This is a genomic window from Salipiger pallidus, from assembly GCF_014643635.1.
GTDB lineage: Bacteria > Pseudomonadota > Alphaproteobacteria > Rhodobacterales > Rhodobacteraceae > Salipiger > Salipiger pallidus.
In genome coordinates this window covers 112,232-167,910 of record NZ_BMJV01000001.1, presented here as the reverse complement: position 1 = coordinate 167,910, position 55,679 = coordinate 112,232, and the positions used below count along the sequence as shown (strand labels likewise).

The 55,679-nt window shown below is 64.1% G+C and carries 54 protein-coding genes (2 of these 54 running past the window's edge); 26 read left to right on the top strand and 28 right to left on the bottom strand.

What is annotated here, in order from left to right; all coding sequences use genetic code 11:
- Positions 1-497: the 5' portion of a LysR family transcriptional regulator gene (locus tag IEX41_RS00790; RefSeq protein ID WP_188787882.1), read on the bottom strand. Its footprint begins 409 nt before the window's first position; 497 of the gene's 906 nt are visible here — the first part of the coding sequence; the start codon lies at positions 495-497; its stop codon lies beyond the left edge, outside the window.
- Positions 498-674: 177 nt separating this feature from the next.
- Here IEX41_RS00790 and IEX41_RS00785 point away from each other — a divergent pair, with 177 nt between their 5' ends.
- The 3 genes from IEX41_RS00785 to ccmE all read left to right on the top strand — a co-directional run bounded on the left by IEX41_RS00785 (position 675) and on the right by ccmE (position 5,582).
- Entirely contained in the window at positions 675-4,100 is a 3,426-nt protein-coding gene (locus tag IEX41_RS00785) for an indolepyruvate ferredoxin oxidoreductase family protein (RefSeq protein WP_188787881.1), read from the top strand.
- 100 nt (positions 4,101-4,200) lie between these two features.
- Positions 4,201-5,013: a glutamate racemase gene (locus IEX41_RS00780; RefSeq protein WP_188787879.1), complete on the top strand. Its 813-nt coding sequence runs from the start codon at positions 4,201-4,203 to the stop codon at positions 5,011-5,013.
- Between the two features lie 119 nt (positions 5,014-5,132).
- Entirely contained in the window at positions 5,133-5,582 is a 450-nt protein-coding gene (ccmE, locus tag IEX41_RS00775; protein ID WP_188787877.1) for a cytochrome c maturation protein CcmE, read from the top strand.
- Between the two features lie 363 nt (positions 5,583-5,945).
- On the opposite strand, the gene grxD is transcribed toward ccmE, so the two are convergent.
- The 3 genes from grxD to xth form a co-directional block, all read right to left on the bottom strand.
- Positions 5,946-6,308, bottom strand: a complete 363-nt coding sequence (grxD, locus tag IEX41_RS00770; RefSeq protein WP_188787875.1) for a Grx4 family monothiol glutaredoxin — start codon at positions 6,306-6,308, stop codon at positions 5,946-5,948.
- Between the two features lie 67 nt (positions 6,309-6,375).
- The gene (locus IEX41_RS00765) at positions 6,376-6,618 is read right to left on the bottom strand and encodes a BolA/IbaG family iron-sulfur metabolism protein (protein ID WP_188787873.1); all 243 of its coding nucleotides are present in this window, start codon (positions 6,616-6,618) and stop codon (positions 6,376-6,378) included.
- A 167-nt stretch (positions 6,619-6,785) separates the two neighbouring features.
- On the bottom strand, positions 6,786-7,568 hold the full coding sequence (xth, locus tag IEX41_RS00760; RefSeq protein ID WP_188787871.1) for an exodeoxyribonuclease III: 783 nt from the start codon (positions 7,566-7,568) through the stop codon (positions 6,786-6,788).
- A 187-nt stretch (positions 7,569-7,755) separates the two neighbouring features.
- Here xth and IEX41_RS00755 point away from each other — a divergent pair, with 187 nt between their 5' ends.
- A complete protein-coding gene (locus IEX41_RS00755) occupies positions 7,756-8,019 on the top strand; it encodes a hypothetical protein (RefSeq protein ID WP_188787869.1) in 264 nt (87 codons plus the stop codon).
- Between the two features lie 40 nt (positions 8,020-8,059).
- On the opposite strand, the gene IEX41_RS00750 is transcribed toward IEX41_RS00755, so the two are convergent.
- Both IEX41_RS00750 and pth read right to left on the bottom strand, forming a co-directional pair.
- Positions 8,060-8,434, bottom strand: a complete 375-nt coding sequence (locus IEX41_RS00750; protein WP_188787868.1) for a DUF2237 family protein — start codon at positions 8,432-8,434, stop codon at positions 8,060-8,062.
- Positions 8,435-8,486: 52 nt separating this feature from the next.
- Positions 8,487-9,245, bottom strand: coding sequence for an aminoacyl-tRNA hydrolase (gene pth, locus IEX41_RS00745; protein WP_188787866.1), 759 nt, complete (start codon positions 9,243-9,245; stop codon positions 8,487-8,489).
- A gap of 207 nt (positions 9,246-9,452) precedes the next feature.
- On the opposite strand from pth, the gene IEX41_RS00740 reads away from it, so the two are divergent.
- Together IEX41_RS00740 and IEX41_RS00735 are read left to right on the top strand one after the other, a co-directional pair.
- A complete protein-coding gene (locus IEX41_RS00740) occupies positions 9,453-10,088 on the top strand; it encodes a SatD family protein (RefSeq protein ID WP_188787864.1) in 636 nt (211 codons plus the stop codon).
- On the top strand, positions 10,085-10,600 hold the full coding sequence (locus tag IEX41_RS00735) for a hypothetical protein (RefSeq protein ID WP_188787862.1): 516 nt from the start codon (positions 10,085-10,087) through the stop codon (positions 10,598-10,600). Before IEX41_RS00740 ends, IEX41_RS00735 begins: the two co-directional genes overlap by 4 nt.
- Before the next feature lie 299 nt (positions 10,601-10,899).
- Here the strand turns inward: IEX41_RS00735 and IEX41_RS00730 are convergent, their stop codons facing one another.
- The 4 genes from IEX41_RS00730 to IEX41_RS00715 all read right to left on the bottom strand — a co-directional run bounded on the left by IEX41_RS00730 (position 10,900) and on the right by IEX41_RS00715 (position 14,956).
- A complete protein-coding gene (locus tag IEX41_RS00730) occupies positions 10,900-11,520 on the bottom strand; it encodes a 50S ribosomal protein L25/general stress protein Ctc (RefSeq protein ID WP_188787860.1) in 621 nt (206 codons plus the stop codon).
- Between the two features lie 155 nt (positions 11,521-11,675).
- Positions 11,676-12,257, bottom strand: coding sequence for a retropepsin-like aspartic protease family protein (locus tag IEX41_RS00725; protein WP_188787858.1), 582 nt, complete (start codon positions 12,255-12,257; stop codon positions 11,676-11,678).
- Positions 12,258-12,336: 79 nt separating this feature from the next.
- A complete protein-coding gene (locus IEX41_RS00720; RefSeq protein WP_188787856.1) occupies positions 12,337-12,957 on the bottom strand; it encodes a MarC family protein in 621 nt (206 codons plus the stop codon).
- Positions 12,958-13,102: 145 nt separating this feature from the next.
- Positions 13,103-14,956 (bottom strand): ABC-F family ATP-binding cassette domain-containing protein, encoded by a 1,854-nt coding sequence (locus IEX41_RS00715; protein WP_188787854.1) that lies wholly within the window; start codon positions 14,954-14,956, stop codon positions 13,103-13,105.
- Between the two features lie 253 nt (positions 14,957-15,209).
- Here IEX41_RS00715 and ndk point away from each other — a divergent pair, with 253 nt between their 5' ends.
- A complete protein-coding gene (gene ndk, locus IEX41_RS00710; RefSeq protein ID WP_188787852.1) occupies positions 15,210-15,632 on the top strand; it encodes a nucleoside-diphosphate kinase in 423 nt (140 codons plus the stop codon).
- Between the two features lie 123 nt (positions 15,633-15,755).
- On the opposite strand, the gene IEX41_RS00705 is transcribed toward ndk, so the two are convergent.
- The 3 genes from IEX41_RS00705 to IEX41_RS00695 form a co-directional block, all read right to left on the bottom strand.
- A complete protein-coding gene (locus IEX41_RS00705) occupies positions 15,756-16,172 on the bottom strand; it encodes a DUF4112 domain-containing protein (RefSeq protein WP_229672856.1) in 417 nt (138 codons plus the stop codon).
- 5 nt (positions 16,173-16,177) lie between these two features.
- Entirely contained in the window at positions 16,178-16,348 is a 171-nt protein-coding gene (locus tag IEX41_RS00700; protein WP_188787851.1) for a YqaE/Pmp3 family membrane protein, read from the bottom strand.
- A 99-nt stretch (positions 16,349-16,447) separates the two neighbouring features.
- Positions 16,448-16,798 (bottom strand): TfoX/Sxy family DNA transformation protein, encoded by a 351-nt coding sequence (locus IEX41_RS00695; RefSeq protein ID WP_188787849.1) that lies wholly within the window; start codon positions 16,796-16,798, stop codon positions 16,448-16,450.
- A 551-nt stretch (positions 16,799-17,349) separates the two neighbouring features.
- Between IEX41_RS00695 and IEX41_RS00690 the strand changes: the two genes are divergently transcribed.
- Together IEX41_RS00690 and IEX41_RS00685 are read left to right on the top strand one after the other, a co-directional pair.
- Positions 17,350-17,955 (top strand): biotin transporter BioY, encoded by a 606-nt coding sequence (locus tag IEX41_RS00690; RefSeq protein WP_188787847.1) that lies wholly within the window; start codon positions 17,350-17,352, stop codon positions 17,953-17,955.
- A gap of 106 nt (positions 17,956-18,061) precedes the next feature.
- Positions 18,062-18,835 (top strand): heme-dependent oxidative N-demethylase family protein, encoded by a 774-nt coding sequence (locus tag IEX41_RS00685; protein WP_188787845.1) that lies wholly within the window; start codon positions 18,062-18,064, stop codon positions 18,833-18,835.
- On the opposite strand, the gene IEX41_RS00680 is transcribed toward IEX41_RS00685, so the two are convergent.
- The 5 genes from IEX41_RS00680 to IEX41_RS00660 form a co-directional block, all read right to left on the bottom strand.
- Positions 18,828-19,754, bottom strand: coding sequence for a hypothetical protein (locus IEX41_RS00680; protein WP_188787843.1), 927 nt, complete (start codon positions 19,752-19,754; stop codon positions 18,828-18,830). The genes IEX41_RS00685 and IEX41_RS00680 overlap by 8 nt on opposite strands.
- A gap of 143 nt (positions 19,755-19,897) precedes the next feature.
- Positions 19,898-20,710 carry a lytic murein transglycosylase gene (locus IEX41_RS00675; protein ID WP_188787841.1) on the bottom strand — a complete coding sequence of 271 codons (813 nt, stop codon included), beginning with the start codon at positions 20,708-20,710 and terminating at the stop codon, positions 19,898-19,900.
- Positions 20,711-20,815: 105 nt separating this feature from the next.
- Positions 20,816-21,499, bottom strand: coding sequence for a hypothetical protein (locus IEX41_RS00670; protein WP_188787839.1), 684 nt, complete (start codon positions 21,497-21,499; stop codon positions 20,816-20,818).
- 539 nt (positions 21,500-22,038) lie between these two features.
- Positions 22,039-23,445: a type I glutamate--ammonia ligase gene (gene glnA, locus IEX41_RS00665; RefSeq protein ID WP_188787837.1), complete on the bottom strand. Its 1,407-nt coding sequence runs from the start codon at positions 23,443-23,445 to the stop codon at positions 22,039-22,041.
- 86 nt (positions 23,446-23,531) lie between these two features.
- Positions 23,532-23,870, bottom strand: a complete 339-nt coding sequence (locus IEX41_RS00660; RefSeq protein ID WP_188787835.1) for a P-II family nitrogen regulator — start codon at positions 23,868-23,870, stop codon at positions 23,532-23,534.
- Between the two features lie 174 nt (positions 23,871-24,044).
- On the opposite strand from IEX41_RS00660, the gene IEX41_RS00655 reads away from it, so the two are divergent.
- Positions 24,045-25,643 (top strand): NAD(P)H-hydrate dehydratase, encoded by a 1,599-nt coding sequence (locus IEX41_RS00655; RefSeq protein WP_188787833.1) that lies wholly within the window; start codon positions 24,045-24,047, stop codon positions 25,641-25,643.
- Between the two features lie 156 nt (positions 25,644-25,799).
- On the opposite strand, the gene IEX41_RS00650 is transcribed toward IEX41_RS00655, so the two are convergent.
- From IEX41_RS00650 to IEX41_RS00635, 4 genes are all read right to left on the bottom strand, one after another.
- Positions 25,800-27,227 (bottom strand): TRAP transporter large permease, encoded by a 1,428-nt coding sequence (locus IEX41_RS00650; protein ID WP_188787831.1) that lies wholly within the window; start codon positions 27,225-27,227, stop codon positions 25,800-25,802.
- 3 nt (positions 27,228-27,230) lie between these two features.
- Positions 27,231-28,028, bottom strand: a complete 798-nt coding sequence (locus tag IEX41_RS00645; RefSeq protein WP_188787830.1) for a TRAP transporter small permease subunit — start codon at positions 28,026-28,028, stop codon at positions 27,231-27,233.
- A 122-nt stretch (positions 28,029-28,150) separates the two neighbouring features.
- Entirely contained in the window at positions 28,151-29,209 is a 1,059-nt protein-coding gene (locus IEX41_RS00640; protein WP_188787828.1) for a TRAP transporter substrate-binding protein, read from the bottom strand.
- Between the two features lie 648 nt (positions 29,210-29,857).
- Positions 29,858-30,610 (bottom strand): FadR/GntR family transcriptional regulator, encoded by a 753-nt coding sequence (locus tag IEX41_RS00635; RefSeq protein ID WP_188787827.1) that lies wholly within the window; start codon positions 30,608-30,610, stop codon positions 29,858-29,860.
- Between the two features lie 128 nt (positions 30,611-30,738).
- On the opposite strand from IEX41_RS00635, the gene IEX41_RS00630 reads away from it, so the two are divergent.
- The 9 genes from IEX41_RS00630 to IEX41_RS00590 all read left to right on the top strand — a co-directional run bounded on the left by IEX41_RS00630 (position 30,739) and on the right by IEX41_RS00590 (position 42,329).
- Entirely contained in the window at positions 30,739-31,248 is a 510-nt protein-coding gene (locus IEX41_RS00630; protein WP_188787824.1) for a DinB family protein, read from the top strand.
- A gap of 472 nt (positions 31,249-31,720) precedes the next feature.
- The gene (locus IEX41_RS00625; RefSeq protein WP_188787822.1) at positions 31,721-33,448 is read left to right on the top strand and encodes a BCCT family transporter; all 1,728 of its coding nucleotides are present in this window, start codon (positions 31,721-31,723) and stop codon (positions 33,446-33,448) included.
- Positions 33,449-33,573: 125 nt separating this feature from the next.
- Positions 33,574-34,776 (top strand): aminotransferase class V-fold PLP-dependent enzyme, encoded by a 1,203-nt coding sequence (locus tag IEX41_RS00620; protein WP_188787819.1) that lies wholly within the window; start codon positions 33,574-33,576, stop codon positions 34,774-34,776.
- Positions 34,777-34,827: 51 nt separating this feature from the next.
- Complete coding sequence (locus IEX41_RS00615) at positions 34,828-36,252, top strand: cryptochrome/photolyase family protein (protein WP_188787818.1); 1,425 nt, start codon at positions 34,828-34,830, stop codon at positions 36,250-36,252.
- A gap of 184 nt (positions 36,253-36,436) precedes the next feature.
- Positions 36,437-36,877: a TrgA family protein gene (locus IEX41_RS00610; RefSeq protein WP_188787816.1), complete on the top strand. Its 441-nt coding sequence runs from the start codon at positions 36,437-36,439 to the stop codon at positions 36,875-36,877.
- 34 nt (positions 36,878-36,911) lie between these two features.
- Positions 36,912-38,024, top strand: coding sequence for an NUDIX domain-containing protein (locus IEX41_RS00605; protein WP_188787814.1), 1,113 nt, complete (start codon positions 36,912-36,914; stop codon positions 38,022-38,024).
- 59 nt (positions 38,025-38,083) lie between these two features.
- Complete coding sequence (locus IEX41_RS00600) at positions 38,084-39,112, top strand: cysteine synthase A (RefSeq protein ID WP_188787812.1); 1,029 nt, start codon at positions 38,084-38,086, stop codon at positions 39,110-39,112.
- Positions 39,109-41,616, top strand: coding sequence for a DUF3772 domain-containing protein (locus IEX41_RS00595; protein WP_229672855.1), 2,508 nt, complete (start codon positions 39,109-39,111; stop codon positions 41,614-41,616). Before IEX41_RS00600 ends, IEX41_RS00595 begins: the two co-directional genes overlap by 4 nt.
- Positions 41,613-42,329: an alanyl-tRNA editing protein gene (locus IEX41_RS00590; RefSeq protein WP_188787810.1), complete on the top strand. Its 717-nt coding sequence runs from the start codon at positions 41,613-41,615 to the stop codon at positions 42,327-42,329. The genes IEX41_RS00595 and IEX41_RS00590 overlap by 4 nt, the downstream gene beginning before the upstream one ends.
- Before the next feature lie 215 nt (positions 42,330-42,544).
- Here the strand turns inward: IEX41_RS00590 and IEX41_RS00585 are convergent, their stop codons facing one another.
- The 5 genes from IEX41_RS00585 to IEX41_RS00565 all read right to left on the bottom strand — a co-directional run bounded on the left by IEX41_RS00585 (position 42,545) and on the right by IEX41_RS00565 (position 47,216).
- The gene (locus IEX41_RS00585) at positions 42,545-43,435 is read right to left on the bottom strand and encodes a DMT family transporter (RefSeq protein ID WP_188787808.1); all 891 of its coding nucleotides are present in this window, start codon (positions 43,433-43,435) and stop codon (positions 42,545-42,547) included.
- Between the two features lie 52 nt (positions 43,436-43,487).
- Positions 43,488-44,204, bottom strand: a complete 717-nt coding sequence (locus IEX41_RS00580; RefSeq protein WP_188787805.1) for a DUF533 domain-containing protein — start codon at positions 44,202-44,204, stop codon at positions 43,488-43,490.
- A gap of 95 nt (positions 44,205-44,299) precedes the next feature.
- On the bottom strand, positions 44,300-45,721 hold the full coding sequence (locus IEX41_RS00575) for a protein adenylyltransferase SelO (protein ID WP_188787802.1): 1,422 nt from the start codon (positions 45,719-45,721) through the stop codon (positions 44,300-44,302).
- A gap of 43 nt (positions 45,722-45,764) precedes the next feature.
- The gene (locus IEX41_RS00570; RefSeq protein ID WP_188787800.1) at positions 45,765-46,211 is read right to left on the bottom strand and encodes a GNAT family N-acetyltransferase; all 447 of its coding nucleotides are present in this window, start codon (positions 46,209-46,211) and stop codon (positions 45,765-45,767) included.
- A 66-nt stretch (positions 46,212-46,277) separates the two neighbouring features.
- Positions 46,278-47,216: a nucleoside hydrolase gene (locus tag IEX41_RS00565; protein WP_188787798.1), complete on the bottom strand. Its 939-nt coding sequence runs from the start codon at positions 47,214-47,216 to the stop codon at positions 46,278-46,280.
- Positions 47,217-47,482: 266 nt separating this feature from the next.
- Between IEX41_RS00565 and zwf the strand changes: the two genes are divergently transcribed.
- The 4 genes from zwf (at position 47,483) to IEX41_RS00545 (ending at position 52,299) form a co-directional block, all read left to right on the top strand.
- A complete protein-coding gene (gene zwf, locus IEX41_RS00560; RefSeq protein WP_188787796.1) occupies positions 47,483-48,943 on the top strand; it encodes a glucose-6-phosphate dehydrogenase in 1,461 nt (486 codons plus the stop codon).
- Positions 48,940-49,617, top strand: a complete 678-nt coding sequence (pgl, locus tag IEX41_RS00555; RefSeq protein ID WP_188787794.1) for a 6-phosphogluconolactonase — start codon at positions 48,940-48,942, stop codon at positions 49,615-49,617. Before zwf ends, pgl begins: the two co-directional genes overlap by 4 nt.
- Positions 49,589-51,337, top strand: coding sequence for a glucose-6-phosphate isomerase (gene pgi / locus IEX41_RS00550; protein WP_188787792.1), 1,749 nt, complete (start codon positions 49,589-49,591; stop codon positions 51,335-51,337). The genes pgl and pgi overlap by 29 nt, the downstream gene beginning before the upstream one ends.
- 116 nt (positions 51,338-51,453) lie before the next feature.
- The gene (locus IEX41_RS00545; protein WP_188787790.1) at positions 51,454-52,299 is read left to right on the top strand and encodes a PRC-barrel domain-containing protein; all 846 of its coding nucleotides are present in this window, start codon (positions 51,454-51,456) and stop codon (positions 52,297-52,299) included.
- A gap of 192 nt (positions 52,300-52,491) precedes the next feature.
- Here the strand turns inward: IEX41_RS00545 and IEX41_RS00540 are convergent, their stop codons facing one another.
- Entirely contained in the window at positions 52,492-52,788 is a 297-nt protein-coding gene (locus tag IEX41_RS00540) for a cupin domain-containing protein (RefSeq protein WP_229672852.1), read from the bottom strand.
- A gap of 119 nt (positions 52,789-52,907) precedes the next feature.
- Between IEX41_RS00540 and IEX41_RS00535 the strand changes: the two genes are divergently transcribed.
- The 3 genes from IEX41_RS00535 to IEX41_RS00525 form a co-directional block, all read left to right on the top strand.
- Positions 52,908-53,528 carry a holin-associated N-acetylmuramidase gene (locus IEX41_RS00535; RefSeq protein WP_188787788.1) on the top strand — a complete coding sequence of 207 codons (621 nt, stop codon included), beginning with the start codon at positions 52,908-52,910 and terminating at the stop codon, positions 53,526-53,528.
- On the top strand, positions 53,519-54,115 hold the full coding sequence (locus IEX41_RS00530; RefSeq protein WP_188787786.1) for a holin family protein: 597 nt from the start codon (positions 53,519-53,521) through the stop codon (positions 54,113-54,115). The genes IEX41_RS00535 and IEX41_RS00530 overlap by 10 nt, the downstream gene beginning before the upstream one ends.
- A 163-nt stretch (positions 54,116-54,278) precedes the next feature.
- Positions 54,279-55,679: the 5' portion of a heme lyase CcmF/NrfE family subunit gene (locus IEX41_RS00525; protein ID WP_188787784.1), read on the top strand. Its footprint extends 576 nt past the window's final position; 1,401 of the gene's 1,977 nt are visible here — the first part of the coding sequence; its start codon is at positions 54,279-54,281; the stop codon falls past the right edge of the window.

The following is a 55,679-nucleotide window of genomic DNA, read 5'->3' as shown; positions in this document are numbered from 1 at the left end:
GCATACATGCGCATGCGGATCGACATCAGCCGCTTGCGGATGAGGTCCGCCTGGCTTGGCTCCTTCATGCGGATGGCAACATCGGCTTCGCGCATGGGCAGGTCGAGCACCCGTTCCTCGAGCATGAGGTCGACCTTCAGGTCGGGGTATTTCTCGTAGAGCTTGGTCAGGCGCGGGGCGAGCCACAGCACGCCGAAGCCGTGTGTCGTCGTGACCTTCAGTTCGCCGAACACTTCTTCTTCGCTGTCACGAATGCGGGCGGTGGCGGCGTCGATCCGCTTCACCATTGAGGCGGTCGCGTCGAACAGCAGTTCGCCCTGTTCGGTGAGAATCAGGCCGCGGGCGTGGCGATGGAACAATGTGGTATTGAGCGACTCTTCGAGGGACCGGATCTGCCGCGACACTGCCGACTGCGAGAGATGCAGCGCATCGCCCGCGTGTGTCAGGCTTCCGGCGTCAGCCACCGCGTGAAATATTCTTAATTTGTCCCAGTCCATTCCAGTACCTATGCCCTGCTCGCGCGCCATCTATACGATACAATCGTTAATTGGCCACCCATGCATTCTCACATGAACGTCTCCCGCAATAATACACGAAAAATTACCTATGAGGGTCAGCGTTTTTGACCTAAAATTGTGTTACGATGCACAAGTGATGAGCGACGGGAGGCGCACATGACCAAGCACGAAATCACTCTCGACGACCGTTTCAACCTCGAACGTAGCCCTGTGTTGCTCAATGGCACACAGGCGCTGGTCCGGCTCATGCTGATCCAGAAAGCCCGCGACCGGGCTGCGGGGCTGAACACCGCCGGCTACGTTACCGGCTATCGTGGCTCGCCGCTCGGCGCCGTGGATCTTCAGATGAAAAAGGCGGAAAAGCACCTGCGTGCCGCGGACGTGCTGTTCCAGGAGGGGCTGAACGAGGATCTCGCCGCCACCGCGCTGTGGGGGAGCCAGCAGGCCGAACTGCGCGGTGAAGGCAAGTACGATGGTGTCTTCGGCCTTTGGTATGGCAAGGGCCCTGGGGTGGACCGCTCTGGCGACGTTATGCGCCACGCCAACATGGCGGGCACCTCGAAACATGGCGGCGTCATAATGGCCATGGGCGATGATCACACCGGCGAAAGCTCGACCGTGCTGCATCAGTCCGAATGGGCCATGGTCGATGCCTACATGCCCGTGGTCAGCCCTGCAGGCGTTCAGGAGGTGCTTGATTACGGCGTCTATGCCTATGCGCTGTCACGGTTCGCGGGCGTCTGGGTGGGCCTCAAGACCATGAAGGACACGGTCGAGGCCACCGCCGTGGTTGACGGAAGAGCGGACCGCATGTCTCTGACGACGCCTGATTTCTTCACCATGCCGCAGGGCGGGCTGAACATCCGGCTTGGCGACACCCCGCACGAGCAGGAAAAGCGCATCATCGACCACAAACGCTTTGCCGCAGAGGCGTTTTCTCATGCCAACCGCATGGACAAGCGCATGTGGGGCAAACCGGGGGCCAGGATCGGTCTAGTGGCAGCAGGCAAAAACTGGCTCGATCTCGTGCACGCGCTGTCGCTCCTGGGCATCGACGAGACGGAAGCCGAGCGGCTTGGCATCACGACCTACAAGGTCGGCCAGACATTCCCGTTGGATATGAGGGGCTTCCACGACTGGGCTGAAGGGCTCGACCTGATCGTCGTGGTCGAGGAAAAGCGCAAGCTGATCGAAGTGCAGGTCAAGGAGGCGATCTTCGACGATCGGCGCGGCCGCCGGGTCTATGGTTGGCACATCGGTGGCGGCGCAGGCTCGATGCATGGGCCCGAGTTGTTCCCGACCCAAGGTGCTCTTGATCCCATCATGATAGCCGAGCGTTTGGGGCGCATCCTTATCGACGAGGGGCGCGGCTCGGATCGTCTCAGGTCTGCGATGCAATCTCTTGATGATGCGAGAAAATCAGACAACGCAGAGGAGATCGCCGCGCGGCTGCCGTACTTCTGCGCCGGCTGCCCGCACAACACCTCGACCAAGCTGCCCGACGGTGCGCGCGCTTACGCGGGGATCGGCTGCCACTACATGGTGCAGTGGATGGACCGCGAGACCACCGGCTTCACTCATATGGGCGGTGAAGGTGCGAACTGGATAGGTGAAGCGCCGTTTTCCAAAAGACCCCATGTTTTCCAGAACCTTGGAGACGGAACCTACAACCACTCCGGCGTGCAGGCGATCCGCGCGGCACTGGCAGCTGGCACCAACATCACCTACAAGATCCTGTTCAACGACGCCGTCGCTATGACGGGCGGGCAACCCAATGAGGGTGACCTTACCGCAGGAAGAATTGCCAGTGAACTCAAGGCCATGGGCGTCGAACATCTTGCGGTTGTTTATGATGATAAGGAATATGTGGACTTCTACGCCTTCCCGCAAGGCATTGATAAACATGAGCGTGTCGATATGGCCGCTGTCCAGCGCCGGTTCGAAGCCATCGAGGGTGTCTCGGTCATCCTGTATATCCAGACCTGCGCCGCCGAAAAACGCCGCCGCCGCAAGCGTGGGACCTTCCCGGATCCGGACAAGCGGATCTTCATCAACACCGATGTCTGTGAGGGCTGCGGTGACTGCGGGGTGCAGTCGAATTGCGTCGCCATCGTGCCTGTGGACACCGAGCTTGGCCGCAAGCGCGCCATTGACCAGTCGAGCTGCAACAAGGACTTCTCCTGTCTCAAGGGCTTCTGCCCGTCCTTCGTGAGCCTTGAAGGCGCGAGGCTGCGGAAGAGCGAAACCGCGGCGCTCGATTTGCCGGATTTGCCGGACCCTCAGCTGCCGGCAATCAGCGGCACGCATAACGTCGTCATCACCGGCGTCGGCGGCACCGGCGTGGTGACCATTGGCGCGGTGCTGGCGCAGGCGGCGCAGATCGCCGGGCTTGGCGCTGGCATGATGGAGATGGCGGGCCTCGCTCAGAAGGGCGGCGCGGTGCACATCCACCTGAGGCTGGCCAACCGCCCCGAGGACATCAGCGCGGTGCGCGTCGCGATTGGCGAGGCGGACGCCCTCATCGGCGGCGACCTGGTTGTCAGTGCGGGGGCCAAGACCTTGGGCCTCACGCGCACCGGACGGACCGGCGCGGTGGTCAACAGCCACGAGATCGTCACCGGAGAATTCACCCGCGATCCGGAATTCCATATTCCTAACGACCGCTTGAAGCTTGCTCTTGAAGCGCGCATGCAAGAACGAGTGACGCTTCTGGATACTTCGGAACTGGCGCGGATCACCATGGGTGACTCGATCTTCTCCAACATGATGATCCTCGGCGCGGCATGGCAGAACGGCCTCGTCCCAATCCCCCATCAGGCCATTGAAGATGCCATCCGCCTCAACGGCGCGGCGGTCGACCGCAACCTGCGTGCCTTTGAGATCGGTCGCTGGGCTGCATTGCATCCTGCCGAGGCCAATGCGCTTCTGACCCCGAAAGTGGTCGAGCGTCCACGCACGCTGTCCGAACGGATCGCCTTCCGCGAACGACATCTCGTGGCCTATCAGGGCAAGCGGCTTGCCCGACGCTACCGGGCGCTGGTCGATGGTATCGAGGACGAAAGCCTGCGTGACGCCGTCTCAAGAGGGTACCACAAGCTTTTGTCCTACAAGGATGAATACGAGGTGGCGCGACTTCATCTCGAGACCCGCGCGAAAGCTGCCGAGACCTTCGAGGATGGCTTCCGGATGACCTTCCATCTTGCTCCACCGATCATGACCAAGGAGGGCTCCGACGGTCGTCCGGTCAAGAAGACTTATGGCGAGGGAATGCTGACGGCCTTCGGGCTGCTGGCGAAACTGAAGGGGCTTCGGGGCACACCGTTCGATCCGTTCGGGCGCACTGCCGAGCGGCGGATGGAGCGGGCGCTCATCACGCAGTTCGAGGCCGACATGTCCGAGGTTCTGCCGCAGGTGACGGCGCAGACGCTGGAGGCGGCCATCGCGCTGGCTGAACTGCCCTTGTCGATCCGGGGCTTCGGCCCGGTGAAGGAGGCCAACCAGCGCGAGGCATCGAAACGCCGCGAAGAACTTCTGGCGGTCATCCGCTCTGGCGGCGCCCCTCTGTCGCAGGCGGCGGAATAAGGTAACAGTCGCAATGGATTTCCGCCTCGAAGCCTCGTAAGACCGGACCGAAGGCCGCGCGGGACACGACTCGCGCGGCGCGGCGATCAGGAGACGGGCCATGGCGGTTGGTGTATTCGATTCAGGCTTGGGCGGGCTCACCGTTCTGGACGCGGTGAGCCGCCGCCTACCGGATGTGCCATTCGTCTACTACGCCGATAGCGCCCATGCGCCCTATGGCGTGCGCACAGCCGATGACATTTACGATTTGACCACTGACGCGGTGTCGCGCCTTTGGGACAACGGCTGTGACCTCGTCATCCTTGCCTGCAACACCGCCAGCGCCGCGGCCCTGCGGCGGATGCAGGAGAACTTCATCCCGCGCGACAAGCGGGTCCTGGGGGTCTTCGTTCCGCTAATCGAGGCGATGACCCAGCGCCAGTGGGGTGACAATTCGCCGCCCCGTGAAGTCGGTGTGCAGCACGTGGCGCTCTTTGCGACGCCCGCCACCGTCCGGGCGCGGGCCTTCCAGCGCGAGCTGGCCTTCCGCGCCATCGGTGTTGACGTCGAGGCGCAGGCTTGTGGCGGCCTCGTGGATGCGATCGAGGACGGCGACATGATCCTGGCCGAGGCGCTGGTGCGCAGCCACGTGGATGCGCTTTTGCGCAAGATGCCAACCCCTGAGGCCGCGATCCTTGGCTGCACGCATTATCCGCTGATGCAGGACATCTTCCAGGATGCGCTGGGGCCGGACGTGAAGGTGTATTCGCAGGCCAACCTCGTGGCGGACTCGCTTGCCGACTATCTCCAGCGTCACCCCGGCATGCTTGGCAGCGGCACGGAGCCCCGCTTCCTCACGACGGGCGATCCGCGCAAGGTGTCGGGCCACGCGACACGCTTCCTGCGCCGCTCCATCGCGTTTGAATCGGCCTAAGCGGCCCGTAAGCTTGATGCAGGTCAGGGAAGCCCTTCCAAAGTATGGGGTATCTGACGCACACGTGTGTGGCGCTCGGGGCGCCGACATGCGACAAGATGATCCCCGGAGGTAACCGCATGTCGCTCAAAACGCTCAAGAAGCAACGCCGGATCCAGATTGTCGCTCTGACAGCCTTTGCGCTGCTCGTGTCGACGGCGATGATTGGCTATGCCATGCGCGACGGCATCAACTTCTTCCGCTCCCCGAGCCAGCTGGTCGCCGAACCGCCCAGCCCGTCCGAGACCTTTCGCATCGGCGGCCTTGTCGAGGAGGGATCGATCGAGCGCGGAAACGGACACGAGATCCGCTTCAACGTGACCGACGGTGGTGCTACCGTTCCGGTGGTTTTCGCCGGGGTGCTGCCGGATCTTTTCTCAGAAAATCAGGGCATGGTCGGAACGGGCCGCTACGTTTCCGGGGTCTTTGAAGCCTCGGAGATCCTCGCCAAACACGACGAGACCTACATGCCCAAGGAAGTCATCGACGCGCTGAAAGAGCAGGGCGTCTACGAGGCGCCCGAAAGCTGAACCCATCGCTCCCGCCCCATGCCCCATGTCTCACGGCGGGTTTTCGCGCTGGGGCAAGGGCACTCTTTTCATTTCTTCTCTTTGAAAATACGCACTCTTGGCCGCGTGCCCGCGGGGCGGACGCAGGGCCGTCTGCCGTCCAGGGTACCGGGCCGTTGTCAAAGTGCGAGCCACTGAGCCCGGCTCCAGCCGAGCTGCTTTTCGGCAGGTGTGGGGCAGCTTGATCCCTGGCGGCGTCCGATCCGGCCCAGGGCCGGGCAGGTGGGCTACCTGTCAATCGAACGGTGAACACACACACAAAAACGCCCTCCGGTTGAGGGAGGGCGTTTCGCTGTTGGCTTGTCGCGGCAGCTTTGGCGCCGATCAGGCGTTGGCTTCGCGGATCTTCTCGGCAGCGCCCTTGTCATAGGTGACGCCGCTGTCCTCGAAGAGCTTGTCGAGCTCTCCAGACAGAGTCATCTCGGTGATGATGTCGCAGCCGCCGACGAATTCGCCGTTTACGTACAGCTGGGGGATGGTCGGCCAGTCCGAGTAATCCTTGATGCCCTGGCGGATGCCGTCATCAGCCAGCACGTTCACGTCGAGGTAATCGACGCCCATGTAGTTCAGCACGCCTGCCACGCGGCTGGAAAAGCCGCACTGGGGCATGGCCTTGGTGCCTTTCATGTAAAGCACCACGGTGTTTGCCTTTACCGTCTCGTCGATGGTGGTCTTGGCGTCGGTCATGTCTGTCTCCGTTTTCGGAAAGGGCACGGGCCGCTGGGGGCCGCGCCGATATGTCGGGCAGGTGCCGTCAGTCCGGCACCTTTGTGGTGAGGGCTAGGGCGTGGAGGTCGCCGTGGTTGCCGTCCATCTTGCCCTTAAGCGCCGCGTAGACGGCGCGCTGCTGCTGGACGCGGTTCTGACCTCGGAAGCTTTCGTCGATCACCTCGGCGGCATAGTGATTGCCGTCTCCCGCAAGGTCGGTGATCGTTATCTTCGCATCGGGGAACGTGGCCCGTATGAGCTGTTCGATCTCCGTCGCTTCCATGGCCATGTGGCGCACTCCGTTCATGTTGTCCTTGGTGCAAGATGTAGGCGTCACAGGCGGCAGACGCAAGCAGGGGGCCGCCGGTCATCCCGCAGGGGGCGCGGTGAATTTCTGCGGGCTCCGCCCTGACGCTGCGGACAGGGCGGCAGCGTGCGCCATGCCAGGACCTTTGGTCAGGCCGCCAGCTCTATCCACACCGGAACGTGGTCCGAGGGCTTGTCGCGGCCGCGAATGTCGCGGTCGATCTGCACGTCGGCCAGAAGGTCCGCCGCCTGCGGGCTGAGCAGCAAGTGGTCGATGCGGATGCCGTTGTTGCGCTGCCACGCGCCCGCCTGGTAATCCCAAAAGCTATAATGCCCCGGCTCGGGGTGACGGCTGCGGAACGCCTCGGTGAAGCCGAGGTTGAGGATCCGGCGGAAGGCGGCGCGGGTCTGCGGCAGGAATAGCGCATCCTCAGTCCAGGCCTCGGGCTTGGCGGCGTCTTCGGCCTGCGGGATGACGTTGTAGTCGCCGGCCATGAGGCTGGGCATCTCATCCTCCAGAAGCTGCTTTGCCCGCGCTTCAAGCCGTTCCATCCATGCCAGCTTGTAGTCGTACTTCGGCCCCGGCGCCGGGTTGCCGTTGGGCAGGTAGAGCCCGCAGATCCGCACTGCCTGCGTCTCGCCCATCACCGTCGCCTCGATCCAGCGCGCCTGTTCGTCGCTGTCATCGCCGGGCAGGCCACGGGTCACGTCCTCGAGCGGCAGCTTGGACAGGATGGCGACGCCGTTGAAGCTTTTCTGGCCGTGGGTTTCCACCTGATAGCCACGATCCTCGAAAAGCTCGCGGGGGAAACCTTCATCCACGGACTTGATCTCCTGCAAGAGCGCCACGTCGGGTTGCGCCTCGTCGAGCCAGTCACACAGCGCGTCGATGCGGGCCTTGATACCGTTGATGTTGAAGGTGGCGATCTTCATGGGTCTTTGTCCTGCGCTGGCGTGGATGGCCCTGCTATCGCCCATGCGAGCCCGAGGAGCAAGGGTGGGGATGCGTCGTGCCCTGATGCCATGCTTGTGACATGGGGCGGGTTGCATCCAGCGCGCAATGCGTGGAACCAACACCATTTGGAGGTGTTGGCCTTGGACACCAGATATGGGAGCTTGCATGCGCATCCGAATGAACACCGCCACCACCGTTTTGTCGACTGATGCGACCACGGTGCGTACGATGACGGTGATGACCATGCAAAGCAGCACCGCCACGACCAAGGTGATGTACCGCGGATCGCAGCCGCGTGCTGTGCAGGACGACACCGTCCCACGTCAGCTGGTGAACGGTGTGTGGCAGCTATTCGGAGCACCGAAGCGGCGCAAGCGCGCGGAGGTGCGTCACCCCAAGCAAACCCCGGTGCTCGTCCCGACACGCTGATGCCTGTCGCGCCAGCCAATTGTGGTCTGGCCAAGAACGGTCAGGCAGTGGCGTGCTGTTCCAGAATATCAAGCGCAACCAGATCAAGTGCGCGCGCATGCGTCGCGCCCAGGTCCACGCGCGGGGCGCAGCCTTCGTCATGGGCCTGCAGGAATCTCATCGCGCAAAGACACCACTGATCCCCCGGCTTCAGACCGGCGAACCCAAGCTCGGGACGTGGAGTAGACAGATCGTTGCCGACATAAGCCGAGAAGGCGAGGAACTCGGCAGTCATGACGGCGCAGACGGTGTGACTGCCAGTGTCCTGTGAGCAGGTATTGCAATGGGCATCGCGGAAATACCCCGTCAGTGGATCGGAAGAGCATGGGGTCAGCGGCCCTCCGAGCACGTTGATGGCCGGTTCCTTCTGGGTCATGTGGATCTCCTTGGTCCGAGCCTGCCGGATGGGCAGCCCCCTGTCCAGTGTCTCAGCGGAAGCGGTCCGCCAGCTTTTGCAAGGGCGAGCGGGTGTCTTCTTCGGTGGGCGGCGTTTCATCTCGTGGGCCAGCTTGGCTAGCTGTGGGAGGGGTGGCATCGGGTGTCGCAATTTTGGGTGTCGCAGCTTTCGATTTTTCTGCACCGCTCGATTTGCCACCTGCGGTTCCGGTTCCGGATCGGGGTGGATTGACCCGTAGCGCCACGGCGTTCTGGAATCCGCCCGTGTCGCCCTTGGCCAGCGCGTCGGCGCCGTCACTCATGCCCCGGAGCAAATCGTCCAGCCAGTCCTGGTCGGCCTTGGCAAAGTCATGCAAAACGTAGGCCGCCACCAGCTCCTTGCGGCCGGGGTGGCCGATGCCAAGCCGGACCCGCTGATAGGCTTCGCCGATATGCTGGTGGATGGATCGCAGGCCGTTGTGGCCCGCGTGGCCGCCACCGGTCTTGACGCGGCATTTTGACGGGGCGAGGTCCAGCTCGTCGTGGAAGACGGTGACATCGCCGGGCTCCAGCTTGTAGAACCGCATGGCTTCGCCCACGGACTGGCCCGAAAGGTTCATGAAGGTGCCGGGCTTGAGAAGCAGCACCTTGTCACCGCCAAGCCGGCCTTCGGCTGCCATGCCCTGAAACGCCTTGCGCCACGGGGTGAACCCATGGTCCGAGGCGATGCGGTCCATTGCCATGAACCCGATATTGTGGCGGTTTGCGGCGTACTTGCTGCCGGGGTTGCCGAGGCCGGTGAAAATCTGCAACGCGCGTCTCCGGATGCTTGCGGTCTGTCTGTGTGTCTTGAGCCTTGATATGGTGGAATGGCGGCGGACGACAACCCGATGGGTGGATCTGCGGGCAGAGGTGGATCATTTACCCACGCAGGGGTAAATCATGATATTGACCCTTTGAGGGGTATATTGCAGTATTAGCCCATGGCAGGCTCAAATCAGAATATGAATGCCGTCTTGATGGGCGATCTTCTGGGCAGCGAAACGGCGCTGTCGGCAGCGCATCTTCACGCGCGGTTCAACGCCGCCATCGCGGATGCGAATGTGCGGTACGGTGACGAACTTCTGTCACCGCTCACCATCACGCTGGGGGACGAGTTTCAGGGCGTCTTGCGCGACGCGCCTGCGGGGCTTGCGATCATGCGTCACTTGCGGCTTGGACTGCTGGCCGAGGGGATCGACTGCCGTTTTGTTCTCGGGCAGGTGCTGCTGCGCACGCCTCCCAACCCGGAACGGGCGTGGAACATGATGGGGCCGGGTTTCGGCCGGGCCCGCGACCGGCTGGACGAGAAGAAGGCGGTGACGCTCTACCGCTTTTCGGTCGATCCGGAGGCCGCGCAGGATACCGTCGAAGAGACGGTTCTGGACGCGCTTGGCGCGGGCCTGAGCGCGATCGAAAGCGGCTGGACCGACCGTCAGCGCGACGACATCACCGCGCAGATTGGCGGCATGTCCGCCATGCAGCTGGCTCGGCAGCGGGGCGTATCGGTGCACAGCATCTACAAGGTGCGCAGCGCCGGACATTACGAGGCCTACCTCGCCCAGTGGGATGCCATTGCTGCGGCCCTTCAATCGTGGACAGGGGCGGTGCCATGACGGATGTGCTTCGTGACTGGCCGAGCCTTGCGCATGCGGTGGCCTATTGCGCAGCGGCGCTGTTCTTGCTGACAGCGGGTGGCAACCTCGCCTGCCGGCTTCTGTTCCGCCTGCCGTCCCTGCGACCAGCTCCGCGCAGCCCCGAGATGGAAACCGGTACAGAGGCCAACGCAGCGACCATAGCAGGGCCCGACGCGGCCGGTGATAGCGGCTCCGGACAGGCCGAAGCCCGGGCAGGGCGCGTCATCGGATCGCTGGAGCGTCTGATTGTTGGGCTTGGGATCGCCACGCAGAGCTGGCAGATCCTTGCGGCGGTGATCGCGCTCAAGACCGTGGCGCGGTTCAAAGAACTCGATGACAAGCGCTTTGCCGAGTATTTCCTCGTGGGGTCACTGTTCAGCCTGCTCTGGGCGGTGCTGGTGACCGCCGGCTGGATGGCGTACGACCGCAGCCTTGGGCTGGACCTTGCGCAGATGGTGGCGGTGGCCGTGGGGTCCGATCCCGCAGAGTGATCGCGGTATGTGATCACAGGGGATGTACGCGATGGCCGGAGAGTGGGGCGCTCTTTGCGCAGGCGGCGTCTTCCCGTCGGGCGCGAGATACCCGCCCTCCGATGCCATTGCCCTAGTGCAGGCCATGCCTAGAGCGATCGGCGGTGATCGAAAGCGCTGCCTTTGGACAAGGCCTGCCGGTCCGCTTTGCCTCTGGAGTCTGCCGCTCCCCATGTTTCTTGGGCCATGCGCCGTCCGGAACGGAAAACGGCCCCGCCATTTCTGACGGGGCCGTTCCGATGTCGCGCTCAGGGCGGGGATTACTCCTCGCCGCCCTCTTCTTCGTCGTCTGCCGCATCATCGGCGCGCAGGCCGCGCGGTGCCGAGATGTTCGCGATGACGAAATCACGCTCGATGGTCGGCTTGACGCCGTCCGGCAGGGTCACGTCGGAGATGTGGATCACATCGCCGATGTCCTTGCCCTCGAGATCCACGGTGATGTGGTCGGGGATGTCGCCCGCGAGGACGTTCAGTTCGACTTCCTGACGCACGACGGTCAGGACGCCGCCCTTCTTGATGCCGGGGGCCTTGTCTTCGTTGATGAAATCAACGTGGACGAACAGGTTGATCCGGGTGGTGCGGCGCAGGCGCAGCAGGTCGAAGTGGGTGGGAAGGTCCTTCACCACATCGCGCTGCACATCGCGGCAGATGACGCGAACGTCATCATGGCCTTCAACCTTGAGGTTGAAAAGGGTCTGCTTGAAGCGACCGGCCTTCAGCTGCTTGAGCAGCACGTTGAAGTCCATCTGGATCGCGAGGGGTTCGCCCTCACCACCGAAAACAATCCCCGGAACCATGCCATCGCGGCGTGCCTGCCGAGCGGCGCCCTTGCCCGTCCCCGGCCGTTCCAGGACTACAAGATCAGGAATCTCGTTAGCCATCTTTGTATCTCCATCTGATATGGGGGTGCCTCCAAGGCTGTCACCCCGCGTAAGAGCCGCTCCGATAGACGAGAACGGGGCTCCGGGCAACCTCTTTCTGTGCTGAGCACCGGGACGGCACATTTCTTGGCAAGGAAATTGGCGCTCGGGGGAGGTCAGCGTTCGAGGATCAGCCGTCCGTTCGCGATCTCGAGACGGGAAAACCGCTGTAGGTAGCTCATGCCAAGAAGCGAGCCATGCATGTCGCCTTCGTTCACGTAGGCCCTCACATTGCGGTCGGTAAACGGCCCGAGCGCGACCTCGTCAAGCACCACCGGCGCGGTGCGCACCATGCCGTTGGCGGTGCTGGCCGAGCCGTGGAACGGCAGGGCGCCAAGGTCTATCCCGGCGCGCGCGGCATCCTCGCGGGTCAGCACCATGCCGCTGGCCCCGGTGTCGACGACGAAGCGCGTGGCGCTGCCGTTTATGTCGAGAGACACGTAGTAGTGCCCATCCCGGGCCCGCGGCAGCTCGACATGGCCCGCATCGCTGAACACCGCCTGCCGGGGCAGCGCCGCACCGCGGATGTCGTCCCACAGCCCGACTGCGGCGATGACCCCCAGAAAGATCAGCGCCCAGGTGGCAGCATAAACCAGGCCACGCCGCCAGCTGGCCCGACTCTGCAGCAGATAAATCCCGGCGATGGCGGCCAGAAAGATCCCAAGATAGGCCAGTCGTCCGAACTCGTATCCGGTCATGCGGTACGTCTCCTTCGTCCTGTGCTCTGCCTCGGCCGTCGATCCTCATATGGGACGGGGACCGGACCTCGGCCAAGGGTCAGCCAAGCGCACCCATGTTGCGCAGCCCGTCGATAACGAATTGCACGGACAGGGCCGCGAGCAGCATGCCCAGCAGCCGCGTGACCACGATGATGCCCGTGTGCCCCAGCGCCCGCTCGATGCTTCCGGCGATAAGGAACAGTGCCAGCACCATCAGCAGCACGACGGTCATCACGCCCAGCACCGCGAGCGTGCCACCGATGCTGCCGGTCTGGCCGGCCAGCAAGATGATAGTCGCGATGGCACCCGGTCCGGCAATCAGCGGGATGCCTATAGGAAAGACCGACGGGTCGGGCAGGGCGTCATCGTCCTCGGCCTTGTCCTCGCGGCGTTTGCTGCGCCGTTCGAACAGCATGTCCAACGCGGTTAGAAAGAGCAGGATTCCGCCCGCGATGCGGAACGCGGGCATGGAGATCCCGATGAAGCCAAGCACCGCTTCGCCGAGAAAGGCAAACAGCGTCAGCACGCCGAAGGCCACGGCGCACGAACGGATCGCCATGCGGCGCCTGTGCCCACCGTCGGCACCTTGCGTTAGGGCAATGAAGACCGGGGTGAGACCTATGGGGTCGATCACCACGAAAAGCGTTGCGAAAGAGGTGACCAGAAACGCCATGTCCATTGGAAAATCCTAGGCGGAGACGCACCGCGTTGTCCAGCGGGGCTGAGCGTGACGCGGCGGCGCGGCGGGGGCTCCGCCCCCTCGGCTCCGCCTATTCCCCCAGGCGCATTTGGAAAAAGAGAAGAAGTGCAGGGCGGCGCGCCGTTCAGGCCTTTTCGGCAGCGTCGAGCTTTTCCAGGGCCGCTTCCCAGAGGGCCTCGGCCTTGTGGAGACCATCCATGACCTCGGCGTATTTCTTGTTCCAGGTTTCCAGCTCGTTGGCGCGTGCGCTCTCGTAAAGATCAGGATCGGCAAGCTTGGTGGCAAGCTTCTCACGCATTTGCTCGATCTTCTCGACCCGGGCCTCGCACTTGCGCGCATCGGAGCGCAGGGCGAGGATGGCATCACGCGAGGGTTTGGGGGCCTTGACCGGTTCGGGCTTCGCGGCTTTCGCGGGCTTTTCCGGGGTGAGCAGCATGCTGCGATAGGCGTCGAGATCGTCGTCGTAGGGCGTCACCGTGCCATCCTTCACCAGCCAGAGCCGGTCTGCCACGAGGCTCAGCAGGTGCATGTCGTGGCTCACCAGGATCACAGCGCCGGAATAGGCAGTGAGTGCCTCGACCAGGGCCTCGCGGCTTTCAATGTCGAGGTGGTTGGTCGGCTCGTCGAGGATGAGCATATGTGGCGCATCAAGCGTTGCAAGCAGAAGCGACAGCCGTGCCTTCTGGCCGCCTGAAAGGCGCCCCACCACGGTCTCGGCCTGTTCGGCACCAAGGCCGAAGCCGGCCAGCTGCGCGCGCAGGCGCGCGGGCGGCGTGTCAGGGCGTTCGCGTTGCAGGTGCTGGAGCGGGCTTTCGTCAAGGTGCAGCTCGTCCACCTGGTGCTGGGCGAAGTAGCCGATGCGCAGCTTGGAGCTGCGGGTGATCTTGCCATCCATCAGCTCGAGGCGTTCGGCGAGCAGCTTCGACAGGGTCGATTTGCCCTGACCGTTGCGGCCCAGCAGTGCAATGCGGTCATCCTGGTCGATCCGCAGGTTGAGGCGGCCCAGCACCTTGCGGTCGCCGTAGCCCGTCGCGCCGCCCTCGAGCGCGATGATGGGCGGTGACAGCTGGTCGGGCTGTGGGAAGCTGAACACCCGTTTGGCCGCTTCCTCGGGGGCGGTGATCGTGTCCATTTTCGCGATCATCTTCAGACGCGCCTGCGCCTGCTTGGCCTTCGAGGCCTTGGCACGGAAGCGGTCGACAAAACTCTGCAGGTGGGCCTTGCGCTCATCCTGCTTGCGGGCGGCGGCGGCCTGAACGGCGCGGCGCTCCGCACGGGTGCGGGCGAAGGTGTCATAGCCGCCCTGGTAGAGCACAAGCTTGCGGTCCTCGAGATGCAGGATCGCGCCCACGGCCCTGTTCAGCAGCCCGCGGTCGTGGCTGATGACGATGACCGTGTGCGGGTATTTCGCAAGATAGCTCTCGAGCCAGAGCGCCCCCTCGAGGTCGAGGTAGTTGGTCGGCTCGTCGAGCAGCAGCACATCGGGCTGGGCGAACAGGACCCCCGCAAGCGCCAGGCGCATCCGCCAGCCGCCCGAAAAATCCGCGCTGGGGCGCTTCTGGTCGTTCTCGTCAAAGCCGAGCCCCTTGAGGATGGACGATGCCCGCGCCTCGGCGGACCAGGCGTCGATGTCCGCCAGCCGGGTCTGAACGTCGGCAATGCGGTTCGGGTCGGTCGCTGTCTCGGCTTCGGCCATCAGCGCGGCACGCTCGGTATCGGCGGCAAGCACCGTCTCCACCAGCGTCATGTCCGACGCGGGCGCTTCCTGGGCGACTCCGCCGACCCGCGCCTTCTCGGGCATGGAGATCTCGCCGCCGTCAAGCGTCAGCTCGCCGCGGATCAGCCGGAACAGCGTGGTCTTGCCCGCGCCGTTCGGCCCCACGAGGCCCACCTTGTGGCCGGCAGGAATGGTGGCGCTGGCGCCTTCGAGCAGGGGCCTGCCCTCGATGGAAAAGGAGATATCGTCGATACGAAGCATGACGGGGCCTTACCAGAGCGCAGGGGGTTGTCAAATGCCATTAGACGCGGCGCCCTGCTTCCTTTGACCTCAAGTATCCCGGGGAGCGCGAGGGGCAGGGCCCCTCGCTTGTGGGGCGCGGCAGCGTGCCGCTACTGCGGGGGCCACCCAGGGCGCCGACTGCTTCGGACTTTCCAAATGGTCAGCGCCATGTTAACGCCCCTCCAGCAAATACCGGCCGGGCCAGCTGCCCGGCTTTTCAATGGAGACCAACATGGCCGTCGAACGCACCCTTTCGATCATCAAGCCCGATGCAACCCGCCGCAACCTGACCGGCAAGATCAATGCCAAGTTCGAGGAAGCGGGCCTGCGCATCATCGCGCAAAAGCGCATCCAGCTGACCAAGGCGCAAGCTGGCGAATTCTACAAGGTGCACGCAGAGCGTCCCTTCTATGACGAGCTGTGCGAGTTCATGGCGTCCGAGCCGGTCGTCGTGCAGGTTCTCGAAGGTGAAGGCGCCATCGCCAAGAACCGTGAAGTGATGGGCGCGACCAACCCCGCGGACGCCGCCGAAGGCACCATCCGCGCCGAGTTCGCAGAATCCGTTGGCGAGAACTCCGTGCACGGCTCCGATGCTCCGGAAACCGCCGCGGAAGAAATCGCGTACTACTTCTCGGGCCTCGAGCTCGTCGGCTGAACCAACCCGACGCGCTGACCTTCAGCGCGCGGCAAACATGACGAAACGGGCGCTCCTCAGAGCGCCCGTTTTTCATTGCGGCGTGGCATGCCTTTTCAGCAGCAGCGGTTCAGGGCCACATGTTCAGGCCGGGCTGGTCGAGACATTCGGTGCGCGCGCCGGGCCGCTTCCCGGCGTCACCCGTTGTTCTTCCGCCCAGCGACGCAGAAGTGCCGCGTTGCGCGAGTTCGACTTGAAGCCGATGTCGAAGATATCACCCACCAGCGGTACGAGACCGATCAGCCAATCGACGCCGATATTTCCGGCCATCTGCACGAGCAGGGGTTTCGGCACCCCCATTTCCCGCGCCTCATTGATAATCCAAACGGCAGGTGCAACCGCCAGCGAGTCCCCGATGCCGGGCAAGAGTCCTAGCAGCCCATCCCAGCCGAACCGGATCTGTGTGAACGGCAGCCGGTAAGCTCGGTCCATGCTCCGGGCCACTCGCTCGACGCGGGCCACCCGCTCGAAGGTGCGATCACTGTTGTTCGACATCTGCATGGTGATCAGGCGTAGCGGGGTGTACGGGCGATGATCCAGATGGCGTGGACGATGCCTGGGATGTAGCCAAGAATGGTCAGAAGGATGTTGATCCAGAAGTGCTTGCCGATGCCGACCTGCAGAAAGACACCGAGGGGCGGCAGCAGGATGGCGGCGATGATGCGAATAAGGTCCATGATCGGAGCCTCCGTTGTGTTTCCAGTTGATATCACAACACCGTCAGGCAGCAGAGGTTCCGTTGCGACGCAGGCGTAGGCCGGACTGCCGGGCACCGGTCACCGGCGCGGCGGGGTAATGACACCGATCTCGTTCAGGATCGCATCTAGTCCCTCGAGCCGAGCCACGGCCGGCCGGGCCCTGGCGCAGAGTGCGTCGAACATCTCGCGCAATTGGTCCTTCTCCTTGCCTTGGCAGTCGTTCCACGGCCGGCCCTGAAGCCCCATGTGCATGACGTAATAGCCGATGAAATGCGGCTTGGTGCCGGCGCGGACCATGGCTTCGTAGGCGGCATCGGCCCCCATGGAACGCAGGGTTTCTGCGTCCTTGATGCCGGCACGGCTGCAGGCAGCCTCGACTGCGGGGCCAAGATTGCGGATCGACGTGATCGGGGTGCCGCCCTCAGCCACAGGCGCACCCGGTGCCGCGCCTGATCCATTGCGTTGAGCCAGTGAGCGCGGGCAGGGCGCAAGGCATCACCCGCACTGCGGCATGGCGGTGACCGCGTCCCGCCGTGCTGTGCACGCATCCCACGCTGCTGTGTCTGACGTTATGGCCGGGCGTAACCTCTCCGGTCATTTCAGGATGAAGCGCAGCGCCGCTAGGGCTCATAACCGGCTCGAGGGTGCTGGGAACACTGGCGCTTGATAGGGCGATAGACAAAGACTTGCCCGGCATTGGCGGCAACCTCTTGGACAGAACCTATGGACAGGATGACACCCCCACATGGCTGCTACAAGCTGGATCGGCCCGCCGATGAGCTCCCGGCTGGGGACGCCAGGGGCAAGGGCATATGTCCGCCGGGATAGTCCATAATACGCCGCGAAAACCGTTCAAGTCGCTTTGCAACAGCAAACCACGGATTTGCAAATTAACCCTGCGGCGACGCTTGTGATCTGTTGTGATGATGAAATGATTGAGGCAGGAATTTACGCCATTGAGATCTTGAGGGAGACAACCGATGCAGATCACGCAGAACCACTCCGTTCTGGTGGAAACCTTCGGCGCCAGTGACGGCGTCGCATTGCGGGCGAAACAGGCCATCCTTGTGTTGGCCGGCATTGCGCTGCTTGCCGTCTGTGCCAAGATCAAGGTGCCTGTGCCCGGCTCGCCGGTGGCGATGAGCCTTGGCACTTTCGCCGTCCTCGGCGTCGGCGCGGCCTACGGCCCGCGCCTTGGGCTGGTGACGATCATGGGCTACATGATCGTCGGCGTGCTGGGCTTTGACATCTTCCAGAACTCGACCGCCGAGCTGAACGGCATCGAATACATGATGGGCAGCACCGGTGGCTACCTCGTGGGCTATGTCATGGCCACCTTGCTTATGGGTCTGCTGGCCCGCGCGGGCTGGGACCGTTCTGCGCCGAAGATGGCCGGGGCGATGCTGCTGGGCAACCTGGTGCTGTACGTGCCCGGTCTGATCTGGTTGGGGATGCTCTATGGCTGGGACAAGCCACTTCTCGAATGGGGCCTGACGCCGTTCCTCGTCGGGGATGCGATCAAGCTGGCGCTGGCCGCGATGATCCTCCCGGCGGTGTGGAGGCTGGTGGGCCAGGCCCGCGGCTGAGGCCTTTACTGTCAGTACGCACAGACGCGCGGCGCGGAGCAGTTCCGCGCCGCGTTGCGTTGCGGCAGGGCTTGCACGGTGCCGTGAGGGCATCTACCCATCAGGTATGATCCTGCAAACCCGTATTCCCCATGATTTCGGCATCCATCGTCCTTTGCCGAACGTCTCACCGCTAAGCATGAACGACTGGCTTCTGGCAGATGAGGCCTTTGCCGCGCAGATGGCAGAACGCGAGCGGTTGATCGCCGGGAAACGCGACGCGGTGATCGCCATGGACGAGGGGGCGCGATCTGCGGCGGAGGAACTTCTGCAAACGGTCCTCGGCCGCCTTCCCGGCCCATTCCGCCGCGAAGGCAGCCGGGTGATCCGGCCGGATGGCGTTGCCGTGGGGATCGACACCAGTGACCCCATGGCCACGCTGGGCCTGCTGGTACAAGAGGATCTGTGTCTGCTGGAAAAGCGTGGCGGTGACGAACACCTGCTCACCGGCGCGGTGCTGTGTTTTCCTGCAGGCTGGCGGTTGGCGCAAAAATACATGCGCCCGCTCTCCGAGATTCACAGTCCCATCCCCGAGTACGATGCGGCGATCGCGGCGCGGGTGCAGCGCCTCTTTGACGGGGTTCGGCCGGACCGGCCCCTGGTGCGGTGGAATCGCCTGTGGCACGACGACCCGGCGTTGTTCCAGCCGGGATCAAGGCAGCACGACGCCGATCGGGTCGAGCCGCGAACAGCACCCTATTTCCGCTCCGAACGGCAATGCCTCGTACGGCTGCCGGAAACCGGGGCGGTGGTGTTTTCGATCCATACCTACGTGGTGGCGCGTGACGATTACGGCGACGGGCTTCCCGCGGCCGAGAAACCACCTTCCGCGATTATTTGAGCGCACCTTCCACCATGGCCCAAAGCGCGTCCGAATTGGTCAGTGCTATCAGTGCCATACCCACCGAAAGCGCCCGAGACAGCAGCCGCAGGTCGATGGCCCGCATAAGCCAAAGGCAAGCCATCCCGATGAGCCTGACGCTGTAGCCAAACACCGCGACGATCATGCCCATAGCTCCGAGCATGGCTGAACGGCGCGGCAGGGCGTCCTCGATATCGCCGTGCGGGTCGTCCTCGTCGTCCCGCGGTTCCGGATCGGGCACAGTGCTTCGAGTGGTGCCGGGGGCATCATAAATGTCGCGATTGATCCGGCAGGCTGGTGCGTCGTCCGTTTTGGCCCCGTTGGCCCGATCTGCGCCAGATGTGATGCGCGAGGGGTGATCCGCAAGCGGCGCGATGTGTTCGGCCGCGCAGATGGCGCTGCGTATGCTCTGTGCGAGCCGCGCGTCTTCATCGTGGTCGTACTCGGGCTTGCAAACAGCAGCGCTCGGGGTGTCGATGAATTCTTGCTCGTCCGGGAACAGCAGATCGACGAACTCGTCCGCCTCGATCATGCAATCGGGCGACAACCATTCGACGATGTCGACTTCGACCTCGTCCATGAGCGTAAGCACGGTTTCCGCCAGAAGAGAGGTGACGAGGTCGTCCTCCGCTGGCCCCGCCTCGCGCGAAATGACGCGGATCTCGAGCTTGCGGACGCCGCTATCATCCATGCCGGAGGAGGCGGAACCGGGGCGCAGCACCAGGCCGACGCGGTCGCCCATCAGGGCCGGGCGTTTTCGAGATGTCTGAAGGGGGCGGCCGGAATATCCATCCAGACGGCGCAAGACCTCGGCTGCTGCCGTGAGGCAGGCCAGCAGGTTGATATCGCCATTCTGGCCGAGGTGAAGCCCGGCATAGGGATACGTCGGTAGCGCCATGATACTCGCTTGTTGAGCCGGAAAACGGTTCGCGAGAACATGTTAGAAAACGAATAAGGCCGCTCGGGGGCAGCATGTTGACGTTAGTGGGAAGTTAACCACCGCGCGGAGGCTGTCCCGCGCGGTGGTCCGGAAGGCCTTGTTCAGCCCTCGATACGCGCGGCAACCCGTGCGATCGCCTGCTGGTACACCGTGGCGGCGTTCCATTCATTCAGCACACGGAAGTTTTGTGTGCCTTCGCCGAAGGGTTGGCCGGGCTGCCAGCCTTTCTGACGCAGGAAGTTTGCGGTCGAGGCAAGTGCGTCGTACTGGTTGTAAAAGTCCACACGGCCATCACCGTTGCCGTCGACGCCATAGCGCATGGCGTTGCCCGGCAGGAACTGGGTGTGGCCCAGCTCGCCATGGGCCGCGCCCTGCTGGTTGGCCGAAAGCATGCCGCGGTCGACCATCTGCAGCGCCGCCAGCGCATGAGGCGTGAAGAAGTCCGAGCGGCGGCAATCATAAGCTACGGTGGTGATCGACGAGATCACCGGGACATTGCCCATGGTGCGGCCAAACCCGGTTTCCATGCCGTGGATCGCCACGAGGATGCCAGCCGGGACGCCGTAGCGCTGTTCGAGCGAGCTATAGAACTGCGGATTCTGCTGGATCCGCTTGCGCGCCGTGGCCGCAAAGCCATCCACCGACCCAAGGCGGATGCGGATGAACTCATCCAGCGAATAGCGCACGCCGGTCTGGTTGCGGTCGGCAGAGATGGTGGTGCCCGAGTACTGGGCCCCCATCAGCGCCTGGATGCCACGCTGGCCTACTCCGGCCTGCTGGGCCTCGGCGGCGAACTCCTGTTTCCAGGCCTGGTAGCCGCTCGAGGTGTTGCCGCAGGTGGCGGCCTGGGCCGCCCCGGCAAGGCCGAGGGCAAGCGCGGCGGCTGCCGTGACGGTACGGATGGCGCGAGGCATGTTTGATCTACTCCGAAAACTTCAAATCTACCGGATCAGGGTAGCCCGGAGGACACATCGGGCAAATACAATCTTATCGGTGCGCGCCGCGCCGCCGATCAGCAATCAGAGCGGCAACAGCCCAGCCAGAACCGCCTTGCTGTCCGTCAGAAACAACGCTCCGGAAAGGGCAAGCACACCCAAGGCGCGCCCGCGCTCGCTGGCAAGCAGCCGGGCGCAGGTCTGGACCGGTTGGGCAATGCGCGCAGCACGATCCGGCGACGGGTCCACGTCTGGGGAACGGGCGAAAGCCTCGCGTAGGCGAGCCCGTAACGCGGCATCGCTTTGTGCAGTAGGAACGGACAAGATGTGTTGATGGGGGCTCGGGTCGCGCAGGGCCGCCGCTTCGCTCCGGTGGGGCGTCACCCGGCGCGGCCGCGGAGCCGGGTGGGCGGCATGGGGCCTCGGGGACGGCTGCGCAGCGTCGGGACGTATGCGGCGCGGACGGAGCGCAGCGCCTGGCCCGGTGGTTGCTGCGATCACCGCAAGCGCGCGGCGCACGGTGGCGGCGTCGCCGGAGGCGGTCAGCATCGCTTCGTGCCGGCCTTCGGCAGCGGGCCGCATCTCGAGCCGCCAGTCGACCCCATCGGTGCGCAGGCAGGCAGATTGTTCATCCCTGTTGTCACGTTCGAGGATCGTCAGGCCGTGGCTGACCAGCGCGGTTTCAAGCGCATCCGCAAGGCGGGTGAAGCCGGTGAACATATCGGCGGGGCACACAAGTCGGGCACACAGAGTGGATGTCGCATCCATGTCGGGACCTCTTGCAGCTGTAATAGCGAACAGACTGATACTGTGAGGCAAATATGGAGAGAATTGGGTAAACATGGCTTGGTTGGTGCGGGTTTGGACATGATGCGCCCTGTTTTTGCCCCATGCCGGGCCAAATGGGGCGAAACTGACGCAATCTCCCGTATGCAGTGTATCCGACCGGGCAATATCTACTGAAACAGCCGCAAACTTCGTGGTTTTGCGCACAAAATCCCCACGCGAGACCGCTATTGCGCAGATCGTGTGTCCTGAGGTCGGTGTCGTTTTGTGCGCCACTCACTTGCTGTGTCGGTCTTCTCGTCCTGTACTCGTAGCCGTTTACCAAGGCTTTCGGACGCCCGGACCGACATGTGAATGCGACAGCACGGCCCGGACAGGCTTGGGCGTCACGCGCAGACCTCGAGATGGACGGCCAAGACGGGGCGCAGGTGGGCGGCCAATGGATGACCTCGCCCAGGGGCACGAAAAAAAAGGGGCGCCCCGCAAGGGCGCCCCTGATGTCGCGATGTCCGCGGACGGGATCAGCAGCTGTAGTACAGCGCGAATTCCATCGGGTGCGGGGTCATCTCGTAGGCTTCGATCTCTTCCATCTTCAGGTCGATGTAGCCTTCGATCTGGCTCTTGGTGAACACGTCACCGGCCAGAAGGAAGTCCATGTCGGCCTTCAGCTCTTCCATGGCTTCGCGGAGCGATCCACAGACGGTCGGGATCTCTGCGAGCTCTTCCGGCGGAAGGTCGTAGAGGTTCTTGTCCATGGCTTCGCCCGGATCAATCTTGTTCTTGATGCCGTCAAGGCCGGCCATCAGAAGTGCGGCGAAGCACAGGTAGGGGTTCGCCGCGGGATCGGGGAAACGAGCCTCGACGCGCTTGGCCTTCGGGGATTCGGTCCACGGAATACGGACGCAGCCCGAACGGTTGCGTGCGGAGTAGGCGCGCAGAACGGGAGCTTCGTAGCCCGGGACCAGACGCTTGTAGGAGTTGGTCGACGGGTTGGTGAAGGCGTTCAGAGCCTTGGCGTGCTTCAGGATACCGCCGATGAAGTACAGCGCTTCCTGGCTGAGGTCCGCGTACTTGTCGCCTGCGAAGAGCGGCTTGCCGTCCTTCCAGATCGACATGTTCACGTGCATGCCCGAACCGTTGTCACCCTTGACCGGCTTGGGCATGAAGGTCGCCGAACGACCGTAAGCCTGTGCCACGTTGTGGATGACGTACTTGTACTTCTGAAGCTCGTCCGCCTGCTTGGTCAGCGAGCCGAAGATAAGGCCCAGCTCGTGCTGCGAGGTCGCAACTTCGTGGTGGTGCTTGTCGACCTTCATGCCGAGGCGCTTCATGGTCGACAGCATCTCGGAACGGATGTCCTGGCCATCGTCCATCGGGTTTACCGGGAAGTAGCCGCCCTTAAAGGTCGGGCGGTGGCCCAGGTTGCCCAGCTCGAAGTCTGCGTCGGTGTTCCACGCAGCGTGGTCGGCGTCGATCTCGTAGGAGACCTTGTTCGGCGAAACCGAGTACTTCACGTCGTCGAAGAGGAAGAATTCCGCTTCGGGGCCGAAGTAGGACGCATCGCCGATACCCGACGAGATCAGGTAGGCTTCGGCCTTCTGAGCGGTGCCGCGCGGGTCACGGTCATAGGCTTCGCCGGTGTCCGGCTCGACGATCGAGCAGTGCACGCAGAGGGTCTTCTCGGCATAGAACGGGTCGATGTAGACGCTGTCGGGATCGGGCATCAGTTTCATGTCCGATGCTTCGATCGACTTCCAGCCAGCGATGGAGGAGCCGTCGAACATGAAGCCTTCTTCGAGGAAATCCTCGTCGACTTCGTCCGCGATCACCGTGACGTGCTGCAGCTTGCCGCGCGGGTCGGTGAAGCGGATGTCGACGTAGGCGACTTCCTCGTCCTTCATCAACTTGATGACGTCCTTGATGCTCATTCCCTGATTCCCTTTCTTCAATTGGGTCCGGTATGGGGGTCTGGTTGTTCGAGGGGAGACCGCCCGCGAAAGGCGGCCCGCCAGCCTCAGAGCGCGTCCGAGCCGGCTTCGCCGGTCCGGATGCGGATAGCTTGTTCGACGGGGCTCACGAAGATCTTGCCGTCACCGATTTTGTCGGTTTTCGCCGCGTTGATGATCGCTTCGACGGCTGCGTCGACCATGTCGTCATCGAGGACGACTTCGATCTTCACCTTGGGCAGGAAGTCGACCACATACTCCGCGCCGCGATACAGCTCGGTGTGGCCCTTCTGGCGGCCAAAGCCTTTCACTTCGAGAACCGAAAGGCCCTGGATGCCGGCATCCTGGAGCGCTTCCTTGACCTCGTCGAGCTTGAAGGGCTTGATGATCGCCTCGACCTTTTTCATGGTCTTTTTCTCCTCGTAATCCCGTGTCGGACCCTGCCAGAACATGTCTGGCTGACCGCCACAATCCGATAGCGGAAGGGGGCAGGGGGTGTGTAGGGCGATTCCTACTCGTAGATTATTTTATGTGCAAGTGGCACTAAAAATGGGCAGTTTGAGAACTTCAGAAGGGGCAAAATGTCAGAATTGCTGACTGTTGCGCAGATGCGGGAGGCAGAGGCCCTCGCAATGCGCGAAAAGCGGGCATCGGGGCGCGAGCTGATGGAGCGCGCGGGGGCCGGTGTCGTTGAAGCCATCTGCGGGCATTGGCCGGATCTGGTGCCGGGCGCACCGCATGCGGTGGTGCTGTGCGGGCCGGGCAATAATGGCGGCGACGGGTTCGTGGTGGCCCGGCTTCTGGCGCAGCGCGGCTGGCAGGTCGAGGTCTTCTTCATGGGCGATGCAGAGCGCCTGTCAGCGGATGCCCGCGCCATGCATGACGAGTGGTCGGCGCTTGGCCCGGTGAAGCACATCGACGATACCGGAACCGGGGAGCGCCCTGACTTGCTCGTGGATGCGGTGTTCGGCATCGGGCTGTCGCGGCCGATTCCAGCCGAGGTGCCTGCAGCCGTCGCGGCGGTACGGTCGCGACGGGGAGGTGGCGCGCTAAAGCTCGTGGCGGTGGATTGCCCGTCAGGCTTCGATGTGGATCGCGGCCAGTACCTTGCCGGACCGGTGACCTCCGCCGAGGATCTTGGTGAATGGATGACGCCGGACCTTTGCGTCACGTTCCACCGGCCGAAGCCCGGCCACATGCTCAGCGAGGGCGCCGGGGCCGTGCTCAAGGTGGTCGACATCGGCATCGGAACGCCGTTTTCAACCGATCCTGCCGCGCTGGTCGCAACACCGAAGGCACCGGATGCGCTTCGCCTCATCAGCCCCGATACGCAGGGCACCGGGGGCTGGTACAACCATGTCACTGGCCTGCGTGCCGCGCGGCACAAGTATGAACGCGGTCATGTGCTCGTGCTTGCGGGTGGCGTCGGGCAGGGCGGCGCGGCGCGCATGGCCGCGCGGGCGGCGCTTCGGGTCGGGGCGGGACTGGTGAGCATCGGTGTGCCGCAGGCGGCCATCGCGGAACATGCGGCGCAGCTCAACGCCATCATGTTGCGTGTGGTGATCGAGGGGCACGACCTGCGCCACATGCTCGAGGACGAGCGGCTGCGCTGCATCGTGCTCGGGCCGGGGCTTGGGATGCGGCGGGCGGCAATGCTCGTGCCTGCGGCACTATCAGTCCGCCGGGCCTGCGTGCTTGATGCGGACGCGCTGACCGCCTTCGCCGATCACCCGGCGCGGCTGTTCGAGATGCTGCATGACCGTGCCATCCTGACCCCACACGATGGCGAGTTCCGCAGGCTGTTTCCCGACATCACGCAGGCCATGCCCGAAACTGGCCGCATCGAGGCCGCCCGCGCCGCCGCCGCCCGGGCTGGCTGCACGGTGCTGCTGAAAGGTGCGGCAACGGTCATCGCGCGGCCTGACGGCTGCGCTTCGATCCACTCGGCGCTGCGTGAACGCGCTGTTCCCTGGCTTGGCACCGCGGGTGCCGGCGACGTGCTAGCTGGGCTGATTGCCGGCCTCTTGGCGACATCGGAGCCCGAAGCGCTCGATGTTCTCGGTGCCGCCGAACTGGGAACATGGCTGCATGTGGAAGCGGCGCGTACCTTCGGACCGGGGCTCATTGCCGAGGATCTTCCCGAAATGCTGCCGCAGCTCTTCCGGCGAATGGGCGTCTGAGACAGCAAAGCCCTCGGGCGTGGCTTGGTGGCCCTGTTGCGAGGGTGCGTATTTGGAAACACAAGAATGGCAGGCGCCCGCCCGGCTGCTTCTTCTCTTTGGTAAATGCGCCTGCCGGAGGCATACGCTCGCGCGGCGTCCGGCAGGCGCGACAGGTCAGTTGCCGTAGGCCACCGAGGGCAGCCACGTGGTCAGCGCAGGGAACTCGAAGACGATGAGCAGGCCCAGAAGCTGGAGCATGACGAAGGGGATGATGCCCCGGTAGATATGCGCCAGTGACACGCCCGGCGGGCAGACGCCTTTGAGGTAGAACAGAGCAAAGCCCACGGGCGGTGTCAGGAATGAGGTCTGCAAGGTCACCGCCACGAGGATGGCGAACCACACCACCTGCGGATCGCGCACCTGATCATAGCCGGGCACTGCAAGTTCGAGCCCTTGGATGATGGGCAGCATCAGGGGCATGATGATGATGGTGATCTCGATCCAGTCCAGCAGGAAGCCGAGACAGAACACGATGAACAGGATGAAGGCCACGGTCCAGTAGGGGCTGTCGAAGGCTGAAAGCACCAGCTCCTGCACGATCTCGTCTCCGCCGTAGCGGCGCAGCACGTAGGCAAAGAAGTTCGCCGCAAGAAAGATTCCCACGATGTAGCCCGATGTGTTGAGCGTGGATCGCGCCACCTCGCGGAAGACCTTGAGGTTCAGCTTGCGGGCAAACAGCGCCAGCAGCGTGGCGCCCAGCGCGCCGAGGCCGGAGGCTTCGGTGGGCGTCGCGAGGCCGACGAAGATCGAGCCCAGCACCAGCAGGATCAGCAGCATAGGCGGCACCACGGCCACCAGCACTTCGCGGATCTCGTCCCAGCCGACGGCCTGCGTGCGTTCGGGGGCGGGCATGCTGTCCGGTGAGATGAGGCCGTAGATGACGATGAACACGATGTAGAGCGCGCCGAGGATGAGCCCGGGGAACAGCGCCCCCATGAACAGATCACCGAGCGAGATGGCCAGCTGGTCCGACATGATCACCAGCATGATCGATGGCGGGATCAGGATGCCCAGCGTCCCCGCACTGGCAATGGTGCCCGTGGCGATGGGTTTCGAGTAGTTCTGCGCCATCATTGCGGGCAGAGCCATCACTCCCAACAAGGTCACCGAGGCCCCGATAACGCCGGTGGAGGCCGCAAGGATGATGCCGATCAGCAGCACGGTAAGCGACAGCCCGCCGCGCAGGCCTCCGAACAGTTTCTGCATCGCGTGCATCATGCGCTGCGCAACGCCGGATTGGTCCAGCATCAGCCCCATGTAGATGAACATGGGCAGCGCCACGAGCACCGGATTCTTGATGGTGTTGCCGAAGATCCGCCCGGACAGCGCCTGCAGCTTGCGGTAGTCGATGCCGGTGCGGTCGAAGGCCATGATCTCGCCCCAGAACCGGCGGTAGGGATCAAGGCCGATCTCGGCGATAAGCACGAAGATCAGGGACACGCCCACAAGGGCGAAGGCCACGGGGATGCCACGGAACAGCATCCAGATGAAGGTGAGGAACATCGCCGCGACGGCGATCTCGTTGACGGTCAACCACTCCATGGATCAGGCCTCCTTTCGCGCAAGCGCGCGGGCCAGCGCGATGATGGCCACGGTCAGGACAAGCGCGCCGAGGACGGTCCAGCGCATTTCATGCGGGCCGAACTCGAGCTCGCCGAAAACGGGCAGGCGGCTCACGTCGCGGGCGTCCATCTCGGGGCCACGAGTGAGGTAGAAGACCCCGAAGAGTGTGTAATAGAGCGCGAGGTTGATGGCATAAGCCACCGCCGGGAAGGCGAACAGCAGCTTCTTCCACAGCATCGGGCGCGTCAGCTTGCCCAGCAGCCGCACGTAGGCCGCCCAGGTGGCGAAGGCGATGAACAGGAAGCTGAGGTTCAGGAAGGTCTTGAGCAGCCACAGCCTGTGCAGCCCGTTGGGGCTGTCCGATCCCTCGCTCGCGCGGATCGAGGTCAGCGCGTAGTCCAGCGTCACGTCCCAGCACAGGATGATGAAGGGCAGGAACAGCCAGGCAAGGCCGAAGATGTCGGTGCGGATGCGCTTTCGCTGTTCGAAATTGTCGTAGAAGATGTCCACCCGCACGTGGCTGTTGGTGGTTACCGCGTAGGCGATGCCGATCATCACGGCCATGCCATAAAGCCACCATTGCAGGTCATCGAGCCATGCCTGGTTGTGGCCCATCTGGCGCAGGATCACCTGTGCGCAGATCGCCACCATGAGGATGGGGAACAGCCAAGCGGCAAGGTTCGACACCATCACAACCATCCGGTCGGCGCGGGTGTGTTCGGCCCGCCCGATCTCGCCGGGATCGGAGATGGCGGCCACGACGTCTGAAGCTTCTGTCATTTGCGCCTGCCTTCCGTTGCGCATCACGTCAGGGCCGGGGCAGCGACGCGCCGCCCCGGCCGGGGTCACGATGTCAGAGGATCACTGGCCCGCAATCTTTGGTCCAAGATTGCTGGCCAAAATCACTGGTCAGCGACCGAGGTGTAGGGTCGCGGCAGGTAGATGTTGTTGCCCCACAGCTTGTAGCCCTCACGGAATTCCTGCAGGTCGGCCCAGACCTCGGCAAAGAAGGCATCCTCGGCTGCGAGCTCGTCGGCCACCTCGAGCCATGCGGTCTCGAAGTGCTGCAACTGTTCCTCGTTCCAGTTCTTGATCTCGACGCCGTGTTCTTCGACGTTCTCCTTCATGGCGGGGAAGTTCTTGGCTTCGCCTTCCGCGAAGTTGTCGGCGAGGTTGGCCATGCAGGCGATTTCAATTTGGTTCTGGGCAATCTCGTCGAGGTCTTCCCACTTGTCCTTGTTGATCAGCAGCTCGAACATGGTCGAGGGCTGGTGCCAGCCGGGGAAGTAGTTGTATTTCGCGATGTTGTAGAAGCCGAGGTTGGCATCGACCAGCGGCATGGAGAACTCGGTGGCGTCAATGGCCCCGCGCTCCAGCGCCGGGAAGATGTCGCCACCCGCCAGCAACGAGGTCGACACCCCAAGCTTGGCCATCACCTCGGCACCAAGGCCGAAGAAGCGCATGTTCAGACCCTGCAGGTCTTCCATGCTGTTAATTTCCTTCTTGAACCAGCCCGAGGTTTCCGGCGCGTACATGCCGCACAGTAGGACCTTCACGTTGTAGCCGTTGTCGTCGTACATCTGCTGGAAATAGCTGAGCCCGTCATCGTAAAGCATCCATGCCAGCATCTCGCCCGGCTCAGGGCCAAAGGGCACGGCGGCAAAAAGGCCTGCAGCCGCCATCTTGCCCTGCCAGTAACCGGAGGTGGAATAGGCCGCGTCCACCGATCCGTTCGATGTGGCGTCAAGCATTTCCAGAGCGGGCACCAGTTCGCCGGGGTTGAAGTGTTCGAACTCGACGTCAGTGGAAATCGAGTTGATCTTGTCCACGAAGGCGACCGACGCGGTGCCGAGGATCGGCAGGTTGTTGGCATAGCCGCTGGTCATCTCGAACAGCTCCTGCGCGTTTGCGCCGGATGCGACGAATGAGGCCGCTACCGCAGCCACGAATGCATGTTTCATTGGGTCTCCTCCCTTGGATCCCGGTTGTTCCCCGAAATGCCGCGCCCCCTATTAAGGGCGCGTGCGGCGGCTCCTCTTCCACCGGTTTCAAAGGCTAGCGAGCCATCACGGGGCTGTGAATACCCAATACTACTGAATCGTTTTACTGAGCTTGGAGTGCTGTATGGTGCAGTCAAAAACGTTAAAGTGGGTAACTTCCGGGTACTTGCGCACTCTAATCAATGCGGCGGTCTATTCAGGTTTTTGATCCGTTCGCGCAGTACCCTTGTCAGATTCATCATCCAGGCGCTGCTATCCGTTGGCATGTATGCCATTCGCAAGCAGGCTGCCCATACGTCGCCCGAGGCCGTGGGTTCCGTACCACTGGCCCGGCAGGGCGGATGCTGAGCCAGTCTGAACATGTCCAAATGATGATCGAAGCTGACGGCATGCTGGCTGCCACACAAGCCGTTGGCACGGTGATGTCCGGACCAGAGGTCAGGCGGGACAGCGAATTCTGCAGCACGCTGGGCAGCCCCGAGAAATGGACGGGCACCGCTTGCGGAAAGTGACACGCAAAAGCGACGCGATCTTCACCCAACGCAACGACAGCACCATCACCTGAACGCTGTCCTGAGAACGGCGCGGCTCGCCGAGCATCGGCAGGGTTCAACTGCCTTGCGTTCGTCCAGCCTTGCGCGCCGCATGCCGGGCCACCGCGTCGCGACCGAGTTCCCGGGTATAGGTTTCGAGCTCTTCGAGCGCCGTGATGCATCCGGCCCCGGTCTGCGTCTCGACCGCATCGGCGATGCGCCGATGCAGGGCGATGATGCGGGCACGGTCGCGGGCTGTGAAGGTGATCATGTTCATCAGTGGCTGCATGGCCTCGACAGCTCCGGCCAGCTGGTAGGACAGCACCGGATTGCCCGCCGCATCCACCAGCGCCCGGTGAAAGGCCACGTCGGAGGCGCAGAAATCCTCGTCGGTGAGGGCAGGGTCTGACTGGCGGGCGATCTCGGCCTGCATGGTGGCCAGATGATCGCTCTGACGCCGGGCGCAGGCCAGCGGCGCACAGGCCCGCTCCATCGCAAAGCGCGCCTCGCAGGCCACGTCGAAGCCGATGTCGTTCATGGACAGCAGCAGGGTCGAGGTGGTGATCTGCTGCGCATGCGCCGCATCGTAGGACAGCTGGTTGACGAACGCTCCGCCGGACGCACCACGACGGGTGCGGATCAGAGATTGCGCCGCCAGCCGCTTGAGCGCTTCGCGTACCGTCGGGCGAGACACCCCGAACTGGGTGGCAAGCTCGGCCTCCGACGGCAGGCGGTCACCGACGATGAGTTTGCCCGCGACGATGGCATCGCGCAGTTCGGCGGCGATCTCGGTGGATCGATCTGTGCTGTTTGATCTTGTGGCGGGCATGACCCTTGTTTCTAGTGACGTTGTGATGCGCAGTCCAGCCCGAGTCGTCCGAAGTCGGCTGGTGAGGTCGGGGCAGGAGACGGCTGTCGCGGCAACGCCCCTGCCGTTCCTATGTGAAGAGAGACCTCATGCCCGACCACCAATGGCTTTTGTTCATGACCCGCTACAATGCCTGGCAAAACGACCTCATGCGGCAGGCGCTCGAGGCCTTGCCCCCGAAGGTGGTCAGCTCGGATCGCGGAGCCTTCTTTGGCAGCATGCTGGGCACCGTGAATCACATCCTGTGGGCCGATCAGATGTGGATGAGCCGCTTTGCCGGATGGCCGAAGCCTGAATGCGGCCTTGACCAAAGCCCGGAGCTCACCCGTTCGGTGGGGGCCTGGTCGGCGGAGCGGTCCCGTCTCGACGGTCACCTGTCGGACTGGGCTGCCGGCGTGGACCATGTGGCGCTGTCGGGTGAACTGCGCTGGGTCTCCGGCGCGACGGGCGCACAGATGTCGCGCCCGATGTCGCTGTGTGTGGCGCACATGTTCAACCATCAGGCCCACCACCGCGGTCAGGTACACTCGATGGTCACTGGTGCCGGGGCGAAGGGGTGGCTTTCGGATCTGGCATTTCTTCCGGAGCTGTCAACATGATCCCTTTATCGCCGTTGTAAACATGCACCAGTGGGCTGTTCCGAAAACGACATGCGATACCGTCCATCGCCGTTTTGCGACACGCCCTGACACTTTGCAGGCAAGGCATCACCGGGCGAACACAAGATCCGGGTACTATGGTCAAGACGCATCGGAAATGTCGTTTTTGTACATTTTAATGGCGCGCAGGTTTCTGCCGATGGTTTTTTCTGTTCTAAGCTCGGCCACACGCGACGGGACGGGCTTGCCGGGCTATCGGCATACCCAGTGCGACGGGCAAAACGCCCGACACAGGATCGATACCGCCGCATGATACGCTCCGGCAGGCTGGGGCGCTGCAATGACGAGTTGGAACACGAAGTCGCCCAACCGGCTGATCGCCAACAGGGCGCATGAGCCATCTAAAGTGCCTGGCGTGAACGAAAGCTTAAAAGAAGACCTCAACGAAACGAAAAAAGGGGGAAATTGGTGAATGACTGACAACAACAATGATGACACGGGATCGGAGGACGTAGGCGTCCCCGCGCCGGAAGGCGCCGCCCAGATCATCGACACCGATTACGAGATCGGACAGGACAACATCGAAACGCGTATCGGCCCGTTCGGGGTCGACATCCACAACCCGGTCTTCGTGATCTCGGGTGCGGTGATCGTGCTCTTCGTGCTGTTCACCCTGATCTTCCCGGACACCGCCTCCAGCGGGTTCTCATGGCTGTTCAGCTTTGTCACCCAGTCCTTCGACTGGCTGTTCCTGAGCGTCGGCAACATCTTCGTGCTGTTCTGCATCGCGCTTATCGTGCTTCCGGTGGGCAAGGTGCGTCTCGGCGGCGCCGAGGCGACGCCCGATTACGGCTACCTCGGCTGGTTCGCGATGCTGTTCGCTGCGGGCATGGGCATCGGCCTGATGTTCTACGGCGTGGGCGAGCCGCTGACCCACTTCGGCACCTCCATGGGGGGCACCTCTGTGGGCGAAGACGGCCTGCGGACCGACTGGGCACCGCTGGGCGGCGCCGAGGGTGACGAGGTTGCGTCGGAAAAACTCGCCATGGCAGCGACGATCTTCCACTGGGGTCTGCACCCTTGGGCGATCTACGCGGTTCTCGCACTGGCGCTGGCGTTGTTCTCATACAACAAGGGCCTGCCGCTCTCCGTGCGCTCCGCCTTTTACCCGATCCTGGGCGAACGCGTCTGGGGCTGGTGGGGTCATATCATCGACATCATCGCGGTGTTCGCCACGCTCTTCGGCCTTGCCACGTCGCTTGGTCTCGGCTCCAGCCAGGCGGCTGCCGGTCTGACCGACCTCTTCGGATCCGGTGATCCGACCGAGGGCACTCGCCGCTTCCTCGGCCTTGCCTTCGGCAACGTCGACGAGTCGGGCACCTCGGACAGCATGTGGCTGCTGGTGATCCTGATCGCGGCAATCACGGGCTTCGCGCTCATCTCGGTGGTGCGCGGCCTCGATGGCGGCGTGAAGGTGCTGTCCGAGATCAACATGGCTCTCGCGGTCCTGCTGGTGGTGTTCGTGTTCTTCGTCGGCCCGACAGGCGATCTCGTGAGCGCGTTCTTCGGCAACCTGCTGGGCTATTTCGAGTACCTGCCGTCCCTGTCCAACCCCTTCGGACGTGAGGACACCAACTTCGTGCAGGGCTGGACCTCGTACTACTGGGCATGGTGGATCTCCTGGTCGCCGTTCGTGGGCATGTTCATCGCCCGCGTCAGCCGTGGCCGGACCGTGCGCGAGTTCCTGATCTGCGTCCTGATCATTCCGACCATCGTGTCGGTGTTCTGGATGACCGTCTTCGGTGGCACCGCCATCGGCCAGCTGGTCAACGAAGGCTACCGTGCCGCCGTGGACGCAGACCTGCCGGTGCAGCTGTTCCGCGTGCTCGACGATCTTCCCATGGCCAGCATCACGTCCTTCATCGGCATCCTGCTGGTGGTGGTGTTCTTCGTGACCTCGTCGGACTCCGGCTCGCTCGTGATCGACACGATCACCGCGGGCGGCAAGGTCGACGCACCGGTGCCCCAGCGGGTGTTCTGGGCGGTCTTCGAAGGTGCCGTGGCGATCACGCTGCTTCTGGCAGGCGGCCTCAGCGCGCTGCAATCCATGGTCATCTCGACCGGCCTTCTGTTCGCCGTGGTGCTGCTGATCATGTGCTTCGCGATCTGGAAGGGCCTGCGGGCAGAGCACAAGCTCTGAACGGATCCCTGATCTGAAACCAATGAATGCGCGGGCCGATTGGTCCGCGCATTTTTCATTTGAAGGCAAGTGCTTGACCCTTGCAGGCGGAGCGGCTTTGTTCTGCCTTGAAAAAGGAGAGTCGCATGCTGGATATTGAGTTCGTTCGCGGTCAGTTCCCCGCCTTGTCCGAGTCGTCGCTCGACGGCTGGGCCTTCTTCGAGAACGCCGGGGGCTCGTACACCTGCCAGCCGGTGATTGACCGGCTGATGCGCTTCTACCACCAGCGCAAGGTGCAGCCCTACGCGCCTTACCCCGCCTCCGAAGCCGGCGGGGCCGAGATGGACGAGGCCCGCACCCGGCTCGCCGGTCTGCTGGGAGTGGCGCGGGACGATCTGAGCTTTGGTCCCTCGACCACTCAGAACACCTATGTACTGGCGCAGGCGTTCAGCGAATTTCTGGTGCCCGGCGATGCCATTGTGGTCACCAACCAGGATCACGAGGCCAATTCCGGCCCATGGCGCAAGCTGGCCGATCACGGCATCGAGGTGCGCGAATGGAAGATCGACCCGGTCACAGGCCGCCTCGATCCCGAGGCGCTGGCACCACTGCTCACCGACGAGAAGGTGCGGCTGGTCTGCTTCCCGCATTGCTCCAACGTGGTGGGCGAGATCAACACGGTGGCCGAGATTACCGCCGCCGCCCATGCCGCCGGGGCCTTTACCTGTGTCGACGGCGTGAGCTTTGCGCCCCACGGCTTCCCGGACGTGGGGGCGCTTGGCTGTGACATCTACCTGTTCTCGGCCTACAAGACCTTCGGCCCCCATCAGGGCATCATGGTCATTCGCCACGAGCTTGCCGGGCGGCTCCCGAACCAGGCTCATGGCTTCAACGGAGACGTTCTCTACAAGCGGTTCACTCCGGCAGGGCCGGACCATGCGCAGGTGGCTGCTTGCGCCGGAATGGTCGATTACGTCGAGGCGCTTGCCGCGCACCAGGGCATCGCACCCTCGGAGGTGTCCGGGATGATGCACGCCCACGAGGTGACGCTGATGCAGCCGCTGCTGGACTTCCTCGGGGGCCGCAATTCCATCCGCCTGCTGGGGCCGCGCGATGCGGCCATGCGCGCGCCCACCGTGGCTGTGGATCTGGGCCGCGCCGCCGAGCCGGTGGCCCGCGCGCTCGCCGGGCACAAGGTGATGGCGGGAGGCGGCAACTTCTACGCCCACCGTCCGCTGAGAGCGATGGGGATCGACCCCGAGCAGGGTGTGCTGCGCCTGTCTTTCGTGCATTACACCAGCGAAGCCGAGGTGGCGCAGCTGATCGAGGCGCTCGACCAAGTGCTCTGAGGGCTTGACCGGCACGGCATCACGCTATTTGCGAGCCTTCAAGGAGATGCCATGCCCGACCAGAACAGCCCCGTCATCGTCTGGGTCCGCCGCGATTTGCGGCTGACCGACCACGCCGCCTTTCATGCCGCCGCAGAGACCGGGCGCCCGGTGATCCCGGTGTTCATCCGCGACCACACGGTGGACGACCTTGGCGCCGCGCCGCGCTGGCGGCTGGGGCAGGGGCTGGAGGTGTTCGGCAAGGCGCTCGGGGATATGGGCAGCCGTCTTGTCCTGCGCGCCGGACCCGCCCGCGAGGTGCTCGAGGCGCTGGTGGACGAAACTGGCGCGGACACCGTCCTGTGGCAGCGTGCTTACGATCAGGTCTCCGTCGAACGTGACAGCGCCATCAAGTCGGCGCTGAAGGACAAGGGCATCGAGGCGGAGAGCCACACCGGCCACCTGCTTTTCGAACCATGGACCGTCGAGACCAAGCAGGGTGGCTTCTACAAGGTTTATTCCCCGTATTGGCGTGCGGTAGCGGACCGCGACGTGCCCAAACCACTGTCCGCTCCGTCGTCGCTCAAGGCGCCGTCCGACTGGCCTGAGGGCGATGCCCTTGAGGACTGGCAGCTGGGCGCGGCCATGCGGCGCGGGGCCGAGATCGTGGCGCGGCATACCGATCCCGGCGAGCAGGCAGCGCAGTCGCGCCTCGGGGTTTTCGTGCGTGACCGGATCGACGACTACAAGACAGGGCGTAACATGGTAGCCGAGGACGGCTGTTCGCTCATGTCCGAGTACCTGTCGCTGGGCGAGATCAGTCCAGCGCAATGCTGGCACGCCGGGCAGCGCTCCATTGAGGCGGGCAAGGACGGCGCCGAAACCTGGGTCAAGGAACTGGTCTGGCGCGAGTTCGCGTATCACCTGCTGTGGCACACCCCGCATATCACCGACAGCAGCTGGCGCGAGGAATGGGCGGCCTTCCCCTGGAACGAGGACGAGCGCCGATCTGAGGTCATCGCGTGGAAGCGGGCGCGCACCGGAATTCCATTCGTCGATGCGGCACTGCGAGAGATGTACGTCACGGGAAGGATGCACAACCGCGCGCGGATGATCGTGGCCAGCTACCTCACCAAGCACCTGATGTGCCACTGGCGCATCGGCCAGCAGTGGTTCGAAGATTGCCTGACCGACTGGGATCCGGCGTCGAACGCGCTTGGCTGGCAATGGACCGCCGGGTCGGGGCCCGATGCCACGCCCTATTTCCGCGTCTTCAACCCGATCACCCAAGCCGAGAAGTTCGACCCGGAAGAGGCTTATCGCAAGGCATGGATCGCCGAAGGCTATGACTCGCCGTCGGACACCGCGCTGAGTTACTTCGACGCCATCCCCGAAAGCTGGGCGATCACGCCGCAGGATGACTACCCCGAGCCGGTAGTTACCGCCGACGAAGGCCGCAAGGCCGCGCTTGACGCCTACGAGAACCGGGATTTCTGAGCCGTAGCGGGGCAAGGAAGCCGGCGGTCCAAGCCTCTTGTCGGACGGCACATCCCCGCCGGTTGCGCGGTGTCCCGCAAAGATCACAGCCGCCCTACGACTGCCGCCTTGGGGCTTGTGCCCGGGTGGGCTTTGGCGGCAGTTTGCCCCACGTCATGTATTTCTTTGAAGAGGCCGTGGGTTCATGTTTACCGCCGCCCGGCTCGTTGCCGCGCTTTGCCTCATGGTGCTTGGTTGGATAGGGTCTGACTACGTTCAGCAGATCTGGCCGCAGGACATGTATTTCGGCAATTTCAACTATATCAACGCCGCAATCGGCTTTCTGTGTGGCTGGATCATCGTCGGCCCCCGCGCCGGACGCGGGTTCAGCGCGGCGCTGTCCCATGGCATCACGGGCGTGTTCGCGCTGATCTTCTGGGCACTGCTGTTCCAGGCGACCCGCCAGATGGTCCACCTGGCCTTGCGCCAGCGCTACGACAGTGCCATGGAAGCCTTTGCAGCGATCTTCCAGATTGCCATCGAATACGCTGCCAACCTCGCCGATCCGGGCTTTGTCATTCTCATGATCGTCGGCGCGGGCGTCTCGGCGATCCTGACTGAAACCGCATCGCGCCACTGGCGCTGAACCGGCGCCTTCAGGCGCCGAGGAGTCCTGTCCCTTGTCCGACATCTTTCTCTATGGCCCGCTGTGCCATGCGCCCCTGCTGTCACGGGTGCTGGGCCGCGATGCGGTGTGCGAGCCTGCGGTGCTGCGTGATCACGCCGCTCTCCTGAGCGATGGCAAGGGCTTTCCCACCGCCGTTCTGACCGCCAACCGAGGCGCCGTGGTCGCGGGGCTGCTGCTGCGCGACGCAAGTCGCGAGGACATGGCGCGAATCGCCTTCCACGAGGGCGCGCTCCGTCGTCTGGCTGTCGAGGCGGGCGGCGAGAGCCTGACCGCCACCGTGCCCACGCAGGCCGCCAAGGCCAGCCGCAGCGCCGAACGCTTCGAGCTGTCCGCGTGGGAGGCCCGCTGGGCTACCATGGCCTGCATCGCCGCCGAGGACATCATGCAGCGCCACGGCAGCGCCGACCCGTCCGAGATCGCCCGGTTGCGCCCCTTCATCGCCGCCCGCGCGTGGGCGCGGCAGATGGGCGGGCAGGGCGCCCCGCACGAGCTGCGCACGGGGCGCGGGCTCGACAAGGTCGAGATCGTCCGCGACCGTCCCGGCTTTGACGGTTTTTTTCGCCTGCGCGCTTTTGACATGCGCCACGAGCGGTTCGATGGCAGCTGGTCCGAGACCTTCTCGCGCGAGGGGTTCGTTGCCTACGATGCCGCGCTGGTGCTGCCCTATGATCCGCAGACCGACCGGGTGCTTCTGATCGAACAATTGCGGTATGGCCCGATCCTGAGGGGCGATCCGTTCCCCGTGACGCTCGAGCCGCCTGCCGGGCTGGTGGACGCGGGCGAGGCCCCCGAAGACACCGCCCGCCGCGAGGCCGAGGAAGAGGCCGACATCACGCTCAGCAGGCTAGTGCCGATGGTCAAGGTCTATGCCTCGCCCGGTTACAGCTCCGAGTTCTTTCACTGCTTCCTTGACCTGTGTTCCCTCAGCATGGATGACAATGGCGTGTCGGGCCTCGATGAAGAGCACGAGGACATCAAAAGCCACGTTGTAAGCTTTGATCGGGCCATGGAGCTGGTGGACAGCGGTGAGGTGAATGCCGGCCCTCTGGTGATGATGCTCCTGTGGCTCGCACGTCATCGCGAGGAGCTGCGCGCAGGCGCTTGAGTTCCGGCAGCACGCGGCCTAAACCTGTCCCCCGACGCGCCACAAAGGGAGAGGCTTTCATGCGGTTCGCTCAGGATCTGGCACAGGCCATCGGGAATACGCCGCTCATCAAGCTGCGCAAGGCGAGCGAGATGACCGGCTGCACCATCCTCGGCAAGGCGGAATTCGCCAACCCCGGCCAGTCGGTCAAGGACCGTGCGGCGCTCTACATCATCCGCGACGCGGTCGAGAAGGGCCTGCTGGAGCCCGGCGGCACCATTGTCGAGGGCACCGCCGGCAACACCGGGATCGGCCTTGCACTGGTCGGCGCCTCCATGGGATTCAAGACGGTCATCGTCATCCCCGAGACGCAGAGCCAGGAAAAGAAGGATATGCTGCGCCTTGCGGGCGCAGAGCTGGTGCAGGTGCCCGCCGCTCCTTACGCGAACCCCAACAACTACGTGCGCTATTCTGGACGGCTTGCCGAAGAACTGGCGCGCACCGAACAGCATGGCGCGATCTGGGCCAACCAGTTTGACAACGTCGCCAACCGGCTGGCCCACATCGAGACCACCGGCCCCGAGATCTGGGAGCAGACCGGCGGCAAGGTCGACGGCTTCATCTGCGCCGTGGGTTCGGGCGGCACGCTGGCGGGCGTCGGCATGGCGCTGCAGCCCAAGGGCGTGAAGGTCGGCCTTGCCGATCCGGCAGGCGCAGGCCTTTTCAAGATCTATACCGGGCAGGACAACCCCGGCGATTCCATCTCTGAAGGCATCGGACAAGGGCGCATCACCGCCAACCTCGAGGGCTTCACCCCCGATTTCACCTGCCGCATCCCTGATGAGGAAGCGCTGCCCATCGTCTTCGACCTGCTGTCCGAAGAGGGGCTCTGCCTCGGCGGCTCGTCCGGGGTGAACGTTGCAGGTGCCATTCGCATGGCGCAGGAGATGGGGCCAGGTCATACCATCGTCACGGTGCTGTGCGATTTCGGCAACCGCTACCAGTCGAAGCTGTTCAATCCCGGCTTCCTCAAGGGCAAGGGTCTGCCGGTGCCGGGCTGGCTTGACAGGTCGCCCGCTTCCATCCCGGGCGTGTTCGAGGACGCATGACTTTCCTTCTTCGCAGGCTGAAGACAGCCGCCGCCTCCGCCAGCCTGATGGTCTGCGCGGCCGTGTTCCTATGCCTGTCCGCCGGTCTGGCGACAGCGCAGGATGATCAGCTTGATTATGACAGCTGGACGCTGCTCGGGAACCGGGCCGAAACTGCCGTTGATGGCGCCAACGTCTCGACCGAAGCGCTGGAAAGCCTTCGCAGCGATCTTGCAGGTTGGCGGGACACCTTCCTGCAGGCCGAAAGCACCAACTCCACACGCATCCAGACGCTGGAATCGCAGATCTCGTCTTTGGGTCCTGCCCCTGATGAGGGCGAATCCGAGCCGAGCAGCATCGCCGCCCGCAGAGACGAGCTCAATTCAGAGCTTGAGCGGTTGCAGGCGCCTGTGCTGCGGGCCGAAGAGGCCTACACCCGGGCCGACGGGCTGATCCGCGAGATCGACGAAATCATCCGAACCCGCCAGACCAATGCCCTGCTGGAGCTGGGGCCGACGCCGCTGAACCCTGCACTGTGGACGCAGACGGCGCGGGCGGTGGTCAACTCTGTGAGCAGCCTCGGTGCCGAGTTCTGGCGCAACGTTCAGTCCGACGCGAAGCAGCGCGACCTGCGTCGCGATCTGCCGGTCATCCTGCTTCTGCTGGCGCTTGCAGTTCTGCTGGTGATGCGTGGCCCGGTCTGGGTACGCAATCTGGTCGACTGGCTGCGCAGCCGGACCCGTCGGGGCACCGGCGTCTGGGGCTTCCTCGCGTCTTTGGGGGGAATCATTATCCCCTTCCTGGGACTTTTGGCCCTGACGGTGGCGCTGAAGACGACAGGTCTCGCGGGCTTCAACGGCCAGCGCATCCTCGAGATGGTGCCGGGCTGGGGCCTTGTGCTGCTGTCGATCCGCTGGCTTGCGGACCAGAGCTTTAACCGCAACGACCAGGTCGCCACGCTGCCCTTGCCCTCCGCGCGCCGGCTCGAGGCGCGGTACTATGCCAACATCCTTGCAATCCTGCTGGTGGTACGCTCGGCCGGGCAGACCGTGGGCGAGATCTTTGCCTACAGCAAGGACACGCAGGTGGTGCTGGACTTCCCGGTGCTTCTGCTCTGTGCGCTGATGCTGTCGCGGCTGGGGCAGATCCTGACACGGCTGAAGCCTGAGGAAACCGCAAGCGACAACCCCGAAGGCACGCTGCTGGAAGGCTCGGCCTTCCGGCTGAGCATGGCGCGGACCCTGGGGCGGATCGTGATCGTGCTGGCCATCGTCGGCCCGATCATGTCGGCCATCGGTTATGACGCAGTTGGTCAGGGGCTGGTGTATCCCACCATCAAATCCCTTGCGCTTCTGGCCTTCGTGCTGGTGCTGCAACGTTTCGTCAACGACCTTTACGAGCTGGCGACCGGACGCAACGCGCAGGCATCCGACAGCCTTTTCCCTGTCCTTGCCGGGTTGTTCCTGGTGGTGCTGTCTCTGCCGCCGCTGGCACTGATCTGGGGTGCACGGGTTGCCGACCTCACCGAGCTCTGGGCACGGTTCCAGGAAGGCTTCGTCTTTGGCGAGACGCGGATTTCCCCGGCTGATTTCCTGACGTTCATCATCGTCTTCCTGCTGGGCTACGGCATCACGCGCCTAACCCAGAGCGGCATGCGCAGCTCCATCCTGCCACGCACCAAGATCGAACCGGGCGGGCAGACCGCCATCGTGTCGGGGCTTGGCTACGTCGGGATCTTCATCGCCGCGCTGGTGGCGATCACCGCGGCCGGTCTCGATCTGTCGTCGCTTGCCATCGTTGCCGGTGCGCTGTCTGTCGGTATCGGTTTCGGCCTGCAGAACATCGTGTCGAACTTCGTGTCAGGGATCATCCTGCTGATCGAACGCCCGATTTCCGAGGGTGACTGGATCGAGACCGGTGGCACCCATGGCATCGTCAAGGACATCTCGGTGCGCTCCACCCGGATCGAGACCTTCGACCGCACCGACCTCATTGTGCCCAACTCGGACTTCGTGTCGGGGCGGGTGACCAACTACACCCGCGGCAATGTCATCGGGCGCGTGGTGGTCAACGTCGGCGTCGCCTACGGGTCGGACACCCGGCAGGTCGAGGACATTCTGCTCAAGGTCGTGCGTGAACATGACATGGTTCTGCTCAATCCCGAACCGATGGTCACCTTCGAGGAATTCGGGGCGGATTCATTGAACTTCGTGATCCGGGCGGTGATCCGGGACGTCGGGCACAAGATCTTCGTCACCTCGGATTTCCACCACGAGATCGCCCGTCGCTTCAAGGAAGAGGGGATCGAGATTCCGTTCGCACAGCGTGACATCTGGCTGCGCAATCCCGAGGCACTGCGCGGCGAGGCTGAGGACAAGCCAAAGCCCGAGCCCGAGCCCAAAAAGACCCCGCAGGCTGACGAGGCAACGGCACGCGTCTCGGGGCGCAACGACACCATGCCCGCCGGGCGCCTTGATGATACCGGCGGCGACGCGGATGGATCCGGAGGAGAGGGCGGACGATGACCAGGTTGCTGTTTCGCGAAGATGCCTACATGCGCGATGCGCCTGGCCGGATCGTGGCACATACGCCCGAAGGGGGCCTCGTGCTCGACCAGACGGTGTTCTATGCCAAGGGCGGCGGCCAGCCCGGCGATAGTGGACGGCTTGACTGGGCCGGTGGCTCTGCGCTGATCGCCACGGCGGTGAAGGGCGACGATGGTGCAGTCGTGCTGGTGCCGGCCGAGCCTGTGGCCTTGCCGCCGGTGGGGCTTTATCTCACCCAGCGCATTGATTGGGAACGGCGGCACCGGATGATGCGGGTGCACACGGCGTTGCATCTGCTGTCGGTCGTGATCCCGCTGCCGGTGACCGGTGGGCAGATCGGCGCCGGGTCCGGTCGGCTTGATTTCGCGATGCCCGAGCCGCCTGAGGATCGCGAAGCGCTCGAGGCCGAGATGAACCGCATGGTGGATCGCGACCTGGTGGTGAGTGAGGACTGGATCGACGAAGCCGTGCTCGATGCCAGCCCCGAGCTGGTGAAGACCATGTCCGTGCACCCCCCCCGAGGTCAGGGGCAGGTGCGGCTTGTACGTATCGGCATGGGGCGGGACCAGGTGGACCTGCAGCCCTGCGGCGGCACCCACGTGGCCCGCACCGGTGAGATCGGACGCATCCGGCTGGGCAAGATCGAGAACAAGGGCAAGCAGAACCGCCGGGTGAACATTACCCTCGATTGACACCAAGGGCGGCCTTCTCAGGGCATTTGACGGACCTCGCCGCAGCACAAACGGTCGCGACACGGTGGCCTGGTGTAGGGCGGTCTTCGGAGCGGGAGTTTGGGATGATCGCCCTGATCACAGGGGGCTCTGCGACCGTCTCCTGCGGCGACTACCCCGGTATATTTTTCAAGAGAAGACGGCGGCGGGCCGGGCTTTCGCCGGGCCGCGTCCGATCAGGCGGGCAGGGCGCGGCGACGACGCGGGGCAGCGATGTAAAGCGCGAGGCTGCCCACCACGATGGCTGCGCCAATGAGCATGCGCTCGGACGGGGCCTCGCCGAGGCCGAGCCAGACCCATGCCGGGCCAAGCACCGTCTCCAGCAACATGAGAAGGCCGACATTGGCCGCCTGCGTCAGGCGCGACGCGCTGGAGAGGGCGAAGAACGATGCGGGCAGGATCACAAGGCCGGTCACCAGGATGGACGGTACGTTGCCATCCGTCATCTGCGCAGGCCCTGTGATCGCAAGCCCCATAAGGCCGGCAAGGGCGCTGCCGCAGCCCAGCGCCGGCAGCAATGGCAGGTCCGGCGCCCGGCGCAAGGTGACGAAGGTGGTGGCAAGGCAGAGCGCCACGCCAAGGCCGCAGGCCGCACCGAGAAGCGCCGCTGGATCGAGCGACAGCGCGTGCCCTTCGCTGACCGCGATGATGATACCCGTCAGGACCGCAGCGATGGCGGCCCATGTGCGGACGGAGGTTGGCTCGCCCAGAACGAGCCGCGACATCAGCGCGGCGCAAACCGGCATTGTTGCGACCGCCAGCAGCACAACCGCCACCGGCGCCGAGGAAATGCCCAGTGGGAACAGCAGCGCATTGAGGAAATGGGCCAGAACCAGCACTGCCGCCGCCGGGCGGGCGAGACCGCGAACACCGCCCCCGGGGCGACGGAGCACAAGCCAGATCCCCCAGAACATTGCTCCGGTACACAGCCCACGCCATGCCATCATCTGCCAGCCGTCCATGCCGGACAGCCGCATAAAGAGCGCATCCGGCGTCAAGATCAGCGCGCCGAAGGCTGCAAGGGCAATACCCTTGCTGGAGTTGGTCGGGCCGGAACTGGCTGGCATGACATCGTCCTTTCCGACCGGGCGGGGCCGCGTTGCGCAGGCGCCCGAAAGGTCAGGCGTAGAGCGGTTGCACGCCCATCTGCATGTGAAGCTGGTTCACCACCGTTTCGCTCAGTCCCATGGACTTGGCAAGCCGGTCGAGGAATTCCGCTTCTTCATCCGTGTCCACCACAATGGTCATCAGCGCGGCGGAATAGACCTGTGGCTTCGCGGTCTCCGGGGTGTCCTTTGCCAGACCCTCGGGGTCGAGCGGTGCGGAAAGCTGGTCGCGCACGAAGGCCATGTCCTCGGGGGTGGCATCTTCTCCGACGCTTTCCACGATGCGGGCCTTTTCGGCGGCGTCGATTTCGCCGTCGGACTTGGCGGCCTGGATCATGGCGCGCAGCATCAGACCGGCAATGGCCTCGGCCTCGGGGCTGGTAGCGCCGGTCTTGTTGAACTGGTCGAGCAGGGCGCCGACGCCGGCACCACCGGCAGCGGCGGCCCCGCCGGCGGCGGAGAGCATGCCTGCGAGGCCGGCGCCTTGACCGGCCCCGCCCATCATGGCGCCAAGTCCGCCCTGCTGGAACTTCGCGACCATGTCGGACAGCCCGCCGCCGCCCATCATCTGGCCCAGCTGGGCCTGTTGCGCAGTGCCCGGCTCGGACCCCTTGAGCTGCGCCTTGCCGCCCATCAAACCGCCAATGCCGCGCCCGCCGGACATGCGGTCCACTCCGCGCGCGGCGGCATATCCGATGGCGACCTTTGCCAGTGTTTTCATCATGCCCATGCGTGTTTCCCTCCCAAGAGTGTCATGTGTCGGCGCCACAGTGGCAGAGCGGCGCCGACCGAAAAAGTGTTAAGTGTCCGCCCCGCAATGCCGCATCAGGTGCCGCAGAAGGTGGCAGGGACGATCTCGGCCTCGGTGGGCGGACGGCGCAGGTCCTCGTCCTCGGGGGCCTCGTCGAAGGGGCGCGAGAGAACGGCGTTGAGGCGGTGGAACGGGGCATCGTCGCCTTCGACTGCGGCGGCGATCATCTGCTCGATCCGGTGATTGCGAGGGATCACCGCCGGGTTCGTGCGGCGCATAAGGCCCTCGGGGTCCGGCTCGCTCTCGATGCGCTTGCGCCAGCGGGTCTCCCACGCGTCGAACGCTGCGCGGTCGGTGAACTGGTCGCGGGCATCATCGCCCAGAAGCGCGCGGAAGGTGTTTGTGAAATCTGCCCTGTCTGTTTGCATCAGCTTCAGCAGCTCGCCCACCAGCGCGCCATCTTCAGGGCTGGGGGTAGCGATGCCGACCTTGGCGCAAAAGCGCTTCAGCCACTCGCGGCGCAGGGTGTCCGCCATGCCGTGCACGATCTCGGTAAAGCGTTCCACGGCGGCATCCTCGTCGGGCATCAGCGGCACGAGGCAGGTGGCCAGCTGCGCCATGTTCCAGATGATGATGTCCGCCTGCGCGCCGAAGGCATAGCGCCCGTCGCGGTCGATGGAGGAAAAGACCTGTCCCGCATGGTAGCTGTCCATGAAGGCGCAGGGGCCGTAGTCGATGGTCTCGCCCGAAAGGGTGCAGTTGTCGGTGTTCATCACCCCGTGGATGAAGCCGAGGGACATCCACTGCATGACCAGCGCCGCCTGCCGGTCGCAGGCCTGTTGCAACAGCGCCTCGGGGCCATCAGCGTCTGGGTAGTGCCGGTCGCGGGTGTGCTTAAAGAGGATCTTCAGTGCGTCCTTCTCGCCGCGCGAGGCGAAAAGCTCGAAGGTCCCGACGCGGATGTGGCTTTGCGCCACGCGGGTCAGGACAGCGCCCGGCACGGGGCCGTTTTCGCGGAGGATCGGCTCGCCGGTACGCACGGCAGCAAGGGCGCGGGTGGTGGGCACGCCGAGCGCATGCATCGCCTCGGACACCACGTATTCGCGCAGCACCGGCCCAAGCCACGCGCGCCCGTCACCCCGCCGCGAATAAGGTGTGGGGCCAGAGCCCTTGAGCTGGATGTCGCGGCGGATGCCGTCCTTGCCGACGACCTCGCCGAGCAAATGCGCCCGACCATCCCCCAGCTGGGGCGAGAACCCACCGAACTGATGGCCGGCATAAATCTGCGCCAAGGGCTCTGCGCCCTCGGGGAGCACGTTGCCGGACAGCAGTTCGGCAAGGCGGTTGTCGTCATAGCCCGTTATCCCGAGGCTGTCCGCCAGCGGCTGGTTGAAAGCCACCAGACTGGGCGTGCTGACTGCCGTTGGGTCGAGCCGGGTGAAGAAGCCATCCGGCAGGCGGGCGTAGCTGTTGTCGAAAGGAATGTGCAGGGTCATAGCGGAAACGTAGTGTCCCCGGGCCGCGAAAGTAAGGGGGGTGTCAGAGCACGCGGCTCATGAAGACATAGTCGTCCCTCAGCGCAAAGCGGTTGCGGCGGTAAAAGCGCTGCGCCTGCTCGTCGGCGCGCGCCACCTCCAGGTGCATGGCGCGGATGCCGCCCTCGCGTAGGCCCAGCGACAGCTGGTGCAGCGCATCGCCGCCCATGCCCCGGCGGCGCACGGCGGGGCGCACGTAGATCTCGTCCACCACGGCGTCGAGGCCACCGAACTCCAGGCTCCAGCCGAAGCTCACCGCGACATACCCCACCGGAGACTTGCGCGGACCGATGACCCAGAGGGCACCGTGAGGAATGCCCTCGAGCAGTGGGAGGATGGCACCGCGCACATGGTCTTCGTCGCTGTCAAAGCCCTGCTCTGCATGGAACGCAAGCGTCATGGCAACAACCTTGTCGGCATCCGACAGGTCGGCGAGGTGGAGGGATTTCATCGAAGGGGCCTCGCTGGGATCAGGGCAAACCGGGAACTGGTTACGGGAAACTAGGGGGCTGTCGGATCAGAGACGCGCCAGCCGCTCGGTGAGCAGGTCGAAAAAGCCGTCCGCATCGAGATCGCCAATGAAAAAGGCATTGGCCGGGCGATCGGTCACGCCCCACCAGTCGGCCACGGTCATGCCGCGGGTGAGGGGGCTGTCCACCTCGATCTCGACGTTGATCTCGCGCCCGGAGAACAGGTCGGGGCGGATCAGCCACGCGGTAACGCAGGGATCATGCAGGGGCGCGCCGTCCGAGCCGTATTTCTCCCGGTCGAAACGTTCGAAAAAGTCGGTCATCTCGGCCACGGCGATACCAACCTCCGTGCCAAGCGCGCGGAACGCCTCGTTGCGGGCGGTCGTGACCAGCGCCTTGTGTGTCACGTCCAGCGGCAGCACCGTGATGGGAACGCCCGAGGCAAAGACCGCTGCCGCGGCTTCGGGGTCGACGTAGATGTTGAACTCGGCCGCGGGGGTGATGTTGCCCACCTCGAAATAGGCACCGCCCATGAGGACGATGCGCTTGACCCGCGACTTGATGTCGGGCGCGCGCTCGAACGCGGTGGCGATGTTGGTGAGCGGACCCAGCGGGCACAGCGTAACCGTGCCTTCAGGTTCGTTGCGCAGGGTGTCGATGATGAAATCCACCCCGTGCTGGGCTTGCACCGGCATGGTGGGTTCTGGCAGGTCCGGCCCGTCGAGGCCGGTCTTGCCGTGTACGTGCTCGGCGGTGACCAGCGGCTTGCGCAGGGGGCGGTCGCAGCCGGCATAGACCGGGACGTCGGGACGACCTGCAAGTTCACACACCTTGCGAGCATTCAGCACGGTCAGATTCAGCGGCACGTTCCCGGCAACGGCGGTGATGCCCAGCACCTCGATGTCTTCGGGCGAGGCAAGAGCCAGCAGAATTGCAACCGCGTCGTCCTGGCCAGGGTCGGTGTCGATGATGATACGTTGGGGCATCGGGGTCCTTTCGAGCTGCGCGCAATGGGTCGCATGCCCGGTCAGCCCGTTCAAGCAGGCCGTGAGGACATGGCGCGCTTTCGCCTGTCAAATTGAACCGGCATTTGCTCAACTGTCGGGCTTTTGCCCCGCACGCATTGCAGACCGCTGACGTGGTGTTAGACTCCGCGAAACGATTGGGTTAGGGAAGGCCGCGTGGTTAGCGCTAACGACTTCCCGTTCGCCCTGAACCGCAAGAAATACAGAGAATCGGAGACAGGCCACCGATGGTATCCCGCGTCATTCCCGTAAGCCCGTTCGATCTTGTGATCTTCGGCGGCACCGGTGATCTTGCACAGCGCAAGATCCTTCCCGGCCTTTTCCGTCGCTTCGTCGCAGGCCAGATCCCGACCGAAAGCCGCATCATTGGCGCGGCCCGCGCCGACATGGACGATGCCGGCTACCGGGACCTGATCCGCGCCGCCATCGAAGAACACGCTGGCAAGCACTCTGCCGACAAGGACGCCGTGGAGGATTTCCTCCGGCACCTGAGCTACGTGCCCGTGGACGCCATGGGCGAAGGTGGGTGGAAGGAACTGCAGGAGCTGCTCGTCGATGACGAGGAGCGGGTGCGCGCCTTCTACTTCTCGGTCGGTCCGAACCTCTTCGGCCCGCTGGCCGAGCAGCTTCGCAGCCACGGGCTGGCGCAGCGCGAGTCGCGCATCGTGGTGGAAAAGCCATTCGGCCACGATCTCGAGACCGCGCGCGCCCTCAACGAAGAGCTGGCGCAGCATTTCTACGAGGACCAGATCTACCGGATCGACCACTACCTCGGGAAGGAGACGGTGCAGAACCTCATGGCCGTCCGTTTCGGCAACATGCTGTTCGAACCGCTGTGGAACGCCCAGTACATCGACCACATCCAGATCACTGTGGCCGAGACCGTCGGCGTCGGTGGGCGCGGGTCCTACTATGACAACTCCGGCGCCATGCGGGACATGGTGCAGAACCACCTGATGCAGCTGCTGTGCCTCATTGCCATGGAGCCGCCCGCGCGCTTCGAGGCGGATGCGGTGCGCGATGAGAAGCTCAAGGTGATCCGCGCGCTGGACCCGGTAGACCCGGACCAGATCGTGCGGGGGCAGTACACCTCGGACGGGACCTGCGCCTCCTACCGCGAGGATGCGGAGAATCCCGCCTCGAAGACCGAGAGCTACATCGCGCTCAAGTGTTTTATCTCGAACTGGCGTTGGGCGAACACGCCCTTCTACCTGCGCACCGGCAAGCGGCTGAGCGGACGCGCGTCGGAGATCGCCATCGTCTTCAAGGAAACCCCGCATTCGATCTTCGGCATCGACTCGGGGCGTCACCGCAACGTGCTGTCGATCCGCCTGCAGCCGAACGAGGGCATGACCCTTGGCGTGACCATCAAGGAACCGGGCCCGGGGGGCATGCGTCTTGTGGACGTGCCGCTGGACATGACCTTTGCCGATGCGCTTGGCGAGCAGGCGGAGGATGTGACCGACGCCTACGAGCGGCTTATTATGGACGTGATCCGCGGCAACCAGACGCTTTTCATGCGCGGTGATGAGGTCGAGGCCGCATGGGCCTGGACCGATCCGCTGATCGAAGGCTGGGAACGCCGGGGGGACAACCCCAAACCCTACGACGCCGGCAGTGCCGGTCCGGATGATGCGGCGTTTCTCATCAACCGCGACGGCCGCCGATGGAGGAGCATCAAGGGATGACCTACGACTTCAAGGAATACGCTGACCGCGAAATGCTCGCGATCGACCTTGCCAGCCAGATCGCAGGAGAGCTGCGAGCTGCGCTGTCCCATCAGGACCGCGCGGCGCTTGCCGTGCCGGGCGGGACCTCGCCCGGGCCGGTGTTCGACGCGCTTTGCGCCGCCGATCTCGACTGGTCGCGCGTCGATGTGCTGCTGACCGACGAACGCTGGGTGCCGGAAAGCTCGGACCGGTCCAACACACGCCTGTTGCGTGAGCGTCTCCTGACCGACCGCGCATCGGCGGCACGCCTGCTGCCGCTTTACGCGGAGGCGGAGACCCCCGAGGACAAGCTGGCGGAGCTGGCCGATGCCATCGCGCCGTCGCTGCCTCTGGCGGTGGTGCTTCTGGGCATGGGGGCGGACATGCACACCGCCTCGATCTTCCCCGAGGCCGACAAACTTGAGGAGGCGCTGTCGCCCGACGCGCCCATTCTTCTGCCGATGCGCGCGCCCGGCGCGCCCGAGCCGCGCATCACCCTGTCGGCGTCGGCGCTGGACGGAGCGATGAAGAAGCACATCCTGATCTACGGCCGCGAAAAGCGCGAGGTTCTGGCCAAGGCCAAGGGTCTGCCCGCCATCGAGGCGCCGATCAACGCCATCCTCGATGAGGCAACGGTCCACTGGGCCGAATGAACTGAAAGCGGCCCCTCCGGCATGGTCCGGGGGGGGGCGTCGTTTCGTTTTGATAGCGCTGACAGCATGGCGCTGCGATGACCGGGCCATCGCGTATGGTCCGAGGCTAACCAGACAACAAAAGAGAGACACGACCATGTGGGATGAGCTGAAACGCCTTGCGGCCGCACGCGAAAGGCGCCGGATCGATGGCCTGTTTGCTGAGGATGCCACCCGGGCGCAGAGCTTTTCGGTCGAGCAAGACGGCATGGTGCTGGATTACTCCAAGACCCAGCTGGATGCCGAGGTGGTCGCCGCGCTGCTGAAGGTCGCCGAGGACGCCAAGGTCGGTGCCCGCGCCGAGGCGATGTTCGCGGGTGACAAGATCAACGAAACCGAAGGCCGCGCCGTGTTGCATACTGCACTGCGTAACCTCACCGGCACGCCGGTGCTGGTGGACGGCGACGACGTGATGCCCGAGGTGCTCGGCACCCTTGGCCGCATGGAAGAGCTGGCCCGCGAGATCCGCGCCAGCGATGTAACCGACGTGGTCAACATCGGCATCGGCGGCTCGGACCTTGGCCCCAAGATGGGCACCATCGCGCTGGCGCCCTTTCATGACGGCCCACGTTGCCACTTCGTGTCCAACGTCGACGGCGCCGACATCGCGGACACGCTGAAGCGCTGTAACCCGGCGACGACGATCTTCATCATCGCGTCCAAGACCTTCACCACCATCGAAACCATGACCAACGGCAAGACCGCGTGGGACTGGCTCGAGGCGAACGGGCAGACCACCGATGGCAAGTTCATCGCGCTGTCGTCGAACCGCGAGAAGGCGGGCGAATGGGGTATCCCGGAAAGCCGTGTTTTCGGCTTCGAGGACTGGGTCGGCGGACGTTATTCCATGTGGGGGCCCATTGGTCTTTCCATGATGATCGCCGTCGGCCCCGAGGATTTCCGCGCCTTCCTCAAGGGCGGCGAGTCCATGGATCTGCATTTCCGCAACACGCCGTTGGCGGACAACATGCCGGTGATGCTGGCCCTCGTGGGCATGTGGCACAATCAGGTGCTGGGCCACGGCACCCGCGCGGTGCTGCCCTATGACAACCGCCTTGCCCGACTGCCCGCCTATCTTCAGCAGCTGGAGATGGAGAGCAATGGCAAGGGCGTCAGCATGGACGGCAAGGACCTTGCCTGCAACTCCGGCCCCGTGGTCTGGGGCGAGCCGGGCACCAACGGTCAGCACGCGTTCTACCAGCTGATCCATCAGGGCACACGCGTGGTGCCGTGCGAGTTCCTCGTGGCCGCCCGCGGGCATGAGCCGGAATTGCGCCACCATCACGAGCTTCTGGTGGCCAACTGCCTCGCGCAGTCCGAGGCGCTGATGCGTGGCCGCGACCTTGAAGAGGCGCGCGGCAAGGTCGCTGGCACGTTCGAGGGTGATGAGCTGGAGAGGCAGGCCCGGCACCGGGTGTTCCCGGGCAACCGGCCATCCACCACACTGATCTATCCGCAGCTCACCCCTGAGATGCTGGGTCGCATCGTGGCGCTCTATGAACACCGGGTATTCGTCGAAGGCGTGATCCTCGACATCAACTCCTATGACCAGTGGGGCGTGGAACTGGGCAAGGAGCTGGCAACCGCGCTTGGCCCCATGGTGTCGGGCCAACAAAGCGCCGAAAATAAGGACGGATCGACCCAGGCGCTCCTCGCATTCGTGCACGGGAATGCGTCGTAAAGTTCCATGACAATTTTGTCATTAGGAAAGCGGGTGTCGTGAGGAACGGTGCCCGCTTTTCGCGTGTTGTGTGGGCAGACGTCGACAATGACGACACCAAACGGAGGAACTTCACGATGAAACGCCTTACCATGACCGTCGCTGCAATCGCGCTTACCGCGGGTACCGCAGGTTACGCCCAGACCGCCGACGAAAACACCACCATGAACGAAGCCGACAGCTCGGTTGAGCAGAACCTGGAGCAGGCCGGCGAGAACGCGGAGCAGGCTGCGGAAAACACCGGTGAGGCCATCGAAGGCGGCGCTGAGGAAGCCGGTCAGGAGATGGAACAGGCTGCCGACGAAGCTGGTCAGGAGATGGAAGAAGCCGGCCAGGAAATGCAGCAGGCCGCTGATGAAGCCGGATCCGAGATGAACGAAACGATGGCCGACACCGGTGATCTTTTCGCAAATGACGAAGATGGTCTGATCCGCGTCCGTGACATCCTTGGTGGTGCAGTGTACGCCGTCAACGCTGACGCAGGCGACGTCGAAATGGACGACGCTGCCGCTGCCGAAGGCGACACCACCATGGCGACGGAAGGTGATGCCGAGATGGCTGAAGGCGACGCCGCGATGGAGCCGACCGCCGACACCGAGATGGCCCAAGGCGACAGCACCATGGCCCCCGAAGGCAATGATGAGATGGCATCGGGCTCCGACATGGGTGGCTATGACACGGTCTCCGAAGACTGGGACAATGTCGGTTCGATCGAAGACATCGTTCTGAGCTCTGACGGTTCCCTCGAGGGCGTTGTTGCCGAAGTCGGCGGTTTCCTCGACATTGGCGACAAGCACATCCACATCTCGCTTGATGACGTGAAGCTGATGCCGATCGATGATGGCACCTACGTGATCGTCACCAACTACACCAAAGACCAGATGATGGAGATGCCCGACGTCGACGAATCCTTCGCCAACTGATCGGCACATCACATGTTTCGAAGGAAGGCCGGGGAGTTCCCCGGCCTTTTTCGTGTTGGAATAGAAATTTCCCTGACATTTCGCGCAACTAGCAAATGTCGAAGCCGGGGGTGACGGTGCAGCTGAGACGCATCCGGTCCCCCCCTTGCTGCGCGCGGCCGGCCACCGTTCTCTGGGCACCTCTTGTTGCGGTCAGTCACCTGATGGAAGGTTCGGTCCCGGCCGCAGATCCCGGCGCGGATCCGCATCGGTATGCGCGATTACCAGCGCCAGCGGCGCGCCCGCGTGCCTCAGCCAGATCTCGTAGGCACCGGCCCGGCGCCAGTGGCTGCGCACATAACGCTTGAGAAGGAAAAGGGTGCAGGCTCCCGAGGATCGCTTGGTCCACTGCGCCGGTGGGATGGCCCAAGTCTGACTGCAGTGGCGACCCTCCGGCTGAGGCGCGAGCCGAAGAAGGCTGATGATCTCATCGGCTGTCAAAACTTGCATGACCAGGCTCCGGTCGGTGGTGGAACGATCGGTTAACCAACTGTTGGCAAGTTCTGTCTCAGGGGAGCCCCCATGTTTGGGGTCCCCGTTGTCCGAGGCTGATCCGCGGGAGAGCTGACATGACCGCAACCAACCACGTCCGGCAAATCGCCGACCAGATCGTCGCCCGTGAGGGGGGCTATGTGAATGACCCTGATGACCCTGGCGGTGCCACGAACCACGGCGTTACGATCCACACCATGCGCCGCCTCGGGATGGACTTAGACGGTGACGGTGACATCGATGCCCGTGACGTGCAGGGACTAGACCGGGCGCAGGCGGTCGAGATATTCATGCGCGACTATTTTGATCGCCCCCGGATCGAGGAATTGCCCGAAGCGCTGCATGCGTCGGTTTTCGACATGTACGTCAACGCCGGCACCAACGCGGTGAAGATCCTGCAGCGACTGCTGATCGAGATGGGCGAACGGCTAAGTGTCGACGGCATCATCGGGCCGGTCACCATCGCTGCCTGCCGCCGCGCCCATGACCGCGCGGCGGACCACATCGCCGACGCCTATGGCATCGCCCGGCGCAACTACTATTTCACACTCGCCGATGCCCGCCCCGCAAGCCGAAAATACGCGAGGACCCGGGCAGGCGGGAAGGGTGGCTGGATCCGGCGCGCCGAGCAGTTCATCTCGCCCCGCTTTCACATGAGCGACGCGGAGTTCCAGGCTCGGGTGGCGACATGGCGATGATCGACAAGCTCATGGGACTGCTGTTCGGAGGCGGTGCAAACGTGATCCGCGACACCGCCGAAGTGTTCAGGGTTAACGCCGAGGCGCAGGCAAGCCGCGATGCAGGACTGCAGGACGCAGCGCTGGAGCAGTTCGCGGCGGAATTTCTTGCGCGCTCCAAGCAGTCGCGGTTCGACCGGATCATGGATGGGCTCAACCGTGTGCCGCGCCCGGCGATGGCGCTTGGGACGCTGGGGCTGTTCACTTCGGCCATGGTGGACCCGGTATGGTTCGCCGAGCGCATGACCGGCATCGCCCTTGTGCCGGAGCCGCTGTGGTGGCTTCTTGTGGCGATCGTCGGCTTTTACTTTGGTGCGCGCCATCAGACCAAGGGGCAGCAGTTTCGCCGCGAGATGGCTGCTACCGTCGCGGCGGTGCCCGAGGTTATGGGACAACTGCGCGGGCTCGAGGCGCTGCGGGCAGAAGCCGAAGCCCATCGCGCTGCAACTGTCGGGGGTGGTTGGACTGCCGGGGGCGCCCCAGACCCACTTGCAGGCGCCGGTGACAACCCAGCGCTTGCCGAATGGCGGGCGCTGGGAGGATCGTGACGCCGTGAGGGGCGCTGCCCCTCCTGGCCTTCGGCCATTCCTCCCCGGGATATTTTTTGTCAAAGGAAATCCAAGGCTAGAGAACGCCCTGCGACAAAAGCGTTACCTGCAGGTTGCGTGATTTCGATTGTCGGGCAGGGCGCGCCTCTTCTATAGGTGGGCCATGGTTACCGAACTTGGACATTTCGCGCTTATCCTCGCGTTTCTTGTGGCCTGCGTGCAGGCAGTGGTTCCGATGATCGGCGCGTCACGGCGCTTGCCCGGCTGGATGGCCGTGGCCGAGCCTGCCGCCACCGCGCAGCTTTTGCTGGTCGCCGGCAGTTTTGCCGCGCTGACCCATGCCTTCATCGTTTCCGACTTCTCATTGCGGTTGGTGGTGCTTAACAGCCATTCGGCCAAACCGCTGCTCTACAAGATCTCCGGCGTTTGGGGGAACCACGAGGGCTCGATGCTGCTGTGGGTGCTGATCCTTGCGCTGTTCGGGGCCATGGCCGCGTGGTTCGGGGGCAACCTGCCGCCTACCTTGCGGGCGCGGGTGCTGTCGGTTCAGGCCATGGTGGGGGTCGCCTTTTATGCGTTCATTCTGTGGACCTCGAACCCGTTCCTGCGGCTCGAGACGCCGCCCTTTGACGGGCAGGATCTCAACCCTCTGCTGCAGGATCCCGGTCTCGCCTTCCATCCGCCGTTCCTTTACCTCGGCTACGTGGGCCTGAGCATCTGCTTCAGCTTTGCCGTGGCTGCGCTGATTGAGGGTCGGGTGGATGCCGCCTGGGGCCGCTGGGTGCGGCCCTGGACATTGCTGAGCTGGGTCATGCTGACCATCGGCATCGCGCTGGGGTCGTGGTGGGCCTATTACGAGCTTGGCTGGGGCGGTTTCTGGTTCTGGGATCCGGTCGAGAATGCGTCCTTCATGCCCTGGCTTCTGGCCGCCGCCCTGCTGCATTCCGCCATCGTCGTGGAAAAGCGCGAGGCGCTGAAAAGCTGGACCATACTGCTGGCGATCCTTGCCTTCGGGTTCTCGCTCATCGGCACCTTCATCGTCCGGTCGGGTGTGCTGACATCGGTGCATGCCTTTGCCACCGACCCGGAGCGCGGCGTGTTCATCCTTGCCATCCTGGTCATCTTTACCGGCGGCGCGCTGACGCTTTACGCCGCGCGGGCGGGTATCATGCAGGCCAAGGGCGTTTTTGGCGTGGTCAGCAGGGAATCCGCGCTGGTGGCCAACAACATCCTGCTGGCGGTGGCCTGTTTCGTGGTCTTTGTGGGCACGCTGTGGCCGCTGGTGGCCGAAATGGCCTTTGACCGCAAGCTGAGCGTCGGGGCACCGTTCTTCAATATGGCCTTCACGCCGTTCATGGTGATCCTAGGCCTGCTGCTGCCATTGGGCTCCCTGCTGGGCTGGAAGCGCGGCAAGGTCGGCCGGGCCATGCGACAACTGGCACCCGCGCTGGCACTTGCCGTGGCCGTGGGAGCGCTTTTCTGGACCATGCAGACCGGGCGCAGCCTTCTGGGCCCCATCGGCATGTTCCTCGGGACCTGGCTGATTTGCGGCGCGGTGATCGAC

What these genes read in the sequence shown, in the direction of transcription:
- IEX41_RS00785 (WP_188787881.1), top strand. Translation starts at nt 675, where the DNA reads ATGACCAAGCACGAAATCACTCTCGACGACCGTTTCAACCTCGAACGT.
- IEX41_RS00780 (WP_188787879.1), top strand. Translation starts at nt 4,201, where the DNA reads ATGGCGGTTGGTGTATTCGATTCAGGCTTGGGCGGGCTCACCGTTCTG.
- ccmE (WP_188787877.1), top strand. Translation starts at nt 5,133, where the DNA reads ATGTCGCTCAAAACGCTCAAGAAGCAACGCCGGATCCAGATTGTCGCT.
- grxD (WP_188787875.1), bottom strand. Translation starts at nt 6,308, where the DNA reads ATGACCGACGCCAAGACCACCATCGACGAGACGGTAAAGGCAAACACC.
- IEX41_RS00765 (WP_188787873.1), bottom strand. Translation starts at nt 6,618, where the DNA reads ATGGCCATGGAAGCGACGGAGATCGAACAGCTCATACGGGCCACGTTC.
- xth (WP_188787871.1), bottom strand. Translation starts at nt 7,568, where the DNA reads ATGAAGATCGCCACCTTCAACATCAACGGTATCAAGGCCCGCATCGAC.
- IEX41_RS00755 (WP_188787869.1), top strand. Translation starts at nt 7,756, where the DNA reads ATGCGCATCCGAATGAACACCGCCACCACCGTTTTGTCGACTGATGCG.
- IEX41_RS00750 (WP_188787868.1), bottom strand. Translation starts at nt 8,434, where the DNA reads ATGACCCAGAAGGAACCGGCCATCAACGTGCTCGGAGGGCCGCTGACC.
- IEX41_RS00740 (WP_188787864.1), top strand. Translation starts at nt 9,453, where the DNA reads ATGGGCGATCTTCTGGGCAGCGAAACGGCGCTGTCGGCAGCGCATCTT.
- IEX41_RS00735 (WP_188787862.1), top strand. Translation starts at nt 10,085, where the DNA reads ATGACGGATGTGCTTCGTGACTGGCCGAGCCTTGCGCATGCGGTGGCC.
- IEX41_RS00730 (WP_188787860.1), bottom strand. Translation starts at nt 11,520, where the DNA reads ATGGCTAACGAGATTCCTGATCTTGTAGTCCTGGAACGGCCGGGGACG.
- IEX41_RS00725 (WP_188787858.1), bottom strand. Translation starts at nt 12,257, where the DNA reads ATGACCGGATACGAGTTCGGACGACTGGCCTATCTTGGGATCTTTCTG.
- IEX41_RS00720 (WP_188787856.1), bottom strand. Translation starts at nt 12,957, where the DNA reads ATGGACATGGCGTTTCTGGTCACCTCTTTCGCAACGCTTTTCGTGGTG.
- IEX41_RS00715 (WP_188787854.1), bottom strand. Translation starts at nt 14,956, where the DNA reads ATGCTTCGTATCGACGATATCTCCTTTTCCATCGAGGGCAGGCCCCTG.
- ndk (WP_188787852.1), top strand. Translation starts at nt 15,210, where the DNA reads ATGGCCGTCGAACGCACCCTTTCGATCATCAAGCCCGATGCAACCCGC.
- IEX41_RS00705 (WP_229672856.1), bottom strand. Translation starts at nt 16,172, where the DNA reads ATGCAGATGTCGAACAACAGTGATCGCACCTTCGAGCGGGTGGCCCGC.
- IEX41_RS00700 (WP_188787851.1), bottom strand. Translation starts at nt 16,348, where the DNA reads ATGGACCTTATTCGCATCATCGCCGCCATCCTGCTGCCGCCCCTCGGT.
- IEX41_RS00690 (WP_188787847.1), top strand. Translation starts at nt 17,350, where the DNA reads ATGCAGATCACGCAGAACCACTCCGTTCTGGTGGAAACCTTCGGCGCC.
- IEX41_RS00685 (WP_188787845.1), top strand. Translation starts at nt 18,062, where the DNA reads ATGATCCTGCAAACCCGTATTCCCCATGATTTCGGCATCCATCGTCCT.
- IEX41_RS00680 (WP_188787843.1), bottom strand. Translation starts at nt 19,754, where the DNA reads ATGGCGCTACCGACGTATCCCTATGCCGGGCTTCACCTCGGCCAGAAT.
- IEX41_RS00675 (WP_188787841.1), bottom strand. Translation starts at nt 20,710, where the DNA reads ATGCCTCGCGCCATCCGTACCGTCACGGCAGCCGCCGCGCTTGCCCTC.
- IEX41_RS00670 (WP_188787839.1), bottom strand. Translation starts at nt 21,499, where the DNA reads ATGGATGCGACATCCACTCTGTGTGCCCGACTTGTGTGCCCCGCCGAT.
- glnA (WP_188787837.1), bottom strand. Translation starts at nt 23,445, where the DNA reads ATGAGCATCAAGGACGTCATCAAGTTGATGAAGGACGAGGAAGTCGCC.
- IEX41_RS00660 (WP_188787835.1), bottom strand. Translation starts at nt 23,870, where the DNA reads ATGAAAAAGGTCGAGGCGATCATCAAGCCCTTCAAGCTCGACGAGGTC.
- IEX41_RS00655 (WP_188787833.1), top strand. Translation starts at nt 24,045, where the DNA reads ATGTCAGAATTGCTGACTGTTGCGCAGATGCGGGAGGCAGAGGCCCTC.
- IEX41_RS00650 (WP_188787831.1), bottom strand. Translation starts at nt 27,227, where the DNA reads ATGGAGTGGTTGACCGTCAACGAGATCGCCGTCGCGGCGATGTTCCTC.
- IEX41_RS00645 (WP_188787830.1), bottom strand. Translation starts at nt 28,028, where the DNA reads ATGACAGAAGCTTCAGACGTCGTGGCCGCCATCTCCGATCCCGGCGAG.
- IEX41_RS00640 (WP_188787828.1), bottom strand. Translation starts at nt 29,209, where the DNA reads ATGAAACATGCATTCGTGGCTGCGGTAGCGGCCTCATTCGTCGCATCC.
- IEX41_RS00635 (WP_188787827.1), bottom strand. Translation starts at nt 30,610, where the DNA reads ATGCCCGCCACAAGATCAAACAGCACAGATCGATCCACCGAGATCGCC.
- IEX41_RS00630 (WP_188787824.1), top strand. Translation starts at nt 30,739, where the DNA reads ATGCCCGACCACCAATGGCTTTTGTTCATGACCCGCTACAATGCCTGG.
- IEX41_RS00625 (WP_188787822.1), top strand. Translation starts at nt 31,721, where the DNA reads ATGACTGACAACAACAATGATGACACGGGATCGGAGGACGTAGGCGTC.
- IEX41_RS00620 (WP_188787819.1), top strand. Translation starts at nt 33,574, where the DNA reads ATGCTGGATATTGAGTTCGTTCGCGGTCAGTTCCCCGCCTTGTCCGAG.
- IEX41_RS00615 (WP_188787818.1), top strand. Translation starts at nt 34,828, where the DNA reads ATGCCCGACCAGAACAGCCCCGTCATCGTCTGGGTCCGCCGCGATTTG.
- IEX41_RS00610 (WP_188787816.1), top strand. Translation starts at nt 36,437, where the DNA reads ATGTTTACCGCCGCCCGGCTCGTTGCCGCGCTTTGCCTCATGGTGCTT.
- IEX41_RS00600 (WP_188787812.1), top strand. Translation starts at nt 38,084, where the DNA reads ATGCGGTTCGCTCAGGATCTGGCACAGGCCATCGGGAATACGCCGCTC.
- IEX41_RS00595 (WP_229672855.1), top strand. Translation starts at nt 39,109, where the DNA reads ATGACTTTCCTTCTTCGCAGGCTGAAGACAGCCGCCGCCTCCGCCAGC.
- IEX41_RS00590 (WP_188787810.1), top strand. Translation starts at nt 41,613, where the DNA reads ATGACCAGGTTGCTGTTTCGCGAAGATGCCTACATGCGCGATGCGCCT.
- IEX41_RS00585 (WP_188787808.1), bottom strand. Translation starts at nt 43,435, where the DNA reads ATGCCAGCCAGTTCCGGCCCGACCAACTCCAGCAAGGGTATTGCCCTT.
- IEX41_RS00580 (WP_188787805.1), bottom strand. Translation starts at nt 44,204, where the DNA reads ATGGGCATGATGAAAACACTGGCAAAGGTCGCCATCGGATATGCCGCC.
- IEX41_RS00575 (WP_188787802.1), bottom strand. Translation starts at nt 45,721, where the DNA reads ATGACCCTGCACATTCCTTTCGACAACAGCTACGCCCGCCTGCCGGAT.
- IEX41_RS00570 (WP_188787800.1), bottom strand. Translation starts at nt 46,211, where the DNA reads ATGAAATCCCTCCACCTCGCCGACCTGTCGGATGCCGACAAGGTTGTT.
- IEX41_RS00565 (WP_188787798.1), bottom strand. Translation starts at nt 47,216, where the DNA reads ATGCCCCAACGTATCATCATCGACACCGACCCTGGCCAGGACGACGCG.
- zwf (WP_188787796.1), top strand. Translation starts at nt 47,483, where the DNA reads ATGGTATCCCGCGTCATTCCCGTAAGCCCGTTCGATCTTGTGATCTTC.
- pgl (WP_188787794.1), top strand. Translation starts at nt 48,940, where the DNA reads ATGACCTACGACTTCAAGGAATACGCTGACCGCGAAATGCTCGCGATC.
- pgi (WP_188787792.1), top strand. Translation starts at nt 49,589, where the DNA reads ATGAGGCAACGGTCCACTGGGCCGAATGAACTGAAAGCGGCCCCTCCG.
- IEX41_RS00545 (WP_188787790.1), top strand. Translation starts at nt 51,454, where the DNA reads ATGAAACGCCTTACCATGACCGTCGCTGCAATCGCGCTTACCGCGGGT.
- IEX41_RS00540 (WP_229672852.1), bottom strand. Translation starts at nt 52,788, where the DNA reads ATGCAAGTTTTGACAGCCGATGAGATCATCAGCCTTCTTCGGCTCGCG.
- IEX41_RS00535 (WP_188787788.1), top strand. Translation starts at nt 52,908, where the DNA reads ATGACCGCAACCAACCACGTCCGGCAAATCGCCGACCAGATCGTCGCC.
- IEX41_RS00530 (WP_188787786.1), top strand. Translation starts at nt 53,519, where the DNA reads ATGGCGATGATCGACAAGCTCATGGGACTGCTGTTCGGAGGCGGTGCA.